This window comes from Nostoc sp. CmiVER01 (assembly GCF_034531135.2).
Taxonomy (GTDB): Bacteria; Cyanobacteriota; Cyanobacteriia; order Cyanobacteriales; family Nostocaceae; genus Nostoc.
Genome location: NZ_JAVRBU020000032.1, coordinates 1 through 57671, shown reverse-complemented (window position 1 = coordinate 57671; position 57671 = coordinate 1). Strand labels below are relative to the sequence as shown.

Annotated in this window: 48 protein-coding genes, 1 tRNA gene and 1 pseudogene (1 of these 50 running past the window's edge); 29 read left to right on the top strand and 21 right to left on the bottom strand. The window is 41.5% G+C overall.

The genetic code is table 11. The features are described 5' to 3' along the window. A protein-coding gene (locus RMZ43_RS34275) for a DMT family transporter (protein ID WP_322653776.1) crosses the window boundary here: on the top strand, nt 1-203 show its end. The gene continues 826 nt to the left of window position 1, outside the view; the window shows 203 of its 1029 coding nt (coding positions 827-1029); the start codon falls outside the window, past its left edge; the stop codon is at nt 201-203. A gap of 853 nt (nt 204-1056) precedes the next feature. Beyond that, entirely contained in the window at nt 1057-2460 is a 1404-nt protein-coding gene (locus RMZ43_RS34270) for a hypothetical protein (RefSeq protein WP_322653777.1), read from the top strand. A gap of 540 nt (nt 2461-3000) precedes the next feature. Here the strand turns inward: RMZ43_RS34270 and RMZ43_RS34265 are convergent. Beyond that, nucleotides 3001-4149: an alanine--glyoxylate aminotransferase family protein gene (locus RMZ43_RS34265; RefSeq protein ID WP_322648503.1), complete on the bottom strand. Its 1149-nt coding sequence runs from the start codon at nt 4147-4149 to the stop codon at nt 3001-3003. A gap of 162 nt (nt 4150-4311) precedes the next feature. On the opposite strand from RMZ43_RS34265, the gene RMZ43_RS34260 reads away from it, so the two are divergent. From RMZ43_RS34260 to RMZ43_RS34235, 6 genes are all read left to right on the top strand, one after another. Continuing rightward, nucleotides 4312-4671, top strand: coding sequence for a DUF1499 domain-containing protein (locus RMZ43_RS34260; RefSeq protein ID WP_322648502.1), 360 nt, complete (start codon nt 4312-4314; stop codon nt 4669-4671). A gap of 79 nt (nt 4672-4750) precedes the next feature. Further along, nucleotides 4751-5419, top strand: coding sequence for a DUF1345 domain-containing protein (locus RMZ43_RS34255; protein WP_322648501.1), 669 nt, complete (start codon nt 4751-4753; stop codon nt 5417-5419). A gap of 114 nt (nt 5420-5533) precedes the next feature. Then, a complete protein-coding gene (locus tag RMZ43_RS34250) occupies nt 5534-5779 on the top strand; it encodes a ChaB family protein (protein WP_322653778.1) in 246 nt (81 codons plus the stop codon). A gap of 317 nt (nt 5780-6096) precedes the next feature. Continuing rightward, on the top strand, nt 6097-6672 hold the full coding sequence (locus tag RMZ43_RS34245; protein WP_322648500.1) for a GNAT family N-acetyltransferase: 576 nt from the start codon (nt 6097-6099) through the stop codon (nt 6670-6672). Between the two features lie 650 nt (nt 6673-7322). Beyond that, nucleotides 7323-8033, top strand: a complete 711-nt coding sequence (locus tag RMZ43_RS34240; RefSeq protein ID WP_322653779.1) for an ABC transporter ATP-binding protein — start codon at nt 7323-7325, stop codon at nt 8031-8033. Between the two features lie 10 nt (nt 8034-8043). Beyond that, nucleotides 8044-8205, top strand: a complete 162-nt coding sequence (locus RMZ43_RS34235; RefSeq protein ID WP_322653780.1) for a hypothetical protein — start codon at nt 8044-8046, stop codon at nt 8203-8205. Nucleotides 8206-8247: 42 nt separating this feature from the next. On the opposite strand, the gene RMZ43_RS34230 is transcribed toward RMZ43_RS34235, so the two are convergent. Beyond that, on the bottom strand, nt 8248-8412 hold the full coding sequence (locus RMZ43_RS34230) for a hypothetical protein (RefSeq protein ID WP_322653781.1): 165 nt from the start codon (nt 8410-8412) through the stop codon (nt 8248-8250). Between RMZ43_RS34230 and RMZ43_RS34225 the strand changes: the two genes are divergently transcribed. Then, nucleotides 8412-8558, top strand: coding sequence for a hypothetical protein (locus RMZ43_RS34225; protein ID WP_322653782.1), 147 nt, complete (start codon nt 8412-8414; stop codon nt 8556-8558). The two genes, RMZ43_RS34230 and RMZ43_RS34225, sit on opposite strands and share 1 nt — an antisense overlap. A gap of 275 nt (nt 8559-8833) precedes the next feature. Here RMZ43_RS34225 and RMZ43_RS34220 read toward each other — a convergent pair whose 3' ends face one another. Next, complete coding sequence (locus tag RMZ43_RS34220; protein WP_322653783.1) at nt 8834-11272, bottom strand: ATP-dependent helicase; 2439 nt, start codon at nt 11270-11272, stop codon at nt 8834-8836. Nucleotides 11273-11382: 110 nt separating this feature from the next. On the opposite strand from RMZ43_RS34220, the gene RMZ43_RS34215 reads away from it, so the two are divergent. After that, entirely contained in the window at nt 11383-12549 is a 1167-nt protein-coding gene (locus tag RMZ43_RS34215; RefSeq protein WP_322653784.1) for an FAD-dependent monooxygenase, read from the top strand. A 353-nt stretch (nt 12550-12902) separates the two neighbouring features. On the opposite strand, the gene aqpZ is transcribed toward RMZ43_RS34215, so the two are convergent. Next, nucleotides 12903-13676: an aquaporin Z gene (gene aqpZ, locus RMZ43_RS34210; RefSeq protein ID WP_322653785.1), complete on the bottom strand. Its 774-nt coding sequence runs from the start codon at nt 13674-13676 to the stop codon at nt 12903-12905. Nucleotides 13677-14182: 506 nt separating this feature from the next. Further along, a complete protein-coding gene (locus tag RMZ43_RS34205; protein ID WP_322648493.1) occupies nt 14183-15271 on the bottom strand; it encodes a RuBisCO accumulation factor 1 in 1089 nt (362 codons plus the stop codon). 479 nt (nt 15272-15750) lie between these two features. Between RMZ43_RS34205 and RMZ43_RS34200 the strand changes: the two genes are divergently transcribed. From RMZ43_RS34200 to RMZ43_RS34190, 3 genes are all read left to right on the top strand, one after another. Continuing rightward, complete coding sequence (locus RMZ43_RS34200) at nt 15751-16689, top strand: response regulator (RefSeq protein WP_322653786.1); 939 nt, start codon at nt 15751-15753, stop codon at nt 16687-16689. Nucleotides 16690-16776: 87 nt separating this feature from the next. Next, nucleotides 16777-17469, top strand: coding sequence for a bifunctional demethylmenaquinone methyltransferase/2-methoxy-6-polyprenyl-1,4-benzoquinol methylase UbiE (ubiE, locus tag RMZ43_RS34195; protein WP_322653787.1), 693 nt, complete (start codon nt 16777-16779; stop codon nt 17467-17469). 177 nt (nt 17470-17646) lie between these two features. Beyond that, a complete protein-coding gene (locus tag RMZ43_RS34190; protein WP_322648490.1) occupies nt 17647-18882 on the top strand; it encodes a DUF445 domain-containing protein in 1236 nt (411 codons plus the stop codon). A gap of 104 nt (nt 18883-18986) precedes the next feature. Here the strand turns inward: RMZ43_RS34190 and RMZ43_RS34185 are convergent, their stop codons facing one another. From RMZ43_RS34185 to RMZ43_RS34175, 3 genes are all read right to left on the bottom strand, one after another. Beyond that, entirely contained in the window at nt 18987-19562 is a 576-nt protein-coding gene (locus RMZ43_RS34185) for a Uma2 family endonuclease (protein ID WP_322653788.1), read from the bottom strand. 155 nt (nt 19563-19717) lie between these two features. After that, nucleotides 19718-21079 (bottom strand): cytochrome P450, encoded by a 1362-nt coding sequence (locus tag RMZ43_RS34180; protein ID WP_322653789.1) that lies wholly within the window; start codon nt 21077-21079, stop codon nt 19718-19720. A gap of 76 nt (nt 21080-21155) precedes the next feature. Then, on the bottom strand, nt 21156-22109 hold the full coding sequence (locus RMZ43_RS34175) for a Rieske 2Fe-2S domain-containing protein (RefSeq protein ID WP_322653790.1): 954 nt from the start codon (nt 22107-22109) through the stop codon (nt 21156-21158). A gap of 327 nt (nt 22110-22436) precedes the next feature. Here RMZ43_RS34175 and RMZ43_RS34170 point away from each other — a divergent pair, with 327 nt between their 5' ends. The 3 genes from RMZ43_RS34170 (at nt 22437) to RMZ43_RS34160 (ending at nt 27368) form a co-directional block, all read left to right on the top strand. Then, nucleotides 22437-23093 (top strand): TetR/AcrR family transcriptional regulator, encoded by a 657-nt coding sequence (locus tag RMZ43_RS34170; protein WP_322648486.1) that lies wholly within the window; start codon nt 22437-22439, stop codon nt 23091-23093. A 692-nt stretch (nt 23094-23785) separates the two neighbouring features. Further along, nucleotides 23786-26827, top strand: coding sequence for a hypothetical protein (locus RMZ43_RS34165; protein WP_322653791.1), 3042 nt, complete (start codon nt 23786-23788; stop codon nt 26825-26827). Nucleotides 26828-27149: 322 nt separating this feature from the next. Continuing rightward, nucleotides 27150-27368: a hypothetical protein gene (locus tag RMZ43_RS34160; RefSeq protein WP_322653792.1), complete on the top strand. Its 219-nt coding sequence runs from the start codon at nt 27150-27152 to the stop codon at nt 27366-27368. Here the strand turns inward: RMZ43_RS34160 and RMZ43_RS34155 are convergent. From RMZ43_RS34155 to topA, 5 genes are all read right to left on the bottom strand, one after another. Further along, the gene (locus RMZ43_RS34155; RefSeq protein WP_322653793.1) at nt 27343-30027 is read right to left on the bottom strand and encodes an HD family phosphohydrolase; all 2685 of its coding nucleotides are present in this window, start codon (nt 30025-30027) and stop codon (nt 27343-27345) included. The two genes, RMZ43_RS34160 and RMZ43_RS34155, sit on opposite strands and share 26 nt — an antisense overlap. Before the next feature lie 243 nt (nt 30028-30270). Continuing rightward, complete coding sequence (locus RMZ43_RS34150) at nt 30271-31209, bottom strand: ADP-ribosylglycohydrolase family protein (RefSeq protein WP_322648483.1); 939 nt, start codon at nt 31207-31209, stop codon at nt 30271-30273. A 97-nt stretch (nt 31210-31306) separates the two neighbouring features. Further along, complete coding sequence (aroQ, locus tag RMZ43_RS34145; protein ID WP_322653794.1) at nt 31307-31804, bottom strand: type II 3-dehydroquinate dehydratase; 498 nt, start codon at nt 31802-31804, stop codon at nt 31307-31309. Continuing rightward, entirely contained in the window at nt 31779-31919 is a 141-nt protein-coding gene (locus tag RMZ43_RS34140; RefSeq protein WP_167407621.1) for a hypothetical protein, read from the bottom strand. The genes aroQ and RMZ43_RS34140 overlap by 26 nt, the downstream gene beginning before the upstream one ends. A gap of 257 nt (nt 31920-32176) precedes the next feature. Beyond that, the gene (gene topA, locus RMZ43_RS34135) at nt 32177-34837 is read right to left on the bottom strand and encodes a type I DNA topoisomerase (protein ID WP_322648481.1); all 2661 of its coding nucleotides are present in this window, start codon (nt 34835-34837) and stop codon (nt 32177-32179) included. A 473-nt stretch (nt 34838-35310) separates the two neighbouring features. On the opposite strand from topA, the gene RMZ43_RS34130 reads away from it, so the two are divergent. The 4 genes from RMZ43_RS34130 (at nt 35311) to RMZ43_RS34115 (ending at nt 37918) form a co-directional block, all read left to right on the top strand. Continuing rightward, on the top strand, nt 35311-35571 hold the full coding sequence (locus tag RMZ43_RS34130) for a hypothetical protein (protein WP_322648480.1): 261 nt from the start codon (nt 35311-35313) through the stop codon (nt 35569-35571). 81 nt (nt 35572-35652) lie between these two features. Further along, entirely contained in the window at nt 35653-35901 is a 249-nt protein-coding gene (locus tag RMZ43_RS34125; protein WP_322653795.1) for a hypothetical protein, read from the top strand. A 36-nt stretch (nt 35902-35937) separates the two neighbouring features. Then, nucleotides 35938-36675, top strand: coding sequence for a DUF6745 domain-containing protein (locus tag RMZ43_RS34120; protein ID WP_322653796.1), 738 nt, complete (start codon nt 35938-35940; stop codon nt 36673-36675). Nucleotides 36676-37222: 547 nt separating this feature from the next. Further along, nucleotides 37223-37918: a PEP-CTERM sorting domain-containing protein gene (locus RMZ43_RS34115; protein WP_322648478.1), complete on the top strand. Its 696-nt coding sequence runs from the start codon at nt 37223-37225 to the stop codon at nt 37916-37918. A 148-nt stretch (nt 37919-38066) separates the two neighbouring features. Here the strand turns inward: RMZ43_RS34115 and RMZ43_RS34110 are convergent, their stop codons facing one another. After that, nucleotides 38067-39689: an iron uptake porin gene (locus RMZ43_RS34110; protein ID WP_322653797.1), complete on the bottom strand. Its 1623-nt coding sequence runs from the start codon at nt 39687-39689 to the stop codon at nt 38067-38069. A gap of 387 nt (nt 39690-40076) precedes the next feature. Here RMZ43_RS34110 and RMZ43_RS34105 point away from each other — a divergent pair, with 387 nt between their 5' ends. The 4 genes from RMZ43_RS34105 (at nt 40077) to RMZ43_RS34090 (ending at nt 42895) form a co-directional block, all read left to right on the top strand. Continuing rightward, nucleotides 40077-41018: a metal ABC transporter substrate-binding protein gene (locus RMZ43_RS34105; protein ID WP_322653805.1), complete on the top strand. Its 942-nt coding sequence runs from the start codon at nt 40077-40079 to the stop codon at nt 41016-41018. Between the two features lie 71 nt (nt 41019-41089). Continuing rightward, nucleotides 41090-41866, top strand: a complete 777-nt coding sequence (locus tag RMZ43_RS34100) for a metal ABC transporter ATP-binding protein (RefSeq protein WP_322653798.1) — start codon at nt 41090-41092, stop codon at nt 41864-41866. Between the two features lie 11 nt (nt 41867-41877). Next, nucleotides 41878-42747 (top strand): metal ABC transporter permease, encoded by an 870-nt coding sequence (locus RMZ43_RS34095; RefSeq protein ID WP_322653799.1) that lies wholly within the window; start codon nt 41878-41880, stop codon nt 42745-42747. 75 nt (nt 42748-42822) lie between these two features. Then, nucleotides 42823-42895 (top strand) — tRNA-Phe (locus RMZ43_RS34090). Between the two features lie 795 nt (nt 42896-43690). On the opposite strand, the gene RMZ43_RS34085 is transcribed toward RMZ43_RS34090, so the two are convergent. Beyond that, a complete protein-coding gene (locus RMZ43_RS34085; RefSeq protein ID WP_322653800.1) occupies nt 43691-45418 on the bottom strand; it encodes an Rqc2 family fibronectin-binding protein in 1728 nt (575 codons plus the stop codon). A gap of 605 nt (nt 45419-46023) precedes the next feature. Here RMZ43_RS34085 and RMZ43_RS34080 point away from each other — a divergent pair. The 3 genes from RMZ43_RS34080 to RMZ43_RS34070 all read left to right on the top strand — a co-directional run bounded on the left by RMZ43_RS34080 (nt 46024) and on the right by RMZ43_RS34070 (nt 48030). Then, the gene (locus RMZ43_RS34080) at nt 46024-46887 is read left to right on the top strand and encodes a DUF6671 family protein (RefSeq protein WP_322653801.1); all 864 of its coding nucleotides are present in this window, start codon (nt 46024-46026) and stop codon (nt 46885-46887) included. A 153-nt stretch (nt 46888-47040) separates the two neighbouring features. After that, nucleotides 47041-47592 carry a hypothetical protein gene (locus RMZ43_RS34075; protein ID WP_322653802.1) on the top strand — a complete coding sequence of 184 codons (552 nt, stop codon included), beginning with the start codon at nt 47041-47043 and terminating at the stop codon, nt 47590-47592. A gap of 120 nt (nt 47593-47712) precedes the next feature. Further along, nucleotides 47713-48030 (top strand): YciI family protein, encoded by a 318-nt coding sequence (locus RMZ43_RS34070; RefSeq protein WP_322653803.1) that lies wholly within the window; start codon nt 47713-47715, stop codon nt 48028-48030. Nucleotides 48031-48367: 337 nt separating this feature from the next. On the opposite strand, the pseudogene RMZ43_RS34065 reads toward RMZ43_RS34070, so the two are convergent. Further along, nucleotides 48368-49603 (bottom strand): annotated as a pseudogene (locus RMZ43_RS34065) (glycosyltransferase family 4 protein); the annotation flags it as partial. 1052 nt (nt 49604-50655) lie between these two features. Here RMZ43_RS34065 and psaK point away from each other — a divergent pair. Beyond that, entirely contained in the window at nt 50656-50916 is a 261-nt protein-coding gene (gene psaK / locus RMZ43_RS34060) for a photosystem I reaction center subunit PsaK (protein WP_322648469.1), read from the top strand. A 98-nt stretch (nt 50917-51014) separates the two neighbouring features. Here psaK and RMZ43_RS34055 read toward each other — a convergent pair whose 3' ends face one another. The 5 genes from RMZ43_RS34055 to RMZ43_RS34035 all read right to left on the bottom strand — a co-directional run bounded on the left by RMZ43_RS34055 (nt 51015) and on the right by RMZ43_RS34035 (nt 55860). Then, complete coding sequence (locus RMZ43_RS34055) at nt 51015-51755, bottom strand: DUF3891 family protein (protein ID WP_322648468.1); 741 nt, start codon at nt 51753-51755, stop codon at nt 51015-51017. Between the two features lie 399 nt (nt 51756-52154). Next, nucleotides 52155-52847 (bottom strand): manganese catalase family protein, encoded by a 693-nt coding sequence (locus RMZ43_RS34050; protein ID WP_229484792.1) that lies wholly within the window; start codon nt 52845-52847, stop codon nt 52155-52157. Nucleotides 52848-53019: 172 nt separating this feature from the next. Next, a complete protein-coding gene (locus RMZ43_RS34045) occupies nt 53020-53298 on the bottom strand; it encodes a GlsB/YeaQ/YmgE family stress response membrane protein (RefSeq protein ID WP_322648467.1) in 279 nt (92 codons plus the stop codon). A 432-nt stretch (nt 53299-53730) separates the two neighbouring features. Then, nucleotides 53731-55113, bottom strand: a complete 1383-nt coding sequence (hemN, locus tag RMZ43_RS34040) for an oxygen-independent coproporphyrinogen III oxidase (protein WP_322648466.1) — start codon at nt 55111-55113, stop codon at nt 53731-53733. 69 nt (nt 55114-55182) lie between these two features. Beyond that, nucleotides 55183-55860 carry a heme oxygenase (biliverdin-producing) gene (locus RMZ43_RS34035; RefSeq protein ID WP_322654400.1) on the bottom strand — a complete coding sequence of 226 codons (678 nt, stop codon included), beginning with the start codon at nt 55858-55860 and terminating at the stop codon, nt 55183-55185. A 457-nt stretch (nt 55861-56317) separates the two neighbouring features. Between RMZ43_RS34035 and acsF the strand changes: the two genes are divergently transcribed. After that, entirely contained in the window at nt 56318-57403 is a 1086-nt protein-coding gene (gene acsF / locus RMZ43_RS34030; protein WP_322654402.1) for a magnesium-protoporphyrin IX monomethyl ester (oxidative) cyclase, read from the top strand. Nucleotides 57404-57671 lie beyond the last annotated feature (268 nt).

Here is a 57671-nt window from a genome sequence, read left to right as displayed (position 1 = left end):
CTTCCTTAGCTGGCTCTTTTACTCCAATTGTGGGAATTTTGACAGCTTATTTGGTATTGGGTGAAGTTCCTACTTTCGCTCAATATATCGGTGGTAGCTTGATTTTAGTGGGGATATTCCTTAGTCAAGTTGCTGTTCGCTTTCAGATTTCTCGTAAAATTGCAACTCAAATAGAGCAAGGTATGGGATTTAAAGGGATTTGAAAAGACGCGATTAATCGCGTCTGTGAAATTATATGCAGCTTTTTTAATTCTTCTGGGTAGAAAACACGCGCCAGATAATAAAGACCGTAAAACCTAGATAGGTGAATACTGTCAGCCATTCTTGCCAGCTACCAAATTCATTATTCATCAGCAAAAGCCGGAAAATCAATATTTTTAAATCCTACACGCTGAAGTTGCCAGTGGCTTACTGGATTTTGGGACAAAAAGGCTACTCAAAAATTTTTAGCGAATTTTCCGGAATCGAGAACAGGAAAGTAGTATCACTTATTAGAGCATCAATTTTATACTGAAACTTTATAATTAACCTTCGGGGAATATAGCCCCATTGTTTTAAAAGCCTGGTCATGAAGACTGGGCTTTTGAAATTTATACCAATATAAAACTTACGCACACTCTACGAATTCTTCTCTACGAGACGCTGCGCGTTGGCGGAAGCCTCTCGCAGAGAAGGCGTTCTTGGCGTCTTGGCGGTTCGATAAATTAAGCTTTTCGGCAATTTTTGCGTAAGTCCTGCAATACTAATTACAGATGGATACCGGAAAAACGTAGACGCATTAGCGACGTTCGCGTAGCGTCTCGCAGAGAAGGAGCGTCAGCGGCTTGTTGCAGCCTACCACAGAGGCACAGAGAAGCCAGCGCGTTGCGGGGGTTCCCCCCGTTGTAGCGACTGGCGCGACACAGAGCAATAAGGATTTGAGAAAGTTTTTTGTAAGTCAGGTTAGAGCCAGTGCAGCATTTGTTTAAACTGTTTGCGTATCAAATAAAACTTTTTTCTTGAAACTTTTAAGAGATTTTATCGGTCTGGTTCTCCAAATTCTGCAAAAATCAACCAATGTCATCTTCTGCACAAGGTATTCCCGGATTACCTGATTTGACGCATCCAATTGAGCTTGTCCAATTTGGAACCCAGGCGCTCAAAGCTTCACTTTTATTAGTATTTTTGGTCGTAGCTTTAGGAATTGCGATCGCACTGATCAGTTTTTCTCTCCGTCGAAGCCAGCCGGAACAACTTATATTCATCGGCGAATGGGCTGTTGGTTATTCTCAACTGCTGCGAGGATTACAGCATTTAACTCTAGTATTAGTTCTGTTAGTACCGGGATTTTTTCTCTGTTCGACTTTAAGCAATCGCTACCACTACTGGGAACAAGCAAAAGCGGCTCAAGTCGCTCAAACTGTTGCAGGTGAAAGGCTCGAACAATTTGCGCCGCAAGTGCGCTACTCTATTCAAGAGCCATACTCTTATAACACTCAAATCAATGGCAAGATTGTTAAGGTCAACCAGACACGAGAGATTACTCGCTTCTTGATGCTGAGTGGTTCGCAAATTCAAGTCAAGCTCGACCAAAGCGTAGATGTTCCAGGTCGTAGCTCGGTTTATCAGGCAAATTATACTGCCGATTATAAAGTAGTTAACCAACTCAAGGATATTAATAATTTTTTCTTTGAAGCACCACCACCTAACGGTTATACACTGCTTGCTAGCTATAAAGTTGAGCGTGATAGTACTAGGCTACAACCAACCAACGCAGGTAATTATAGTTTTCCCTTCCGCTTAGAACCAGGGGAAGAAACTACCTTTCGAGTCACCTATCAGGCTCAAGGAGGGCCGCGTTGGGTTTATAGTGCAACGGGACAGTTGCTTTCTAACTTCCGCCTCACAGCAATTGCTAACTTTGCTCCGGCTGATTTTGCCAGTGGTATTGTACCTAATGAAATTAAAGCTGACGGACGCAGTACGCAATTTACTTGGAAGTTTGATGATAATGTTTCAGTCAAAAATCCATTTGGAGTGTTTACCAACACCGAACCTATTCGTCACACTGGCGTAATTCCACGTCTTTTATTGCTAGCACCAGCAATATTTTTGTGGTGGATATTGTTGTTATATTTATCACTGCCAATGAGTTTTAAAAATATTGCGATCGCTGCTAGTATTTTCTTTGCTTGTCTATTGATGTTGACCTATCTAGCTCGCATCATGAATGCTCAGTTAGCGTGGACTTTAATTTCTATTATCTTACTGTTTCTGACATGGGGATTGGGGGCAAGTCGCAGGGCTTCCCTTGCTGCTATTATCTGCACTATTGCCGGAGCAGTATTACCCATCTTTGGCTTATTAATACCGTTTAGTGGACTAACCCTCAGCCTCGCGGGTTTGCTTTGTGCCGTTTGGCTAGCAGTTCGTCATTGGTATGGCTGGTATAGTTTGCACCCAAAAGACCAAAGATTGTAGGGTTGTAGAAAAATGCTAAATATTAGATTAGCGAAGTTTTAGCAAATAGCACTTATGGATAACGATTTACTAACTTTTTTGGCGGCGGCTGGGTTACTCGTTCTCTATCTCATCTTTTCTGCATTGACTGAAATGGGGACTAAACTACCCTGGAAGAAATAAGCAGATAGAGGGATGAACTAAGAGATTAACAGTTATTAAAATCAAAAAATGTAAATTTAACTTACTTAAAAAATTTACATTTTTAAACCTGATTAGGCTTGGAAAAAGGAATAAACATCCTTTAGGCTAAGTTAATATACTTATTGTTCGAGGGAGTGCCAAATGCGCGATCCACAGAAGAACCAGATTAAAATTGAGCCAGCAACCCTCGTATTAATTGTGTCCCTACTAATATTTTTGCCTCTACTGTTTGTCGGTTTTTTATCGCAGTGAGTTTGCTTAATTCTCAAAGGAATCTTAACGCGATGCCTACGGTGGGCTACGCCTTTTATATCAGGTGCGTTAAGCTACTGTTAACGCACCACTCAAACCCACAAACTACTTAGGTAAAACTTGCCGTAGTGCTGCTAAAAGTTGGTCAACACTTTCCTTTCGACTATTAAAGCCCATCAATCCGACGCGCCAAACTTTACCAGCTAGTTCGCCAAGACCACCGCCAATTTCAATATTATGCTCATTGAGTAACTGCCGAGCGATCGCTTTCCCATCTACCCCTGTTGGAATGCAGACAGTAGTCAGCGTTGGCAGTCTATACTGTTGCTCAACGTGCATACTCAGTCCTAAGCTCTCCAACCCTTCCCAAAGATATTCTACGTTTTTCTGATGACGCTGCCAGGAGTTTGCTAATCCCTCTTCTGCAAGCAAACGTAATGCTTCCCGCAATGCATAATATAAATTAATCGGTGCTGTATGGTGATAGGTGCGTTCAGCGCCCCAATACTTACCCAGTAACAACATATCCAAATACCAGTTTGCAACCTTTGTTTGGCGCTGTTGCAATTTCTCAACGGCACGCGGACTCATTGTAAAAGGCGAAGCACCAGGCGGGCAACCCAATCCTTTTTGACTACAACTATAAGCTAAGTCAACTCCCCAATTATCCAAAAACAAGGGGACACCACCCAAGCTTGTGACTGAATCAACTAACAACAAAGTGCCAAATTCACGACACAAATCAGCGACACCTTCCAGTGGTTGACGTGCGCCGGTGGAGGTTTCGGCATGAACTAGAGCTAAAATAGTTGGACGATGAGTTTTTAAGGCAGTTTGGAGTTCATCGAGGTTGAAAACTTGTCCCCAAGGTTTGGTAATGGTTCGCACATCCGCGCCATAACGTCCAGCCATATCTACGAGGCGATTACCAAAATAACCAGCTACACCAATCAAAACCACATCACCAGGTTCTACAGCATTGGCGATGGTTGCTTCCATTGCGGCTGTTCCCGTACCACTGACTGCAATGGTGAGTGGGTTTTCTGTTTGCCATACGTAGCGTAGCAACGACTGAATTTCATCCATGAGTGCGAGAAAAGCCGGGTCAAGATGCCCAACTGGTGAAGTATTCATTGCTTGGAGAACTGCGGGATGGGCATTGGAGGGCCCAGGCCCCAACAGCAAACGGGATGGAATTTCTAACGGTGTGAGTTGCAAGCGCCGAGAGTCGTTAATTGAAATTGTTTGCGTCATAATCTGTTTTCGCTTAGATGATACTTACGGATCATAGAGCGAACGCATCACCTATGTTTTAGTGAATCTGTCATTTGTCAGAAGATGCAATTAGCCAAGGTATTACAGTGATTCAGCCAAATGTGCGAGAGTATACTTATTCACTTACCCGGAGACATAATTATGGTTTTTGCTGGCAAACGACCAAATAATTTAGGTATTAGCAACGGTAAATTAGCACCTTGCCCTAATTCTCCTAACTGTGTTTCTAGTCAGAGTACAGATGCAACCCACAAAATTGCACCACTGACTTTTACATCTAGTCCAGAAGAAGCGATTAGTAATCTTAAACAAATTATTAAGTCCTTACCAAGAACTAAAATCATTACCGAAAACCAAGATTATTTATATGCAGAATTTAAAAGCGCTTTACTGGGATTTGTCGATGATGTAGAATTCTATCTAGAGCGTAATGCTAATGTGATTCAAGTGCGTTCCGCTTCACGCTTAGGTCAGAGCAATTTGGGTGTTAATCGCCAATAAATAGAAACGATTAGAGCCAAGTTGAAATAATTCGTAATTCGTAATATATAACTGGATAACATCTGCGATCGCAATATTTGTGAAACTTTATTTATTTAAAAACTTTGACCCCCGTCCCAGACTGATCATTGCTATCGGACTCGCTGGATTAGTTTCAATAATTCTTCCGTCTTGGCTGCACTTACCTACTCGCATTCTCTGCGCTTGGAACTTTGGTGCTGACTTTTTCTTAGCTGTAACCTGGTGGAAGATGATCAAAGCTACCCCAGAAAAAATTCGCCGTTATGCTGAGAATGAATATGAAGGACATTTAGCTATATTCATGCTGGTGATAGCTGCGGCTTGTGCTAGTGTTTTAGCGATCGGGTTTTTATTAACTGAGAAAAAAGGATTGTCAACAACTCTGCTGACCCTACATGTCATACTTTCAATTATGACTATTGTCGGTTCCTGGTTACTAGTGCATACGATGTTTGCAGTGCAATATGCACATAGTTATTACAAATTTATTAGTCGTAATAATAGAGAAGAAATCACCAAAGGTTTAGATTTTCCTAATAACGACTATCCAGACTATTGGGAGTTTTTGTATTATTCATTTGTAGTTGGCATGACTAGCCAAGTTTCAGATGTGCAGACGACATCACGCGATATGAGACGCTTGACTCTGCTACATGGCATATTATCTTTCTTTTTCAATACCACAATTTTAGCGATGAGTATCAATATTATTGCATCGCTGATTTAAAAATCGCTTAACTCAGCCAAAAGTATGATCATTTACTCCTCTAATTTCAGAAACAGGAAATTCACTTGCAAGTTTTTTAACATGAACTTAACTTGATATAATCGGAGAAAGTTTATGGCTGATCAAACAATAAATGAATTGCCCGGTGAAATTAGAGAACAGTTACCCGAACACGCACAGCAGATTTTCCTAACTGCATATAGTGCTGCTCAAAGTAATGGTTCAAATGAAGAGAGTGCGCGTGAAATTGCTTGGAATAGTGTAAAGAATGAATACGAACCAGGCAGCGATGGTAAATGGCAGAGAAAGGCAGAAGACACTGCTATACATAATAAATCTGTTGTCTCTGGTGGCAATTAAGTGAATTTAAGCTTGGCATAGGGAGCTTTTGTTAGAGGTAAGGCAAAATTTAAAGGGAATTCCATGTTTACGAAGCGGGCATGGGATTCCCTTTTGCTTTTTTATAATTTTTGCAGCAAAATAATAGATATTTTAAACAAAGTATAATTATTTAAATATTATTGGCTAGAAAAATTTATCTATAGGACTAATGTTTGATTTCTGAAAAAGCTTGGTACAAATTAAAAAGCCTAATTCCCTATTCCCTACTCCCTACTCCCCACTCCCCGCCCACGGAGATAATTTCAAAAATCAAATACGATTCCTATATGCAGAAAATGTTAATTGAACAAGACGAAATTGCTATTCGTCTAATGGAAGATAAAATATATGATTATGAGTTGATGGCAAAATGGTTAACTGATGTACAAGTTTTAGAATTTTATGAAGGAAGAGATAATCCTTTTGATTTAGAAAGAACTATAGAAACGTACAAACCGATGATTAGAGGAGATGACCCGGTTGTTCCGTGTCTGTTCTACTATCGAAATATCCCCATTGGTTATTTGCAGTATTGTGCGCTCAACGACTTATCCCAAACCGATAGACAATTGTATCATCTCGATCAAACTGATTATGTCTACGGAATTGACTTGTTTATAGGGGAAACCGACTATTGGAACAAGGGAATTGGTACAAAAATCTTGTCAGCATTTATCAGTTATCTTTTTGAACAGCGACAAGCTCATAAAATTGTCATAGATCCTCATGTTAACAATCCTCGCGCTATCCGTTGCTATGAAAAATCTGGTTTTGTCAAAGTAAAGCTATTACCTGCCCATGAGCTACATGAAGGGAAATACTCAGATTGTTGGCTCATGGCAATAGATAGAAAGAATCCATTGCACTTCTAATTTACAACAGACATACCTTGAAAATAGGGAGTGGGGAGTAGGGATTAGGGACATAAATTTTCATTGCTCCTTGTGAGTGCAACTCATGGAGTCTCTTGCATAAATCAAAAATAAGGAACCCCACCCGCCTTTGAGTAAAGCAAATGCTCCCCTCCCGAAGAGGCTACGGTCTATACACAAGTGCTTTTGTTCAGAACACAAGTAGTTTCGTTCAGAACACAAGTGCTTTTGTTCAGAACACAAGTAGTTTCGTTCAGAACACAAGTGCTTTCGTTCAGAACACAAGTGCTTTCGTTCAGAACACAAGTGCTTTCGTTCAGAACACAAGTGCTTTCGTTCAGAACACAAGTGCTTTCGTTCAGAACACGAGTGCTTTCGTTCAGAACACAAGTGCTTTCGTTCAGAACACAAGTAGTTTCGTTCAGAACACAAGTCTTTTCGTTCAGAACACAAGTGGCAGTAGTACTTTATATTGTGTTAGACATTTTAGAATATTTTTGATAATGTTCACCTCTGTTCTATTTCTACTTACACTCAGGGTTATTTCATTCTCATTTAGCCTGCCTCAGAATAAATTCTGAGGCTAATAGCAAAAGTTGTCTAAAGACGACTAAGAAAGGCTTTTAGTCCATTAAGCATGGACTTGGGCTATGCGCTGCGGAACTTTAGTTCTGGGCGGTTTATTTCTAGAACGAAATAGCTCTGTAATCACACCTATAGACTTTGTGACACAAAACGATCTGATTATTTCAACAAAAAACCTAACGAAGACCTATGGTCAAAAGTCTGTTGTTGATAGATTAAATTTAGCCGTACCATCTGGCTCTATCTGCGGCTTTCTCGGCCCTAATGGGGCGGGCAAAAGTACTACAATTAAGCTGCTGCTTGGACTGGTCAAGCCTTCAAGCGGGGACGGCACTATTTTGGGTCAAAACATTGTTAAGGACAGTGTTGCTATTCGGGAGCAAATTGGGTTCCTTGCTCAAGATCCATCTTTCTATGGATACTTGAGTGCGCGTGAAACATTGCGTTTCGTCGCTTCATTCTTTTTCAAAGGTAGCAAAGCTGCGATCAAAAATCGAATTAAGGAAATAATTTACCTTGTAGGCTTGGATGGCAAAGCCGATCGCCCTGTTAGGGGATTATCTGGAGGTGAACGTCAACGTCTTGGTATTGCTCAAGCTGTAATTAACGATCCGAAATTGATTATTCTTGATGAACCAGCATCAGCCCTTGATCCATTGGGGCGACGTGATATGTTACAAATTCTCGAAAGCTTTCGGGGACGGTGTACTATTTTTTATTCGACGCATATTCTTGATGATGTGCAACGAGTCAGCGATACAGTGGTAATTCATTAAAAACGGCAGATTGGTCGCTCAGGGATCAATTCAGGAACTGCTAACAGGCGATCGCACCCAGTTTTACTTGAGTGTCCGTGGTGAAGGATTCAAGGTTAGCGATCGCTTGCAAAATGTGCCTTGGATTGAAACCATTACCTTTGAGGAAGGATTGCCAGATGTAAAGATGTAGTACATCAACCTTCAATATTTAAATAGAAAGTATGTAACTAAATTAACTCGCATGTTCCCAGTCACTAAGTAACTCATGCTGTTGTATAGTTTTCTTGCATTGGCGGAATGGTACTTTAGGAGTACCAATACTAATGCCAGGAAAAGACTGTTTTTTTGTCTTGCTGGGTCTATTTTCTTGTGTCGTTGTCAATTGTTGGGTTTTCATTGGTAAATCAATTTCTAATTAAAATCTCAGCACCAATTTATAACACCAATTTTCAAACGGCAACTTCCACTATAGGTAGCTTATTTCCTACAAATATTCACAATGCGATCGCTACTCAATACTGCGTAGGTTTTGAAGATTTATAGGTTGAGTTGAACTTTAGTGAAACCCAACAAAGCCCTGGAAATGTTGGGTTACCCTGCGCGAAGCCCCTTTGGGTCTACGTTCCTCAACCCAACCTACACATTTTTATTTTTTAGTCAAATAGGACTTACGCACACTCTACGAATTCTCGGCGCTCTTGGCGTCTTGGCGGTTCGATAAATTAAGCTTTTTAGCAATTTTTGCGTAAGTCCTATCAAACTACGCAGTATGGATCGCTACTAACTGTACATTCCAATTAATTTCTTAAGAGTTTTGCTCACGCTTGTTTGGCCATTACTCCTAAATTCATCACACATTCAGGAAATTGGCGCTTTAATGCTGGAAAAACCGGACAAGGCGCTTGTTCTTGTAAATTGTCCGGTTTACTCCAAGTAAATGGGGCTTTCTGGGCTGCTGACATCCACACCAGACGTTTTGCTCGTGTCATCGCAACATATAGTAAACGGTACTCCTCAGATATTTTCAAGTGCTTTGCTTGTTCCCATGCTTGTGTAACATCTGGTATAGTAGATTCTCCGTGGAGAGCAGCACGAATTTGGGCGCGGGCTACTTCTGATAAGGTAAAATCCCCTAAGAACTGGCTTTGGGGAGGAACCCAAAATCTACCAGGAATCAAGTTTTCGTGCAGGAAGGGAAGAAACACATAGTCCCAATCTAGCCCTTTGGCTTTGTGCATAGTAATAATGGTCAGTTGACCGCGACGGGTGTAACGTTCTTCCGAATCTTCGGTTTCTACTGGTTCAAACCGTTCGGAACTAACGATTTCACTTAAAGCTGACAGCATTCCCCCCATCGAACTATTGCCTGCTATCTGCTGGTTTACCCGTTCAGCAAGTTTGTCAGCAGTTGCCAATTCTGCCTGGTCGTAATTTAAGGTCAAGGCGAGAAAGGAAATTAGCTGGTACAGTGGCAATTCCAAGCGGGCGCGAAGTAAACTGCGACACAAACGAGCAGCTTTTTGGACTGTTTCTGGCTGTGGTGCTGCTAGAGGGCCAGGATACAAAAATTCTTCTGGGAGGCTAGCAAGGGCGTTGAGGTCTTGAGTAGGTATTAATTGACGCTGCACTAATGCTTCTAGTGCGGCTTTGAGGTAATCGGGGGAGTGGGGGCGATCGCAAAATTGCAGCAATGCTAAAATCTCTTGGGGAACATGGGAACGGCGATCGCGTTCTCCCACATCGTAAAGTGTAATATTATGCTCTTTGCACACAGATGCTAGAGCTTCTCCTAACCATCGTCCTTGACGATTTTCTCGCACTAAAATCGCTGCACTATTTTGTGTTGGGTCTTCGCCAAATAACTCAATCACTCTTTGAGATAACAATTCAACGGTGTGATGAATATCACGCGGGGTATAAAGTTCTAATCCTCGTCCTACTGGTGCTGGGTTGGCGTTCTTTTGTGGATCGTTTGTTTCAACAGGGCGAATTGTTTGCAAGCGAAATGGTACTTGTCGGTTGTCAGGAATCTTTTGTCCGTTATTCGTTGTTGCTAAGGACTGATTATTAATCCATTTAAGGGCAAAGTTAGCAGCTTCAATGATAATTCTAGTACTGCGACCAGCTTGATCCATCGTTGCCAATCGTTGAATGCGATCGCACTCTTCGCAAAATTGCCGAAAATAAATCGGATCGGCTGGGGTAAAAGTAGAGTTAATCGCTTGGTTGGGGTCGCCAACACGGACTAAGTTGAGTGCTGACTGATGACTGATGACTGATGATTGAGGAGTTATTATTCTCTCCCTGCCCCCTTCCTCATTTCCCCCATCACTTGCCAAAATTTCTAACAACTGCGTCTGTAATGGGCTAGAATCTTGGGCTTCGTCTTCAAAGACGGCGAATATTTGGTTTTGCTCAATCCTACGGGCGCTATCGTTTTCTAAAACGCGCAGTGCGGCTAAAATCATATCGTCGTAGTCAATGAAATCACGCGATCGCATTAAGTTTTGATATTGCTCATACAATCCCGCCGCTATGCTCAAAATTGCATATTCGTCTGTAGTTTGTTTACTCCACTCCCGTAACTTTTCTGGCGATATTCCAGAACTTTTTGCTTCATGAATTACCGTATTAGCCAATTCTGGCAATACTTCTGTTCGCAGCACCGATTGGCGACGCAATCTTTCTGTTTCTTCTCCGTCAAATTGATGACCTTCCAATAACCGCAAATATATTCCGGGATTATTTGCAATCCATTGCTCTACAGCTGTTCTGATAAAACGGTGACTTTGAGTCGGTGTAATTAATGTGACATTTTCTAACTGCAAACCCGATAAATCAGAATGGCGACTGGCAATGTTTAACGCTAGACCGTGTAGGGTGTAAACAAAAAATCCAGTTTGAGGGAGAGATAAATCATCTCGTAAGAATTTGCGAATCTTCGCTTTAATATTGGCAGCAGCAGAGCGAGTAAAGGTGACAACTACTAATTGACGGCGAGAGGATGAACGTTCATATTGACGGGCGATCGCGATCGCTGCCGCCGCCGCCATCCCAGTAGATTTGCCTGCACCAGGAACAGCAGAAATAGCCAAAGGGCCAGATTGCCAGTCAGCCATTTGTTGCTGTCCAGGACGTAAACCGTTGCGGATGCGTGCTATAGCTTCTGCTCGTAGGGATGACACGGGCGATCGCTCAGACAATTCTGGGTGGAGTGATTCTGGAGGCAAAGCAGCAGTAAAATTAGTGTCTGACATTATAAAATTTTATATTTTAAATTTAATTCCAAAACCGCAGATATGAAAAATTATTACTGTTTATCTGTGGTGACAAATATTTAATTGCAAACCAATTAGCTAATAGCTATATGAAAATACTAACAGCAAAGAAAATTATTTTGGTTGGCGGTGGCATCGGTGGCACTGCAACTGCGCTTGCTCTTTATCGAGCTGGATTTAAACCCATTGTTTACGAGCGCACGGCAACATTACGCGAAGTTGGGGCAGGAGTAGCGCTTTGGGCGAATGCTACCCATGTCCTAAAGGAATTAGGCGTATTGGACGATGTGTTACGCCAAAGCGATGCAATTACTAATTATCAGTTCTTCTCCCAGATGGGCAAAGAATTAATGAACCTCTGCATCAATCATTTTGAAGTGCCAGCCGTAGCCATCCATCGTGCTGATTTGCTCTCACTGCTCTGGCGGAAGCTGTCGAGTGAGCATTTTGTTTTGGGTCAAGCGTTTGAGCGTTTTGAGCCAGTTGAAAACAAAGTTCGTGCCTATTTTACTGGCGGTTTAGCAGAGGAAGGCGATGTATTGATTGGAGCCGATGGACTCAAATCAAAGGTGCGATCGCAACTATTTGGTGAAGCAAAACCGATTTATCGTGGGATGACATCATACCGAGGGCTGACGAATTACATACCTGACACTTATAAACGTGGATACATCTGTGAATTTTTGGGTTCCGGCAAAGCTTTCGGATTTGTGACGATTGGTAAAGGGCGAATGTATTGGTATGTAGCATCCAAAGCCGCCGAAGGACAATCCGACGCACCTGTTGGTCGTAAGCAAGAACTTCAGGAAATTTTTCAAGATTGGCCTACCCCCATTCCTGAACTCATTGCTGCAACTGATGAAACAAGTATTCTGAAGACTGATCTCTATGATCGTGTACCGATTCCCAAATGGAGCTTTTCAAACATCACGTTACTTGGTGATGCCGCACACCCTACTCTACCAACGATGGGACAAGGGGCGTGTATGGCAATTGAAGATGCGCTGGTCGTTACCCAGTGTTTACTAGAACATTCAGACCCCGCAGAAGCTTTGCGCCAATACGAATCGCTGCGGCTGGTTCGCACCAAAAAGATTGTTGAACAATCTTTACTAATAGGAAAAGTTGCTCAATTAGAGAATCCTGTTGTTGTGGCAGTAAGAAATACATTAATGAAGTTGTTGTCACAACAGTTTGACAATGACTATAGAGCAATTCATGCTTACAGAGTTAGCTTGAAACTTGATAAATACTGATTTTATGTTGGTTCTTATTGGTTGTAAGGAAGAGTAATTAGCTAGCGATCGCGCCGGACTAAGTTCAGTGCGAAAGCCACAAGAATACCCTGGCATTGATAAGCAATTTCTGAGCGAGCAATTAAACATTTTGCCAATCCCTTGATTGAAAAAATTAACCAAGCGTGATTTCTTCAGTCAAGGAATTGTTAAGAAGTCTAAAAATGAAATCTCAAGCGATGCCTATGGCAGGCTGTGCTTACGCAGCTTCACCTAAAGATTGATTATTGGAACAAGCACCAACTATTGTCGGTTTTGATCAGCTGCTGTAAAACCACAAATATTGCGCCAACTCGTACAGTTGAAAATGACTTTTAGACTAGCTCTTCGATGTTTTGCCGTTCGCTTACAGTTGATTCACTAAAGACGGCGACATACAACCATCCTGCTAAAATAGCTCCCAAAATCGGAGCTATCCAGAACAGCCAAACTTGAGAAAAAAGTTCTACACCTGCAAAAAGAGCAACTCCAGTACTACGGGCAGGATTAACCGAGGTATTGGTTACAGGAATACTAATCAGGTGAATTAAAGTGAGTCCAAAACCAATTGCCAGTGGTGCAAATCCTTTAGGAGCACGCCTATCAGTTACACCCAAAATAATCAATAGAAACATGAAAGTCATCACAACTTCAGTAATCAAGCAAGCAAACAGTGTGTAACTACCTGGAGAATGAGTCCCGTAGCCATTAGTGGCCAATGGGTTAGAGCCAGTTAAGGTAAATCCAGTTTTGCCACTCGCAATCAGGTAGATAATGCCCGCACCAACAACTGCACCGATTACTTGAGAGACGATGTAAGGTAGTAAGTCAGACCCAGGAAAGCGTTTACCTGCCCACAGTCCAAAGGAAACAGCTGGATTGAAATGGCCACCAGAAATATGACCAAAAGCATAAACCCCTGTAAGGACGGTAAGCCCGAATGCCAAAGATACACCGACTAATCCAATACCTAGTGGAAAAGAAGTATTTTCGCTAATTTTTGCCGCATCTGCTGTGTAGGCTGCGGCTAGAACAGCACTACCACAACCACCTAAGACAAGCCACAATGTACCAATAAATTCAGCCAAACAACGTTTAGTTAGAGACATTTTTGGAAAACTCCTTATTCAGCTACAAACGACTGATAGCGATGTTGGACAATCCTTGCGTTATTTATATCAACAGAAATCTATGGGTTTGTTTTCTTCCCATTAAATTTCCAATTAGTGAAAGTTCTGAATCCCTCACTAATAAATTCTGTTTTTTGCTAAATAATTGTGTTAATAAAAGAAGATACCGTAAAAGATAAAATAACCAAGAAAATACTTAATTTCTTAAGCATTTTGCTCAAAATGATACATTTGTTGAGATTCTTGCTCCAGTAACTTCTATTTGAAATTATTTGAAAATTTATTTAAATTTTCTAAGTTTTATAGAGAAAAATCAAGAGTTTAGACAAAGTATTAAGGAGCCAGTGCCTTGCTCTGCTTAAAGAGTTAAAGCAACTGGCAGCATTGGTCAAATCGAAAAATGAACTAATACCCCGACTGCTATGTGCTATTTAGACGGTATTATATAGATCACATCACGCAGTTAGTCCTGTCTAAAATTGAATTTATTCGTCAATCTGCCAGGAATCCTTAGTTAATTCTTCATCCAGAATTTTCTTAGGACGCACAATGATAATAATTTGTCCTAATAAGGGAATTTCTGGCTCAGTTTCAAACCACTGAAAATCTAATTCACCACCATTTTCAACAACAAAGTAGCTGGAGGCATCCCATTCTCGTTTGGCACGATCTACCACAACTACCACCGGCCCGATTTGGCTTTGGGTTTGGATGGGGAAGCGATCGCTATTCGCTAAAATCACTACTGGATCTTCTGCCCCCAACAACACTTGCCAACCTGGTAACGGCACCCAAGCTTGCTCTCCAGCAAATTTGACCATCCGAAATGGTTCAATTTCTGTCATTATGGGCACAGCTTGCAAGTCTTGCCGTGATAATGGCAACTCACCTACCACAGGCAAGATTCGGGGTAATTGTTCTTCAACTTCCAGGCGGTAGAAGGGTAAAATTGGCGCTGGACGTTGGGGAACGGTAGTAAAATCAGTCAGTAGTTGTTCGATTTTTTGCCTTGCTGCTGGCGTGTGAGCAAAGCGTAAACCTTTGGCAATTAGGCGCGATCGCTGTTGTAAATCTGCATTTTGGCGTGCCAGTTTCCAAACTTGATGAGCAACAGCATCCCCAGGATGGGCAGAAAACCCTTCTGGCAAAGTGCGGTAATAAGAGAACTCTTTAAGTGCTTTTGCTATTTCTCGTGCCTCATCGGCATCAACATTGTGGACGAAAATTAGTTCGGCGGCGGCGGCGCGTTCTTCTTGGGTGAGCAAACGCAGTTCATATAAAACATCACTACCGCGTGTGGCATAGTGCGATCGCGTTTCTTCCGATACTCCAAACTTTTCCAAAGAATTGTAAACTTGAGAACCAACAACCACCTGATTTTGTTGAATCGGCTCAAATCCAGTCGCCTCAAAAATGTCTTGGGGGTTGTAACCGGTTTTTAGCAACGAGGCGATCGCGGCTCCCCATTCCACCCAGTTACCTTGTTTTTGCCTCAGCCTTCGCAGTAATTCTTGTGCTACATCGTTGGTAGCATTTTCTTCGGGATTCTGAGCGTTGGGTGGTAGATCAGTCATAATCGGAGTGCGAGCTTCAACTTGAGAGGTTAATTAATACCTCATGAGCAAGTCTTATTTTAATCTATGAACTACCCATAGTTATATCTTGCACCTGCCCACTTGCTTGCCAAGAAATTTATTTCACAGGCTTTTAGCGCAAGTCTACTAAGCGTGGACTCTAATCCTTTTTGAGCCATCTTTAGAAGAATGCAATAATAGCCTCAGAATGAATTCTGAGGCAGTTGTTGGGATTGGTGCAAGTTTTGCGTATAACTACTGCTTTGAGTTTATCTGTAGAAACTTATCTAGTTAATTCTTCTTGTGCAATTTTTTCTTGCTAGAGATATTTGGGCAGGCAAATCTCCTCTGTGACATCACAGCTATCGTATTTAAACATGCAAAATAACTCCGTAAAAACCCTTGATAACTTTTAGCTATTCTCAACTAAGCTTGGTATGGAATATAACAAGATAGTGAATATTTAAAGGAAATATCTTATGGATAAGCCCACTCTCGAAATTGATAAACTCCAATCTCAAGTGATGACTCTCCAACAATCAAAAAAGCTAAAAATCCTAGTAGTTGACGATGAGCCAGATAATCTCGATCTGCTTTATCGTACCTTTCGACGCGACTTTAATGTTTTAAAAGCTGATAGTGGGGTGAACGCCCTAGAAGTTTTGGCAGCAGAAGGGGAGGTAGCGGTGATTATCTCCGATCAACGGATGCCAGAAATGAAAGGAACTGAGTTTCTCAGCAAGACTGTGCCTCAGTTTCCCGATACGGTTAGGATAATTCTCACCGGATTTACTGATATTGAAGACTTGGTAGAAGCGATTAATGCGGGGCAAGTCTACAAATATATCACCAAGCCTTGGGACCCAGGCGAACTGAAGGCAGTGGTGCAAAGAGCAGCAGAAACCTACGACTTGCTCAAGCAACGTACTGAAGAATTACGCCGTTCTCATGCTCAAATAGCCTTGCTGAGTGTTTTGGTACAGGTAACTCAAGCAGTTTCTAGCTTAGAAGAAACTCTCGCTCCAATTGCTAGGGCCGTGAGTGATACTTTTGGAACAGATGGGTGTATTCTCCAACTGACAGATGGAAATACTCTGATTGCGACTCAAGGAACTTACAGCGATACAGGTACAATAGAAAATTGGCTATCTGTTGACCCACTAACAAAGGAAGCGATCGCCACCGGGGAAATGCAAGTTTCCTTAAATATACCTAAAGACACTAAATTAGTTGATGCTATTCACTACAAAAGTACGGGTGTGCAAGCACATTTAGTTATTCCAATTAGCTACCGTAATCAACTTTTGGGCGTATTATCCCTACAGTGGAAACAACCCTGCACTTTACGCGAAGATGAATTAATGCTAATTAATTTATCAGCCCAACTGATAGCGATCGCTCTTACTAGTTGTCATTAGTCATTTGTCATTAGTCATTTGTCATTAGTGAAAAACCAATGCCTAATGCCTAATGCCCAATGCCCTATGCCCAATACCTAATACCCAATGACTAACGAAATTCAGTCCATTTTTAACCGTATTGCTCCGGTTTATGACCAGTTAAACGATTGGTTAAGTCTAGGGCAGCATCGAATATGGAAGGAAATGGCAGTGAAATGGAGTGCAGCTAAATCGGGTGATACAGCATTAGATTTGTGTTGCGGTAGTGGTGATTTAGCTTTACGTCTGGCACGGCGTGTAGGGGCAACAGGGAAGGTTTACGGAGTGGATTTTTCACCCAACCTGCTAGAAAAAGCTAAAGAACGCTCATATTGGCAGTACCCCCAACCTGCGATCGCCTGGATAGAAGCCGACGTGCTAAATTTACCCTTTGAGGATAACCAATTTGATGCCGCAACAATGGGCTATGGTTTAAGAAATGTTAAAGATATTTCCCGCAGTCTCCAAGAGTTATATCGGGTTTTGAAGCCAGGTGCTAAAGCCGCAATATTAGACTTTCATCGACCGAGTAATCCTCAGCTACGTGCCTTTCAGCAGTTGTATCTGGACAATTTTGTAGTGCCAGTTGCCAGTTATTTAGGTTTAAAAGAAGAATATGCTTACATCAGCCCTAGCTTAGACCGCTTTCCCATCGGCAGAGAGCAAATAGAGTTAGCGCGTCAAGTTGGTTTTGCTGTTGCCACACACTACCCCATTGTGAACGGTATGATGGGAATGCTGGTAGTCAGCAAATTTTAGATTTTAGATTTGCAATTTTGGATTGGGGACTGCGGAATAGATAATTGGTAATGGAGAATCTTAGTGGTTAGTGGAAAAGCAACTAACAATTAATAACCACCAAATACCAATTACCAATACTCAATCCCTAATTTCTAATCTAGAATCCAAAATCCAAAATCCAAAATCCAAAATCCTGTGGACTGGTCTCATCTTTGGCTTTATGTGTCTCCCCCGGTACTGGGTGGAATTATCGGCTATTTCACAAATGACATAGCCATCAAAATGTTGTTCCGTCCTTACCGAGCAATTTACATTGCTGGACGAAGAGTACCCTTCACCCCTGGATTGATTCCCCGCAACCAGGAACGTCTGGCTCTGAACATTTCTAAGACAATCATGGGGTCACTTTTGACACCACAAGAATTGCAAAATCTGGCGCGGCGTTTGTTGCAAACAGAACGCGTACAAGGAGCAATTCTCTGGTTGTTGCGGCTGGCAATTGAACAAATTAAAACAGATAAAAACGAGAAAAGTGCCAAAATTGTGGCGGGGATTTTGCGGGATTTAATAGGGGAATCTTTGCCACGCTTACTCAAGGTTTTAGCGCGGCGCGAAGACTTTTTGGAAGCGCAGATCAATCAAATTTTTGACCAGATATTGCTGGAATTTCAATTGAGTGAAGAACAAGCTACGCGGCTTGCTGATTGGTTGTTGCAAGCAGTTTTACCGCCAGATGTGCTGCGACAGACGATAGTTGATTTTTTGACCGATCGCACAATTCAAATTATTGATGAAGGCTTCCGCGAAAAAACCAGTGGGACTTATTGGGTAGTAGCAAATTTGTTTGGCTTACGTAATACTCTCACACGGCTACGAACTTTTTGTTTGGATGAAAAAGAGGCTGCTAATGCTCGCTTGCAAGAATTGACTAAAGATTTGCAAATCCGCGATCGCATTCGGAAATTATTGCAAAATTTATCATTACAAAACTTGCCAATTGGGACGGTGAGGCAGCTCCGCAAGACTACCCGCGAAAGTGTCCGCCATTACTTACAAAACAGTGGCAGTGATTTTTTACAAGGATTAACTGATTCTGTTGATTGGGAAAATATTGCTGTAGTTTTGCTGAATCGTCTGAGTACTTCACCTGTTGTCAATACTTCTTTAGAAGTAATGAGTCAAGAATTGGCTTTAATATTAGATAAGTATTTGGAAAAAGATTTAGAAGTAATTGTGGCGCAAGTAATTCCAATTTTATCGATAGATCAAGTGATAGTTGACCGAGTTAAATCAACTTCACCGGCTGATTTAGAAGCCGCAATTGAGGGAATTGTAAAAAATGAATTACAAGCGATTGTAACTTTAGGTGGTGTTTTGGGTTTTGTTATCGGGTTGTTGCAAACTGGGTTTTTAATATTTAGTCAATATTAATTTTGTATTTTTGACTGTAAATTTTTCTCAAATTAGAGTTGCAAATTGCCCAGATTGTGAAATGAGTGAAATTGAGCGTAGGCGTAGCCCGTCGGAGACATCGCTTAACTCAAAATCTGCGTCAAATCCAGCACAAACCCAGGCAATACATCCTCTCCTGATAAGCTAGTAGGCGATTGCAAAACCTCAACTTCCTGTCCTAGACGATAAATTTCCACCTTTTGGTTTTGCGGATCAATCAACCATCCTAAACGCACACCGTTGTCAATGTACTCCTGCATTTTTTGTTGCACAGTTTTTAAGCTGTCTGAAGCAGAGCGTAATTCTACCGCTAAATCTGGAGCGAGTGGTAGAAATCTTGCTGGGTCTGGATTCAGGGCTTCTAATCGCTCCTGACTCACCCAAGATGCATCAGGAGAGCGATTTGCACCATTGGGAAGTTTGAAACCAGTTGAAGAATCAAAAGCCAAACCTGTGCCATCAGCGTCAGCCCAATTACCTAAGCGCTGTGTCAGTTTACTATTCCGATTTCCAGTTCCCCATCCAGTTGGTGGCATGATAATCAATTCTCCCTCTGCCGTGCGCTCAAGTCGCAAATCTCGGTTATTTTGACACAGTTGGAAGAACTGTTCATCTGTTAATTCAATGGTGGGGCTGAGGTTCAGAATCAGGGCAGTCATAATTGCCTCTCAAGCTTTCTAACTGTAGCGTAGCATTGGGTTGACATAGTAGGTTAACCATCAATTTGCCAAAAACTTGAAAAGTGGCAGTCTGATTTTTTAAATACCTATGACTTCATGCTAGATGTGGAAAAGCGATTTGTTTCATCCAAGATTTATGTTTGACTCTTCAAGGGGTGCTTTATCAGCAAAGGCTCAATATATGCTTCTAGAGTATCTTTAACTTTGGAAGGGTGACGAATTGGAGCGATCGCAGAATAATCTGGTTTTACTGTCCAGTCGTAATGGCGAAGCAGTGTAGAAAGCACGATTTTCATTTCCATTTGGGCAAATTCCATGCCTAAACATCGGTGCGAACCATAACCAAAACCCATTAGTGCTAAAGGATGTTTCTTATCTTCTTCACGGGGTGGTGCAAAGCGATCGGGGTCAAAGCGATCGGGATCGGTATACAGTTCTGGTAGACGGTGAGTTAACATCGGCGAGATAGTCACAAACCAACCAGCAGGAATGCGAGAACCTGCATACTCAATATCCTTGAGGACTCCACGATTATAGGCATACACTGGCGGATAAAGCCGTTCTACTTCTTTTAAGACGTTGGTTAAATCTGGAAATTGTTTGAGATGGGACAGATTAAGGGGATTATTCCCCACAACAGCTAATTGTTCTTGGCGCAGTCGTTCTCGCCATTCCGGATGATTACCTAGTTCAAATATTACCCAACTAAGCAAAGAGGCTGTTGTCTCGTGTCCAGCAAATAGCAGTAGCAATGCCTCGTTGATTATCTGTGCTTCGCTCAATTTATTGCCGTCTTCATCAACAGCTGCTAACAGCAATCCCAAAACATCTTTTGATTCTTCTAAGTTACCTTGCTCGATACGCTGTGCGATCGCTTGACGCAAGAAAGCTACTAACTTACCCCTAGCATTTTGACCGCGACTATATAAAGTAAAAGGGACATTCAATTTTAATATTGTCATACTGCCATCTAGCAGGTGTGTAAACCACCGACTAGTTTGCTCAACTTCGCTCTTGTTTTGACTTCCCAAAAACAGGCGAGTAGCAACCATCAGGGTAAGCTGGCGGAAACTAGAATTTAAAGGAATCGTTCTCTGTCCCCAATCTTTGAGGAAGTCTTGCACAATATTTTGAATGGTGTCGAAATATGTAGCGATCGCTTTTCCGTGAAATGCTGGATACATTAAGCGACGAGTTAGGCGATGTTCTTCCCCATCTTGTAATAAAATATTGTTGCCAAATGTTGATTCTAAGAAATACCACCCTATCCGCGATGACATGTGTTCCGCCTGTTCTACCAGCACCAGCCGATTAGCATCAGGGCCAATTAAATAAGCACGTTTACGCCCCATGACACTCGTCTTAAAAACTGAACCATACTGCTGGAATCGTCGCCACAAATACAACTCTGAATCCCGAAATACTTCCAAAGTCTCCCCCAAGATGGGCAAGCCATAGCTACCAGGCATTTCTTCAGCAGATTTTAGCTGTCGCATATTTGAGTACCTCCAGCAGTAATCAGCTACAGTATCTACTTAATTGTAAAGCGCAGTTAGGTTTTGCAAATCTAAATTACCACTCGCGGTAGAGTCTTTCTGCATAGAACATAATCTCTTCATTTGGCAATCTAATTTTTGGTTTTTGCCGAGGATACAAACTTTCAACTGCACCTGTATCCTGTTCAATAACTGTGGCTGCTGCTTGTAAAACTGAATTTTTAAACAGAAATTTCATCAAAGGATTAATGACTTTGGCATACATCAAAATAAACGTCTTGGTAATTTTCTCTGTTTCCGGGTAGAGAATATGAACTTGAGCGATATCACCAATAGGTGTTTTCGCAAAAAAAGCTGTAGTTGAAGGAAATGCGTATTCAAGCCTGTTAGTAAGAGTTTTAGGGAAGATTCCCAAAATAGGATTTTTGAAAATTTCTCCTAGCGTGTTATTGGCTCTTGTCAGTTCTTGATTGACTGTGGCATAGTATCCTTTTTCTTCAAAAGAACTTACATTACAAGATGTAATTTTAAATAGTTCTTTATGAGTCCCATTTTGGTGGTTATAGTCATAGTTAACCATTAGATTAGTCAAAAAGTCACCCTGAATACTTTTATCTCCAGTTACTCCAATAAACTCGTAATTCTCAACAATTTTTTGATGCAAGTCTGGGATGGGCAATCTTGGCTCAAATCCGGCATACGTCCAGATACAATCATTGCTAATAATTAGCTCTAATGGTTTAGTAATTGGCTGAGTGTCTTTTTTATCTCCTTGCTGTAGTCTACCTTGTCCATCAAATTCTAGTGCATGAAAAGGGCAAGTAATAGTATCTCTCTCTTGACAAACCCAGCCATCTGATAATGGTGCTTGCATGTGTGGACAGATGTTATCAAGGGAAAACACTTCACCTTTTTGGTTTTGCCAAATAACATAATCATGTCCGTTTAAAGCGATTTTTTTGGGTTTATTTACTCCTAATGTAGATTTGTGCGCGATTAACCAAGGTGCACCAGGTAAAATTAGTTCCATTTTGCCTCCAAGATATTAATAATTTGTTTATTTAAAGTTCAGCAGATGGGTTAGTAAAACGTCACACAATATTGAAAGTTAAAAGTTGTGTATCATTTGTCTGACATCTTACTTTTGAGTGCAAATTGGGATGAATAATTAAAGTCTTGTCTGCAATAGACGAATTAATACAACCGCGCATTGGCTCGGCTAATTTTGGCTAGTGCATTGTTGAATTAACTAACTAATTTTTTAGTTAATAAACATTAATTTAATAAATTTCATCTTCTATGTCAACTGCTAACCAATTTTTTAGTTAATATATTTTCGTTATGATGATGGAGCAACGTGGGTCGTTCAACGCAGTCAAAATTCTCAGCTAAAAAGCCGCGTCAGGTGCGCGATGCAGAAGCGACAAAAAAGCAGATTCTCGATGCGGCAGAAGCGGAGTTTGCCAGAAATGGACTTAGTGGGGCGCGGACAGAAGCGATCGCTACAGGTGCAGGTGTCACCAAAGCGATGATTTACTACTACTTCCAGAGCAAGGAAGGACTATATGAAGCTGTTCTGCAACGTCCGGCGGTGGAGATGCACGAAGGGTTTGAGCAGTTAAATTTGGATCAGTTCCCACCAGAGGAGGCGTTGAAGGTACTTGTCAAAGAAGCGATCGCTTATGAAGCTGCTCACCCGCACCGGGGAATGCTTTGGTTTCAAGAAGCCAACCAAAATCAGGGAAAGTATTTCAAACAGGGGAATTGGCAAGAGAATTTTAGCTATCTCATCAAGATTTTAGAGCGGGGGATGGCTGAAGGTTGTTTCCGTCAGATCGATCCATTTCTCACCACCCTACATATTATTGGGGTTTGTAATTTATACTTCAATGCTTACGAAAACATCAAGCATACTAGACCCGATTTGCAACTGCTGAGTTCAGAAATGATTGAGCAGCATACTCAAGCAGCAGTTAAATTTATTTTGGCTGGTGTGCGACGTACTGAAAATTAGAGATTAAATATTGAGAAACTGCGTAGGCGTAGCCCGCCGTAGGCATCGCGTGCCAAAGTGTACATCCACAAATATCTAACAATTTGTGATATATCTTCTCGTGTTAATCCTGAATCTACCAGTTGATTATCTTGCTATTTGGCACGCAGAATATTATTTAACATTGCTAAAGCTTGTTTGGTCGAGACATCTTTGAGCGCTTTGCTTTCAAGAACCAAACTAAAATCAAGGACAATTTTTCAAAAAACGCAATTGACAAGAAAATTTTGGGTATTTGATCAAGATTTTAGAGCAAAGCATGGCAAAGGTTTGTTTCCGTCAACTTGATCCATTACTCACCACCCTTCATAATTATTGGGGTTTGTAATTTATACTTCAACGCTTACAAAAACATCAAGCATACTAGACTTGAATGGCACTTAGTTAAACCGTCTAGTAGGCAATGTAAAGGTTACAGAGGTCAGCGATGTTTGGGCTTTCTGCATAGATCGTCATCAAGGACGGAGCTTATACCCATGCTCCCTGCTCCTTTTCTCCATGCTCTTCTAATCACATTAACTCACTCCAGCTACTATGAAGCGATGCCTACGCATCAGCGTAATCCGCTTAGAACACCAAACTTCTAAAACAGAACATTAAATTTCAAGTTCCAAATACCAAACTTTTAGTTTTCAAAACAAAAGGACGAACTCATGGCAAATTCAGCTTTCAACTTATCTAACCTCAACGGCACAAATGGCTTTGCCATCAACGGCATCAATCCAGATGACCGTTTAGGCGACTCTATTAGCAGTGCCGGAGACATCAACGGCGACGGTATTGACGACCTGATTATCGGGGCAGATGCTGCCGACCCTAACGGCACCTCTTCAGGGCAAAGCTACGTGATGTTTGGCAGCAAGGGGGGTTTTGATACCCAATTTTACCTCTCCACCCTCAACGGCAGGTCAGGCTTTGCCGTTAACGGCATCAATCCAGATGACCATTCAGGCAACTCTGTTAGCAGTGCCGGAGACATCAACGGCGACGGCATTGACGACGTGATTATTGGGGCAGATGGTGCCTCACCCAACGGCATCACTTCAGGGCAAAGCTACGTAGTGTTTGGCAGCAAGGGGGGTTTTGATGCTCAATTCAACCTCTCCACCCTCAACGGCACAAATGGTTTTACCATCAACGGCATCAATCAATATGACTCCTTAGGCAACTCTGTTAGCAGTGCCGGAGACATCAACGGCGACGGCATTGACGACCTGATTATCGGGGCACCCTTTGCTTCCCCCAACGGTACCTCTTCAGGGCAAAGCTATGTGGTGTTTGGCAGTAAGAAAAGTTTTACTGCCCAATTAGACCTCTCCACCCTCAACGGCACTAATGGTTTCACCATCAATGGCATCAATGAAGATGACTCTTTAGGCACCTCTGTTAGTAGTGCCGGAGACATCAACGGCGACGGCATTGACGACCTGATTATCGGGGCACCCTTTGCCGACCCCAACGACATCAGCTTAGGGCAAAGCTACGTGGTGTTTGGCAGCAAGGGGGGTTTTGATGCCCAATTAGACCTCTCTACCCTCAATGGCACAAATGGCTTTGCCATCAACGGTATCAATCCAGATGACCATTTAGGCAACTCCGTTAGCAGTGCCGGAGATATCAACGGCGACGGTATTGACGACCTGATTATTCAGGCACCCTTTGCCGACGGCAACGGCGACAATTCAGGGCAAAGCTATGTGGTGTTTGGCAGTAAGGGGAGTTTTGCTGCCCAATTTAACCTCTCCACCCTCAACGGCACTAATGGTTTCACTATTAATGGCTTCAATAAAGGTGACGGCTTCTTCAGCAGTTTTGTCAGCAGTGCCGGAGATATCAACGGCGACGGCATTGATGACCTGATTATCGCGGCACCCTTTGCCGACCCCAACGGCACCAATTCAGGGCAAAGCTACGTGGTCTTTGGTAGCAGGGAGAGTTTTGGTGCCCAACTCAACCTCTTCAACCTTAACGGCACAAATGGCTTTGCTATCAATGGTATCAATTCAGATGACCGTTCAGGCTACTCTCTTGCCAGTGCCGGAGATGTCAACGGCGACGGTATTAACGACTTGATTATCGCAGCACCCTTTGCCGACCCCAACGACATCAGCTCAGGGCAAAGCTATGTGGTGTTTGGCAACCGCGCCCCTGTTCTCGACCTTAACGGCAACTTACAGGGTATTGATTTTAGCACTACCTTTAGCGGTACTCCTGTCTCCATCATCGATAGCAACTTCACCCTCGACGACAATGGCACTACCCTAGCTGGTGCCACCATCACCATTACCAATCTCTTGAATGGCGCAACCGAAAGTCTCAATGCCACTGCTATCGGCAACATCACTTCTACCTACAACCTCACCACAGGCACTCTCACTCTTAGTGGTACGGATACCATTGCCAATTATCGACAAGTCCTCAGTAGCGTTACCTACAACAGTACAGCTACCACTGTTAACACCACAATTGAGTTTGTCGTCGATGACGGTCAAGATGTGAGTAACACTAGTGCAGTAGCAACCACCACTTTGGGTGTTGTCCAGAAATTGATTACGGGCACCCCTGATGCAGATATCCTTATCGGCACATTCAACAACAACATCATCGAGGGCAAAACTGGTAACGACACGCTCACTGGTAACGGTGGTCGAGACACATTCATCTTCTCAAGAGGCGATGGCATCGATACCATAACCGACTTTGGCGGCGTAGGGAGCTTAGGTAGCGTAGATATTGATTCAAATCCATCAACGGCGGCAACTGCTGAAGTTGATACTTCAAATCCATCAACGGTGCCAATTGCTGAAGTTGATACTTCAAATCCATCAACGGCGGTAATTGCTGAAGTTGATACTTTGGATTTTACTAGATTAGGATTGACTGCTAAAAATCTGCTATTAACTCAAAATGGCAGCAATCTAGAACTCACTTTTGAAAATACAAGCAATACCAAAATCATTCTAGAAAACTTCCTGTTAGAAAAGCTGAATAATTTACCAGCATCTGATACCAGCCCAGCTATTGGCAATATCCTGTTTGATAACCAGAGGGGCATTGTTGACAGTTTTGATGTCTTCGATGCTAACTCCACTCAAACTGACTTATTTAACCCAAACACCGTTACATTCCTCAATGACCTTAACAATAACATTACGGGTTTTAAAGACTCCGGCGATGTGATTAATGGTCAGGGAGGTGATGACATCATCAACGGCAATAGTGGCAATGATTTGCTACGGGGTGGAACTGGTAATGATACCCTCATCGGTGGTGCTGGCGATGATACTCTGGTTGGCGGTGCTGGCAATGACGTACTCACAGGTGGTGAGGGTGTTGACAGATTTGTTTACAATACCGATGCTCCTTTTAACAGTACTGATGTTGGTCTAGATAGTATTAGTGGGTTTTACAGTGGATTTTTTGCAGTCATTACACAAAGTGACAAGATTGTACTGAATAAGACTACCTTTAATACAATTACCTCTGTTGCGGGAATAGGTTTTAGTAACGAGAGTGATTTTGAAATCACTTCTTCTGCCGGGACTAGCACGGCGAAAATTGTCTACGATCCTGTGAGTGGGCAGTTGTTCTACAACGAAAATGGCAGCACGGCTGGTTTCGGTAGTGGTGGTTTATTTGTGACTCTAACTGGTGCGCCAATTCTCAAGGCATCTGATTTTATTATCCAAGGGTAGTTCGCTTGGAACAGCAAACTTTGAGTTCTAAACACCAAACGACTCTGACTTTTCACGGGATCTGGAAAACTTCTCTGTTTGCAAAAAAGAGGCTTTGAATTCTCTCCCTTGCTTACCTTACGGTGTACACACAAATCAAAAAAAGATTAATGCAACAAAGGTGCAGGTCAAGAGACTTGTGTGTACACCCTAGCTTCCTTACCAGAGAAGGGAATTGAGGCATTAGGTTTCGCGTTAGTTTTTCCAGATAACGTGAAAAGTCAGAAACTAGATTAAAGCTAAGTAGAGCATTTCATTAATTCGTAGCGAATTAAATCTGATAATGGCAACGCATCGGTTGACAATGGCAACGCATCGGCTGACAGTGGCAACGCATCGGCTGACAGTGGCAACGCATCGGCTGACAGTGGCAACGCATCGACTGACAATGGCAACGCATCGACTGACAATGGCAACGCGTCTCCTTGCATTAAAAACGCTGACAATTTTACTCAAAGCTGTACTAAGTTTTTTAACTACGAATTCCGCACAGCACCATTAGCTTTTAACTTAGGATAAGCAATCCGTTTGTGATGAAATTGCTGCCAAACATCTACAAATATCTGGGCAATTTTTGACATATCTTCTCGTGTTAATCCTGAATCTATGAGTTGATTATCTTGCCATTTGGCACGCAGAATATTATTAAGCATTGCTAAAGCTTGTTCAGTCGAAACATCTTTAAGCGATCGCTTTTCTGCCAAAGGTTTAGCCGATGCTTCAAGCGATCGCAACGCCGCTTCGCAAGAATCTGCTAACATAACAATTCCTGTTTCCCGTGATTGGGGAATTGGGCCATCGTAGCGAAAATCTGCGTCGTCTACTGTTAAACTTGGATTTTCTTGAGCCATTTGCTGGGCTTGATGATGGAAATAGGCAATCAGCATCGTTCCCTGATGCTCTGGAATAAAAGCTTGAATTGCTGTCGGTAAAAGGTGTTTACGCGCCATCACTAACCCTTCAGTTACGTGCTTTTTGATAATTTCTGCACTCTTCCAAGGGTCTTTAATCTCTGTATCATGTTTATTCGGCCCCCCCATTTGATTTTCAATAAATCCAAGGGGATCGTGCATTTTGCCAATATCGTGATATAGTGTGCCAGCCCTGACTAGTTCAACATTGCATCTTAGTTCTTTGGCAGCAGCTTCGGCAAGGGTAGCTACAAGCAGCGTGTGTTGAAAAGTTCCGGGAGTCTCTGTAGCAAGTCGTTTTAATAAAGGGCGGTTAGGGTTCGCCAACTCTGCTAAACGGATTGGGGTAACTAAATCGAAAACTTTTTCTAAATAAGGACTTAAGCCTAAAGCTACAACACTCCAGCCTAAACCGGATAAAGCAAACAATCCGGCTTCTCGGAGGACGAGATACCAAGTTGAACCAAAGGCTTGACCAATTAAAATTTTAACAACCAGATAAATGCCGCCTTGAGTTAAAGCGATCGCCACCCCCAATAATGCTAATTCCTCACGCGATCGCAATCGTTGCGCTATGTAACTACCTAATATTCCTCCTCCAACACCAGCTAAAAGCGCAGCCTTGCTTATATCCAAGCTAATAGCTAATATTGGCAACAGCAATCCGACAACTGTCAACCCCAAAATGGGGCCATAGAAGCTTCCTAACAATAAACCAAGGGCACTCCAAGTGGTATAAGGCAATCCCATCGTTACCAACCCTGGCACACTCAAAGTCAGCAGTAACACCAACAAGCGATCACGTTGTCGCAATTCATAATTGACATGCCGTTCTACCCAGACAAAAATGGCAATGGCGATCGCAATAACGCCTGCTAACTTTACCAACTCCTGCCATTTTACCTCCCGGCGAACCAGGTGATAATGTTCCAACAGCTTAAAGTTCCATGCAGTAATCGGCGTTCCTTTTCTGACAATTACCTGGCCATCCCGTACCTTCACCATCACGGGTGGAACTACAGCAGCAGCCTTTTGAGCGTTTTCTCTAGTTTGTTCTTCATCTTTTTGCAGATTCGGCTTGAGTACAGCTAACAACAGGTTCTTTGCCAAAGATTCGGCGGATTCTGGTACAAAGGACTGCAATTGTAAACTCACCGCATCCTGTAAGATATTTTTTGGCAGTCCTTGTGGGATGCCTTGGGTGAGAATCCGCTCTGCACTCTGATGGATTCCCATTTGTGTTTTTTCCCACTCTTCATCTGACAAATCCAAAAGTACGGATTCTTCGTATAGTGGTTCTGGAGTAACAGTCTCTAACTGTAAAAGTTTAGTAGTGGCTTGGGTGTATCTTTGCCGTGCTTGGGAAATTTGGGAAATCACTAAAGACAAGTTTTTCTCAGAAGTGACGCGGTAAGATTCTAGTTCTGCTACTGCTTGAGTAAAATCAGTGTTTTGAGAAAAATCAACAGGCTTTGTCTTCTGTGGCGTTAGTGGCTGATTAGGTGCGGATGAGGCGGCGGTTCGTCCTGTTCCTTTCTTCTGCTGATTTTTAGTATTTTCTACAGCTATTAGCAGTGCTTTCCATTCCGAGTCAGGACAAGAGCGGAGGTAACGCTGGGTAGAAATGGACAAAACTACAGGATCAAAAAAAGGAAAAGCTCCAGCAACGGTGCGAATTTCGTTGCCATCATCCAGAAGTTTTTGCAAATTTTCGTTGATTTGTTCGTTCATTCGCGCATTAATCATCAACACCTGTAAGGATGTTTGACTAACGGCTTGGCGCTGTGATTCTGTTTTTTTCTGATCTTCAATGCTAGCTGTGTAAGGCGCTGTAATTGTTTGAGGCGCGGGATTCCCTACTTGAATTTGAGTCTGGTTGTATAGTCTATGCCCAATAACACCAGTCAGGGACACTAGAGCGATCGCTAAAATTACTAAGGAACACTGTTCATGTACCCAATCTAAAGCAACTGCATAAATAGTACTCTTAGTTTTGACCGATTTTGTCTTTGACTGAAGCGCTCTTTCTTGTTTTCGGCGATACCTACGGCTGGCTACGCCTACGCTTTTATCGTTGGTTTTTGATAAAAATAGAATTATATTCTTAAGCACAGTCCTTAGAAGTTCCCTTCTATGGGTTTTGCTTTTGGGACTTCTCATTAACTTTCCCTTACGGCGTAGTCCTTTGTACTGTCGCCGCCAGTTAGTCAATTGCTGGGTTAAGAACTGCAAAAATTGCTTTATTTTCATTATTTCTGCCTGCAATTGCTGATTTTGATAGCTCAAAATAGACAATCATCAGGGAAGTTTACTCTGCGGCTACTGAAACTAGGGTGGCAAAGCCTAATTAAAGCTTGCCATGATAGCTACCTACAGAATCAGTCCAAAAGTTTGCTGAAAAATTCTAGTATATAAGTTTTTTAGTTATTGGCCAGATTTAGTAGTCTTCAGTGTTTAGTACCCGCACCGTTGCTTTGTTCGGTAAAAATAGGATTAACGCGATCGAATAACGCGAGGAGCTGCGTAAACTGAAAGCAAAGCCACCTCATATCCCTCCTCAGTTAACTCCCTTGGATTTAAGGTAAGATCATACACTCCCGACCACACCGCCACAAATGCATCCGCCAATTTTAACATTTGGGAAAAGCTAGTTAATCCCCATGTTGGAGAATTCCTCTGCAAGAGCAAGACTTGCCAATTTATGGGAATTCCGCCTATACCGTTATATGCTCCTGATAAAGCACCAGTAATTGCACCTGTAGCCTGTAAATTTAGAGGGGTAGCATGTTGCATGAAATTGCCATTGTGAGTAGCCTGCAAAACTGCCAGCCGAAAGTCTTCCAAGGTACTCAAAAAGCAGTAGAACGCCATAGCAATAGTGTTACTGAGTTGTTCTTCTTTAACAAACTCAGCTTGCGCCTTTGACAATCCTGCCCCTTGCTCTAATAAATTCTGAACTGTTAATAATTTTTTTGGTATTGATGTCGAAGTTTGTCCGAGAAAAGAAATCGTTTGTGGGATAAGGGTTTGAGGGTTAAGTTTTTCAGTTAAGGCAAGAGCGATCGCATATCCTACTGCTAGCGTTCCATCCCTGATTATTGGGTCATCCTCCCACATTTTTAGGACATGCAGCAAGTTATGCCGGAGCTTAATTGGATTTTCGTGAAAAAAAAGTGCTACTGGTAGTGTCGCAAGAATTATTTTGATCGATATGTCATCAGTTGCTGCTAAATGAAGAGATTCTTGTTGCTGACGCGCTATCCAATCATTTAAATCTAATCTACCCAACGCAATCAAACTCTCAGTACCCAGAACCGCCATTCTGCCCAAATCTAGGTAACTCCAAGACTGTATATCACCAATAGCTAAACTTTCCCCCAGGAATGCTCCGAGTAAAGTACCTCTAAACCGACTTATAGGAGAGTAACGCATAAAGTATGTAGTTAGAAGTGAGGAGTTAATGAAATATTGCTAATTCCTAACTTTACTACCAACTACCAATTCCTAACTCCTAACTCTTATACGCGATTTATCGCGTATCTCTTAAATAATTCACCAAAGCTTGTAAGCCCAACAAGTAACTTTGTCCGCCAAAACCACTTATTTGCCCGATCGCTACTGGGGCGATGTACGAATGATGGCGAAAATCTTCCCTGCGGTAAATATTACTCAGATGTACTTCGACTGTGGGCAAGTTAACAGCCGCGATCGCATCTCGTAACGCCACACTTGTGTGTGTATATGCCCCTGCATTAATCAAAATCCCGTGATGTTGCCCTAATGCGGCATGAATAGTATCTACTAAAATTCCTTCATGATTTGACTGCACAGAAAAAACTTTCGCCTGTATCTTGAATCCCTCTTCTTCTAACAGGCGATTAATTTCAGCTAGAGTCAAGGCACCATAAATTCCTGGTTCTCGCTGTCCTAGCAAATTTAAGTTTGGCCCATGCAGTGCCAGAATGCTTAAGGGTTGCAACGTCGAGTTGAGCACTTTGAGATTAGTGGCGACGACGCGAGCGATCATTTACAGGAATCGGAATCAGTTCCGGTTCCGGTTCTGCCTCTGGCCCTAACAGGCTCTCAATTAGCCTCCGTGCTAATTCCTTAACCTTTTCCAGCACCTTTTCTATATAGTCCATGAACTGACGACTCCTGAGATACTACCTCAATTTTTGATTAACAGGTACGCAGAAATTGGCATATTTTCGCACCTCTGGCTTCCAAACGGGCTGATAAACAATCCCGTGTTTGGGACATAAGCCACTTCTAAAATTTGGCGTTGTGTTTTCCCTTACTTTTTAGAGTATCACACTTGCACCTACTGAACTGCATCCTATCAAGGATGGATATCAAGGGTCAAGAGTTAGGGATCGGACTTTGGACTCTTAAGTTGCAATTAACCTTCTGTTGCCTTTTTTTTCGTAGAGGTTGTTGACTTAGCAGTTGACTTAGCAGTTGACTTAGATTTAGAAGTCGTTGATTTAGTCGTTTTACGAGTCGATTTCGCTGTCGATGCTTTAGCTGACAACAAGTTCAGCGCCTCAGCCAACGTTACATTTTCTACCGTTTGACCTTCTGGGATACTTACATTAGTTTTGCCATGCTTGATGTAAGGGCCATAGGGGCCATCGTAGATGTTAATTGTTTCTCCATCATCTGGATGTGTACCCAATTCGCGTAAAGCTGCCTTTGACTTGCTGTTTGTAGAATTGCGTCCTTTTTTTGGTTCAGCCAATAATTCCAATGCACGTTCTAAGCTTATTGTCAATACATTATCAGCAGCTTTTAGAGAACGGTAGTCTTTGCCTTCCTTACCTTGGTCATGAACTACATAAGGGCCAAAGCGCCCCAAACTTGCTTGGATTTTGCCACCAGTGACTGGATGAACTCCCAATGTCCGGGGTAGTGCCAACAGACCAACAGCCATTTCCAGGGTAACGGTTTCTGGAGTAACACCTTTGGGTAGGGAGGCTTGTTTAGGTTTGGGGTTTTCGTCGGTTTTGTCACCCAATTGAACGTAAGGCCCATAAGCACCAATTTTCACATAAATCGGTTCACCAGTTTCAGGATGCCGGCCTACCTGGTCAGGCCCTGTGATTTTTTGTCGCAGCAATACTTCTACCTGTTTGGGGTCGAGGTCGGCTGGTGTCAAATCTTTGGGAATTGAAGCGGTGATAACTCCGTCACCGTTTTCGACTTCAATGTAGGGGCCATATTTCCCAATGCGGACTTTCGCATCTAGATTCTCCAGTTCAACAGTCCTAGCTTTGGTGGCATCAATTTGACCTTCCTGTTCTTTTACCAGGGTTTCTAGCCCTTTCTCTCCTAGATAAAATTTTTGCAAGTAGGGTAGCCATTTCGCTTCACCTGTGGCAATGTCATCCAGAGTTTGCTCCATCTTCGAGGTAAAACTGGGATCAACAACGTCCGGGAAATATTTTTCCAGCAAGTCGGTGACGGCGAAAGCGGTGAAGGTAGGAATGAGAGCGTTACTCACCAAATGGGCATAACCTTTGTCAATGATTGTGCCAATGATGCTGGCGTAGGTACTGGGACGACCGATACCTTCGCTTTCTAAGGTTTTCACCAAAGTTGCTTCGGTGTATCTAGCTGGCGGTTGGGTTTCGTGCCCAACTGCTTCTAGCTCTGTACAATCGGGATGATCTCCTACTTTCAGATTCGGCAAAATCACTTCCTGGTCTTCTAGTGCTGCTTCTGGGTCGTCTGAACCTTCGACGTAGGCACGTAAGTATCCTGGAAATTCAATCTGTTTACCAGAAGAACGGAATCCTGCATCCTCAACTTGCAATTGCACAGTAATTTGAGTTTGGCGGGAATCAGCCATTTGACAGGCGACAGTCCGCTTCCAAATCAAATCGTAGACAGCAAGTTCTCGACCGCCCAAACCAGTTTCTTGAGGCGTGCGGAAGCTGCTACCTGCGGGACGAATTGCTTCGTGTGCCTCTTGTGCGCCTTTGGATTTGGTGGTGTATTGCCGGGGTTGGGGACTGAGGTATTGTTGACCGTAAAGCTTTTCTACACAACTCCGAGCAGCTGCGATCGCTTGATCTGACAAATGCACCGAATCTGTCCGCATATAGGTAATATACCCCTGCTCGTACAAATTCTGGGCAACCCGCATCGTGTCACGAGCTGAGAGGCGCAATTTCCGGTTAGATTCTTGTTGCAGCGTTGAAGTGGTGAACGGTGGTGACGGTTTGCGCGTCACTGGGCGTTCCTCCATCTCGGTAACACTCCAGGTTTTCCCTGTTAGGCGTTCCTTGAGGGCTACCGCTTGGTCTTCGTTGAGCAACAAGACATTGCGACCTGCGGTAATTTGTCCGGTTGTTGCATCAAAATCACTGCCGTTAGCAATTTTGGTTCCTGCCAATGTTACCAACTGGGCAGCAAAGGGGGTTTTTTCCTTTGACAAACTAGCTTTCAAATCCCAGTATGTACCCTCACGGAAAGCGCGGCGTTGGCGTTCCCTAGTGACTAAAAGTCGCACAGCTACAGATTGCACTCGCCCAGCAGATAATCCCCAGGCGATTTTTTTCCATAGCAGTGGAGACAGAGTATAGCCCACCAGTCGATCTAAGATCCGCCGTGTTTCTTGAGCGCGAACCAATTGCTCATCAATATTGCGGCAGTTTTTCAGAGCTTTTTTAATCGCCTCTTGGGTTATTTCGTGAAACACCATCCGCTTAGTCGGAACTTTCGGCTTCAGCAATTGGTATAAATGCCAACTAATGCTTTCACCTTCTCGGTCTTCGTCCGTTGCCAGAATCAGTTCATCTACATCTTTGAGGGCATCTTTGAGCTGGGTAACAATTTTCTTTTTGTCTTTCGGGACAACATACACCGGTTCAAAGTCGGCGTCCACATTTACCCCTAGCTGCGCCCATGATTCCCCTTTGACGGCAGCAGGAATTTCACTAGCCGACTGGGGGAGGTCACGCACATGACCCATAGACGCCTCCACCTGATAGCCTGCTGGTAGGTAGTTGCGAATGGTACGAGCTTTGGTTGGAGATTCGACAATGACGAGAGTTGACATGGAAATTTCAATAAAAAGAAGAGCTACTAAGCTAAACAGTCAAATTGAGGTAATTTTTGCAAATTGTCAAGATAAAAGGTCACGCTTAGGGCAGTGATTTAATCCTCACATAAACTGCCCGCTTGGGATAAAATCTGCTGAACTTATGGCCCAGTCTGTCCCAGAGGGTAGAGGAGGAGAACGCTGGGTGTGAATTTCCAGCTATTTCAATCTTTAACTTATCTAACGCATAATTGGCGACTACAGTTTTCAAAATATCATTGGGGAATGGGGAGTGAGAGATGAGGAAGTAGGGGAAGCAGGGGAAGCAGAGGGGCAGGGGAGCAGGGGAGCAGGGGAGCAGGGGGAGAATAATAACTCATAACTCATAACTCCTAACCAATCCCCAATCTTTAAGAGCTTGTGCCAAGATTAAACCAAACTTGAGAGCAAAAGCGAAATGGGGTTTGTACCCATGCCAGGAAAGCAAAACCATGAAACCGATTCGTCAAGGTGATGTAATCTTACTGCCTGTGCAGCAAATTGAAGGACAAAAAATACCTCACTTAACTTTGACCGAGGGCGAAGTTGCAGGGCATAAGCATCGCATTACTGAGGAAGACCCAAAATTATACGATAAAGATAGCACACTCTATTTGCGTGTCTTTTCAGAGTTTGCATTACTTGCCCATGAGGAGCATAAAGCTATTTCTATTCCCCAAGGTGACTGGATGGTGAAAATTCAACGGGAATAGGAGCCTGAAGGTTGGCGATATGTAGCTGATTGAGAAGTTAACGCCTGAGCAAGAGGCTTTGATTCCAGTTTATCGGGAAAAGTGGCGATCGCGCTTTCAAGTGAGCGAATTGATCGTGAAAAAGCGGCAAAAGCGGTAAAAGCCGCCTATGTTGCAATTAACTATGAACAGCCTAAAATTTTTTTTCAGGATAGTCCTTATGCAGCTTGCAACTGGATGCTAAAACAACTGCCTCCTGATTTTCTAGACAATTACTATGAACCAAATAGTTTAGCGACGTTATTTTCAACTCATTTCCTTGTAGAACTTTCGAGAACACTTGATCAATAGCTTGGGAACCAACTATGTAAGCAGTTAATCAACTGTTTGGATTATCTGGCAGACAATCCTTTCAATAATCAAATATTCCGCGACTTAATGGGCAAATTTAGTGCTAAACTAGTAGAACATTATTATTCATGGTGGATTAAAATTCAACTTATTGAGTGCTGCTTTGAACCTGAAAAGCTCGGTAATTCGATGATTGGGTTTTTTGATTTCTGTATATCTGTTTTGAACATTGTTCATCCTCAACAGGAATGGAAAGTATTTCAATCCTTAATTCAAGAATGTGCTTGGTTGTTTGCGTATGATGATATTTGTATCATCTGCGATCGCCCCCTTCACCTGCGCTTCGACAATCAAAATCGCCTCCACGCTGAAGGCGAACCCGCCATTGAATTTACCGATGGATATAGTTTGTATTCCCATCACGGTGTAACTTTACCTGAAAAATACGGTAAAGTCCACCCCCAGCAATGGCAATCTCAATGGCTTTTAACAGAAGAGAACGCCGAACTACGGCGAGTACTAATTCAGGGTATCGGTTACACCAGAATTTGCCAAGAATTGCAAGCTATTGAATTAGATACTTGGCATGAATACACACTATTAAAAATTGATGCTGATGTTGATGAAGAATCAATTTATTTATTAAAAATGACTTGCTCTAGCACAAGTTTTATTCACGCCTTACGGGTTCCACCAAATATGAATTCAGCGCGTGAAGCAATTCGCTGGGTAAATTTGGGAATAGAACCAGAAGAATTTGCTGTGCAAACCTGATTTTTGAATTGGACAACAAACTAAAAAAATAGTCCATATAGACACAAATGGTTAATTTGAGCATACATCTTTAAAATTTACTGCACAACAGCCAACTCTACACCTCAACATAATTTAATTTCGTGTTAACGATAGTAGGCTGGTGTATCAACAAGTCGCTACTCTTTGTTAGAACCGTAGAAAAGACTCAAATTTGTCCTTTATGTCTTCAAGCAAGATTTTAAAATTAGAAAGTAAATGTGGTTCTCACTCTACTAATCACGATACTATCTAATGTTACCTTTGTTACCAGCAACCAGGAAAGCCAGTGTGGCAATATAGTTTTATATATTAAACTCAGTAATTATACTATCTGCACATTTTCCTTAGTAAATACACTTAAATATTTTCGAGGAAATTGCCTTAAAAGCCTTTACATGAATGAATTTCGATGTTTTTAAAGTTATTGGCTAAATAACTTTTTTTTGTAAAAATAATTGCTATCTACTACACAAACACAGCATTACATGCCAAGCTAAGGACATCAAATACTTCAGCAAATAAATCAATGTTTACTCTACAAAAATTATCATTAGCCTTAGTTGGAACAGCAGTTGTTTTCATGAGTGCTAACCCAGCTGGTGCTGTTAGTCTAATTAAAGGGGGTTCTACACCTGTTGCAGGAGAAGGTCAATACACTAATATTCAAGGAGCTACAACGATCAACTTCAATTCAGGGACAGCAACCGATCCAAACGGATTTGTTACTTACTCTGCAACCAATGGAATTGTCAAAGGGAGCGTAGATGGTCAATATGCTACCCCCTTTGGTGATACCAGTAACTACCTAACGGTTGCGCCCTCAGGACTTCAAAATATTCGAGGAAGTGGTGATGAAACTATTACCTTCGCTAAGTCTATTGATTATTTTGGTCTCTACTGGGGGTCAATAGACACATATAACTTTGTGGATGTCTATAGCGGAGGCAAGTTACTAAAAACATTTAGTGGCGCAGATGTTCCAGGCGCTCCAGCTAATGGTGAACAGAGTGGTAGTGTAAATAATGTCTATGTTAATTTGTTAGCAGATAAAGGAGAGACTTTTGATAAAGTAGTTTTAAGATCAACTGGTCTTGCGTTTGAAACTGATAACCATAGCTACAGACTAGCTAGTGTTCCTGAACCTACTGCAACATTGGGCTTGCTAGTGTTCGGTGTTATGAGTGCTGGTTCATTTGTGAAACGGAAAACAAGGTTAGTTTAAAATAATCTATTAACTTTGTCCAAAAACTAACAATCTCCTTCGTATTTTTAAGATATAAAACCCAGCATTTTTTGCTGGGTTTTATTTTTGAACCAAAAAAGTGAAGATACAAAGAATAAATTTGCGTCTTCAAGTAAGATTTTGAAAATTAGAAAGTGAATGTGGTTCTCACTGTACCAATCACGATATCATCGTTTTGATTGTTATGATCTGGCGCTGTTAGCCAGATAATTCCTGGGGTAATGCTGATATTGTCACTCAGGCTATATTGATAGAAACCTTCAATGTGATATGAAGTGTCTGGATCTTTGTTGATACCTTCATTGCTGAGAGAACTGCTTACACTGGTAACTTTAGGTTCCATACCCACAATAATGCCTGCAATATTACCTTTTTTACCAAGATCCGGGAAAGCCAGTGTGACGGCATAGTTCCAGATGTCAGCATCGCCAGGAGTAACGGAAAGGACGCGAGCTTTGGTCAAGCCAGCCCAACCACTAATCACAAATTTTGAGCTAGGTTGAAAGGATGCTTCTATACCGTAGGAGTTACTGGAAGCATTCTGCAATATATCATTAGCGTTATTGCTACCACCACTACCATTGGCAAAAAAAGTATTTTTGTAGGCATTAATGTAGGTCAAACCAAGAGTAATTTGGTTACTAGGCTTAACAGTTAACTGCCCCATAGCACCATAAGCACCGTTGAACAGACCAGAACCTAGCTGAGGGTTAGCAGAATCATTCGCTAAATACCCGAAACTTAGTTCGAGGTTATCACTGAACTCGTGTTTGATTCCTATACCAGCCCCATTGACTAGATAATAAATTGGGTTGCGAGTGCCAAAATGGGAAAGGGCACCGCTACCACCGTCCCCATCTAGGTAAGGGTTGACTGTATTAGTGAAATCATCAATTGCACCTGCATTTGCTTCTAAGGTGACGCCTGTTTTATCACCAAGAGGGAACTGATACAACAGCGCGTCTATCACAACTCCATTACTGTTGTTACCACCAGCAAATCGGAAGTCACCTTCTGGTGTAAAGGTAGCAGTCTGAGAAAATGGGTCTAGGTTTGTTGCCTGAAGTCGTGTTCTGAGTAAATCTTTGCCAGTGAAACTGGTGTCAAGGTTCAGACGTACCCGGTCTGCAAGAACAGTATTTTGGTTTACTTTTTGACCATTAACTGTATTTCCATCTATGACATTCGCGATCGCTATTACCACTTCTCCATTCAGTTTGGTTGTGGTTGAGAACTGATTCGCCTCCAATTCACCAGTTTTAGCTTCTACTGCATCTACACGACCTCGGAGTATCGCCAGTTCTGCTGCAAAATCTTCTTGCAGCTTTTGTAATGTGGCTAAATCTTGTTTGTTAACTAAATCACCAGTGGCTGTAGCAATAAGTTCGTTAACCCGATCAAGACAAGCATTCAAACCAGCCGCAAACTCATACCGCGTTAATGCCCGATTACCGCGATAAGTGCTGTTTGGATATCCTGCAATACAACCATAACGTTCAACTAAAGACTGCAATGCTTGGAATGCCCAATCGGTGGGTTGTACATCAGAAAATTGAGACACGGAGGTAACTTGCGCCATTGGCTGATCTGGCGCTATGTTTATAACTCTTATATCTGGATTAGCTAAAACTTGCGGTTGATTGATTTCAGACTTACCCGATGTTTCATTTGCAAATGTAGCAGTATCAAAAAATAGCATGACACCGCAGACTGCTGGACTAACTAGCAGATATTTCCAGAATTTTTGCATTTCTCTCCTCACACTGATATCCAACTCACACCCAAACCACGTTTTTGAAACGTGTATCTTATGAGAATATTTGTCAGCAATCTTATCAGAAGTAAGCAACCTTTTTAACAAAAAAGTCAAGAAATTCTAATTATTCAGGGAAAACTAAATTGCAGAGGGTTGTACCGTCTGAAAAAGTTTTGTTGTTATTTATTGCACAGGAAACCCAAAATAATATTATGTACCTAAAATGAGAATGAGAATTATTATAGTATAAACTTGTCAATAGGAATTTTGACAGAGGCAGAGTCAGCATCCGTTTTGGGGAGAAAATATGTGATTGTGAATTGTAGAGGAATTAGAACAAGCAAGCAAAAAAGCGGCATCTTGCCGATAATTGCTTTGCTGATGTTGTCAATAACTGCTGGCTGTAGTCAATCGAATCCGAATCAGGGAACAACTTCCGAACAGTCGCCGCAAGCGCAGGAAGCTGCTTCTACGCCACAGGTGCAATCGGGAAAAACTAAAGTAGTGACAACATTTTTGCCGATATATTTGTTTACTAAAGCAGTAACTAGGAATGTGGCAGATGTCGAAATTTTAGTGCCACCTGGTACGGAGGTACATGAATATCAAGCGACACCACAAAATGTCAAAGCGATCGCAACTGCGAATGTGTTAGTAAAAAATGGTTTAGGTTTGGAGGGATTTCTGGAGAGTACTGTTAAAAATGCCCAAAATAGCAAATTAGCCGAAATTGATGCAAGTATTGGTATTAAACCCTTAAATGAAATTTCACCCGTTGTAAAAACGTCCCAAGAGGAAAAAGACGAGGAACATACCCAAGGTAATCCTCACGTTTGGTTAGATCCAATTTTGGCAAAACAGCAGGTAACTAATATTCGAGATGGATTAATTGCTGCTGACCCAGCGAACAAAGCAACTTATGAGGCGAATGCTGCGACTTATATTAAAGAATTAGAAAGTTTAAACAGCGAATTTCAACAGACTTTGCAAAAAACTCCTAGTTGTACCTTTATTACCTTTCATGATGCGTTTCCATATTTAGCTAAACGTTACAATCTCAAGCAAGTTGCTGTGGTACAGATTCCCGAAGATCAGCTTTCACCAACGGATGTGCAAAATGCAGTCAATGCAGTGAAAAAGTACAAAGTTAAAGCTTTATTTAGTGAACCCGGAGTAGATAACAAACTTTTATCCAGCCTTTCCAAAGATTTAAAATTAACTTTGCGTCCTTTGGATTCTTTAGAAACTGGCGAAACAGATCCACAGTATTATTTCAAGGCTATGAAGGCTAACTTGCAAACTCTGCAAACGGCATGTAAATAGGTTTGTCATTTGTCCTTTGCAAAAGACTAATGACCAATGACTAATGACTAATGACCAATGATTAATGACCAATGACTAATGACATTGCTATTTTAAAAGTAGAAGGATTAACTGTCTATCAAGGCAGCTATCTAGCTATTCGAGATGTTTCTTTTGAATTATTGCCAGGAACAGATACAGCCATCGTTGGCCCTAATGGTGCTGGTAAAAGTACTCTGGTAAAAGCGGTTTTAGATTTGATACCTCGAAGTGCTGGTACGATTCAAATATTCGGTCGTCCAATTGTAAGGCTGGGGCGTTTACGTCACTTGTTGGGCTATATGCCGCAAAATTTCATCTTTGACCGCAGCTTTCCCATTTCTGTCAGCGAGTTAGTAGGACTTGGATGGGACAAGGAAGGGAAAAAAGGGGATTTATTTTTCTCTCGGCTGTGGAGACAAGACCGAGAAAAATCGGCAGCAGTAGAAGAAGCTTTACGGCGAACCGATGCTTATCATTTACAGCATCAAGCTATTGGTACTCTTAGCGGTGGTCAACTCAAGCGGGTTTTATTGGCTTATTGTTTAGTAATGCCTCGCAAACTCTTGGTACTCGATGAAGCCTTTGCTGGCGTTGATGTGCAAGGTTCAGCAGATTTTTATGCTTTGCTAAATGAATTAAAGCGTCAGGAGGGTTGGACAGTACTGCAAGTTTCTCATGATATTGATATGGTAAATCGCCATTGCGATCGCGTGCTTTGCCTGAACCAAAGTATTGTTTGTACTGGTAAGCCAGAAATTGCCCTTTCACCGCAAAACCTGTTAGCAACCTACGGCCCAGGTTTTAGTCGTTACCAGCATCAACATTAATACCCACAAGTATGAATTTCTTTAATGATTATCAGATAGCAAGGCTAGCGATCGCCAGTAGCAATGACTTGGTAAGCTTGTTAACATTCCCCTTTATGCAGCGTGCGATCGTCGGTGCTGTGTTAATGGGAATACTTGGCGGGATGTTGGGTAGTTTTGTTACCTTGCGCCAGTTGTCCTTTTTCAGCCACGCGGTTGGTCATGCAGCATTAGTAGGTGTAGCGTTAGGTGTGCTGCTACAAATAAATCCGACTTGGATGCTGTTACCTTTCACGTTGGTTTTTGGGGTTATTGTCCTCTACTTCATCGACAAAACCGACTTAGGTAGTGATAGCGTCCTTAGCATAGTGCTATCTGGAGCATTAGCGATCGGTGTGATTCTCACTAGCCTAATTAAAGGATATCGTGGCAACTTGATGGCTGTGCTGTTCGGCGATATTCTAGCGATCAATAATACAGATTTGATTTTGACGCTGCTAGTACTTGTGGGAGGCAGCATATTTTTATTATCAACCCTGCGGCAGCAAATTTTATTAACCCTTAACCCCGATGTAGCGCAAGTTCAAGGTATTCCCGTCCAGTTGTACCGCTATGTGTTTGTGGTCTTGCTTTCACTCGCTGTTGCTGTAGCGATTAAAGCTGTTGGCGTTTTACTGGTGAATGCCTTTTTGGTTATTCCCGCCTCTACCGCCAAACTGATGAGTCATCACTTTAGCCGCTTTCTGGTTATGTCGGTGATAGTTGGTTCCATTAGCAGCATTGCTGGCATCATTGTGTCAGGTATTTTTAACTTTGCTTCTGGGCCAAGTATTGTTCTTGTTCAATTTCTGCTATTTGTAGCCGTTTTCATCTGGTTTAAGCTAAATTTGAAAGCCGCATAAATGTTTTTTCTCCAAAGGCTTGCTATTTTGTTGGATGTTTGCTACATTTATTAATCGTGGCTCATAAAAGCCCCAGCCGGGATAGCTCAGTTGGTAGAGCAGAGGACTGAAAATCCTCGTGTCACCGGTTCAAGTCCGGTTCCTGGCATAATCATAAAAACCTCTGAAAGCCTTAGCGTTCAGGGGTTTCTTGTTTATCTAAATAACTCTATTTCAGCGCTTGTTATTGGTGTAAAGATGGGTGATTTTAGGCCATGTTGACTATTTTTGGACATCTTTGCCTAATTTATACCAATACGCTTGGGTTAAGGCTAAAAAATAAAACTAGTGTAGTAGCGTGACATGCTTAAAATGTTGGGTTTAAAAAAATTACAAAAACCAAAATCCAATCATTAACAGAATTATTCAACCCAATAAATTAAGCTTGCCACGCTAGTAGATTGGGTTGAGGAACGAAACCCAACATTATCAAGGCTTTGTTGGGTTGCGCTTTGCTTAACCCAAGCGTATTGTAATCTATAGAGGTAAAGTTGGGATAAATCAGAACGCACTGATTAAAAAACAAAAAGACCAGCCTCCCACAGCCGGTCTATAAAATGTTTTTTTGCGTTGTCTTCTCAAGAGAGTTAAAACCCAATTGCGCGTTCCCAAAATGCAACGGGCAACTTTTCTTAACAATATTGTAACAGTCAACACAGATTTTTCGTGAAACTTCATCAAAAAATATTCAAATAAAGCTTAAAAGCTTCTATCTATCAGGATAATTCAGCAAATCGCAGGGTAGAAAAAGAGTAGAGAAGCAGGGGGAGCAGGGGAGGCAGGGGGGCAGAGGGAGATGAGGGGGACAAGGGGACAAGGGGACAAAAGTTTAGAATTTCCAACAAGTCTTTCCCCTTGTCCCCAATTCTCCTTGTTCTTAAGTCCTCTTTCCCATGCCCAATGACTAATGACTAATGACCATTTGTGGTTTTCCCCAGAGAATGCTTTCCTGCTTGTAAATTGCAATCCCCGGTTTTGCTCCTTTGGGTTTGTAGACGTGTTTTAGCTGAGTGTAAACTACTGGCACTTGTTCACTCTGACGGGCGCGACTGTAGTAGGCGGCAAGATTAGCTACAAATTGCAAATCAGCTTCTTCTGCAACAGCACCGGGTTCTAGACGTAATAGCACATGGCTCCCCGGAATTTCTTGAGCGTGGAACCATAAGTCATAATCCCCAGCTACACGAAAGGTCAATTGGTCATTTTGGCGATTGTTGCGACCGATTAATACTTCAAAGCCGTTGGGGGTAACATAACGATGAAAATTGGTGCTGGGGGGTTCATTAGCACTGCGGCTGCGATATTCTGGATCTTCTAAATACTTTTGTCCAATCAACTCTTCGCGGATTTCTTCTAAAGCTCGCAAATCTTCTGCTGTTTGGTAGGTGTCTATCTGAGCGATCGCAGCTTCTACTTGTTCTAAATAGTCAATTTCTGTCTGCACTTCTAATAGTAGCGGTTCGACGGCAGCACGAGCGCGTTTGAGCTTTTGGTGCTGTTTGTAAAGACTTTGGGCATTTTGGACGGCATTTTTATCTGGCTGGAGAGCGATCGCTACTGGCAAATTTGTATCAAAATCAGCAAGGATAATTTCTTTCATCCCCGGTTCCCAGTTTTGCAAATGAGCCATCAACAAATCAGCTTTCTGCCGATACTCATCAGCTTGATCTGATTGCTGCAAGCGCGTCTTAAAGGTTTGAGCCTTATTGCGTAATTTCGCCAGAATATTATTCAATTTTTGACTCAACTGGTGGCGCAATTGAGAAAATAATTGTTGGTCAATTTGGTTACTGTAATAGCGGTTGAGTAACTCCTGGATATTTTTGACCTTTTCAACTGCACCCCAACCCATGACGCTGTAGCCATCTTTTGTCCAAGCAGGTTGAAATTTACCCGAATCCAAAGCTTGCAGCCATTCTTGCCAATGTTCAAATAGCCGTCGCCAGTCGTCGGGGTTAAGAGTATCGGTGGATGTTTCTGGTGCGATATTTGCTTCTAGCAGCATTAATTCTAGTAGTGCAGCACTCAAGCCACTATAACTTTTGAGCAATTGCCGCTTGATTGCTCCTGGTACTAAACTTACGCGTTCTTGCCAACGTTCTTGTGATTCGCTCAAACTGGGGACTGTTCCAGTCAGTTTTGGCGGTGTTTCATAAGGTTGTCCGGTTTGGATGGGACGGACACTAGATTGTTGCTGACTAACTTGATGAGCAGCAGTGATAATTATATTGTTGGCATCGGTGAGAATGACGTTGCTATACTTGCCCATGATTTCTGCATAGACATGATATAGGGCGGTTTCTCCGGGACGACGGGCAAATTGCAAATCAATAACCCGTTCCCAAGGGGCGATCGCTTCAATGGCTACCAGTGCTAAACCATTCAATTGGTGTATCAGTTGTTGGCTAAAGGTAAAGGTATCTGGCGATCGCGGTGGTGGATCGCCGATACAAATATGTGCAGCTTGGGGATGCCAAGAAATTTGTAGCCAATCTCGCTGTTTCAGGGTGCGTAATGCCATCGCAATAGTGTAGCGATCGCGCTGGTAAACCTGTTCTAAGCGTGATGGTAGCCAGTTAGCGCGGATTTCGCTACAAGCAGCTGTGAGAGTGGTAAAGTCAACTGGTTGCAAAGCGATTAGTTGTTAACATTCAAATGGTAGCGATCGCTATGCTTTTATTTTCGTTTGGTCAAAGCATAGCAGACCTCAACTATCATAGCGGTTACTTGGTTTAGTGATAGCTAACACAGAAATCTATTATTCAGACAGACTCTCAGCTGAATTGAAGAGACGTAGCACTGCTGCGTCTCTACAACGATTTTGGTATTATGCAAAATCATTTTCATACATAGAATCAGCAACGCCCTGATCTTTATTGAGTCTTCTGAAGAAGACTTTAGCTATTAGCATCAGAATTCATTCTGAGGCGGTTGTTGGGAATGGTGCAAGTTCTGAGCTTACTGCAAGCCCATAATTGTAATAGCTCAGTTGCCAAATTTACCCAGCGAGCACTAAGGATTGTGCAAGGGTTTTGAGACTCTAGATGTTATAACAAATTGCACTTTTCTTGGAAAAAAGGCTTGAAACTCTTATCATAACTACATTACACTTTCATTGAGCAAGCCCTAATGAGGGGACTTTGGGTTTCAAGCTGGTTTGCGGTGATAAAATCAGAAGAATCAGCCGTTCTAGAATTACGAAAAGCTATAAACTTAACTAATAGGGATTAGCTCAGAATGAATGACCAGCAATTATTTAATGATCGTCTGGCTGTGTTGGCGACAATGCACCAAAAAGAAAAGGTAATTGCTCCACTATTAGAACAAGAGTTAGGCATTAAAGTTATAGTACCACAGGATTTTAATACTGATATTTTTGGCACATTTACTAGAGAAGTAAAACGTCCGGGAACACAAATTGCGGCAGCTAAATTAAAAGCAGAGAAAGCTTTAGAATTAACACGAGAAAATTTAGCGATCGCCAGCGAAGGTAGTTTTACACCCCATCCATTAGTTCCTTACATTTACTGTAATAGAGAAATAGTTGTTTTCTTAGATAAAATCAATAATCTAGAAATTATTGGTCAGGAAATTTCTACAGATACTAACTTTAATCATCAAATTATAACAAATTTAGATGAGGCATATATTTTTGCTAAGAAAGTTGGTTTTCCAGAACATGGATTAGTTGTCTGGTTTGAAAATTTAGACAATAGATGTAATGAGATAACGAAAGGTATTACAAAAGAAATAGATTTGATAACATCAGTTGATTATGCATTACATAATTCCCCAAATAGGCAGGTAAATATTGAGACAGATATGCGGGCAATGTATAATCCCACTCGGATGAAAAATATTGCAAAAGCTACTTATAATTTACTCAATAAAATTAGCAGTTGTTGCCCAAATTGTAATATCCCTGGTTTTGAAATAACTGAAATAATCCAGGGATTACCCTGTGAATTTTGTCAGATCCCAACCACCTTACCACTGGCCGCAATTTATCAATGTAAAAAATGTGGTTTTAATCAAGAAAAACTATTTCCTAATGGTATGGAATTTGCGAATCCAGCTCAATGTATGTACTGTAATCCATAGGGTATCTCTACACGGGGAGAATGTAGGGGATTGGTCAGAATTGGGATTGCTGGGGGTGGTAGCTTGTCGCCGTAAGCATCCATCGCTTAACACCTAAAATACTGCTATGGTCTATCACTACCAGATTGTCCTAGAGAAAAACTTAGATTTAATATGAATGAAAGTTTAGCAGCCACATTAGGGGAACTACAAGCACAAATATATTGGTTACATGATGCTGAGGAGTTTACAGAATTGGCATCAGCAGCAGCTACTATATATATGAAACTTGATTATACTCAACAGCAGGCAGAAACGGCAGGTAAGTTAATTAGTGAAGCTTATCAATTAGCTGATGATGCTGCTAATGCACAGAAAGCAGATGATTTTGACAAGGAAATACAATTTTATCATCAAATTAAAAATAAATTAATCCAAGTAGAAACTATATTAGGTTATCAAACCAGCATTGCCATACATCAAATGAAATGGTGGATGTATTTTCGTCACAGACAGAAACTACAAATTCTGCTTCATTTATTTTTACAACATTTTAAAGCAGTGGGATTAATCAACTTCCTTACTGCTCTTAAACTTACATATTTTCTAATGGAAATAGGTAGAGTTCACAAATCGCGTGATATCGAAACCACCAAAGATAATGCTATAAAATACTGGACAGAATTATTGAAAATCAAACCGCCACAATATCCTTATCTTGGTTAAATTGCTGATTTTTAGGCTTGAGCGCGATCGCTTTCCGTTTTACTCTAAGAATGGGGAGAGCGATCGCTTTCTTTTATAAAATCTGAACATCATCCCAAATCACTCAGTAAACAAGAGGATATGTCTCAACTTTTTGCCGTTGTTGTCGCAACAGTTCCAGAGTATTACGACTATAAAAACGCTCACTCAGAACATGACCAAAATCAACTGGCTTGGTTTCGTGAGCAGTATGATAAAGGAACACTACTGTGCTGTGGGCCGTTTTTTCCCCATGATGGAACAGGGCTGTGGGTCATTCAGGCGGAGAATTTAGAAGCGGCTCAAGCAATTGTCAACAGTAGCCCCCGTGTGCTGGATGGGATGTTAGCGGACTCTGCTAGAGTTGTAGAGTGGCAGGTTCACATTGGACATGAGCGTTTTGAAAGTGTAAATAGATAGAAGCGATCTTCCGTTACCTAACGGTTCAAATCAAGTGCGGGTTAATTGCAGGGACACAACATGTTGTGTCCCTGGGCATGTACTTCATTTACCTGAAATACGCTGTAAATGATTGAGTAATGGTGAGTGACGACTAGGAAAATAAAATTATTGCTTACTTCCAAGTTACTCATTCACCATTATCTGTTACCCAAGAGAATTATTTAGCAACCAAAACTGGCTGTTTTGCTGCTGACTGCACTAATTCGACTGTTGACTCCACTAGTTCTTTTGCTGTTGATTGCACTAATTCGGCTGTTGATTCTACTAGTTCTTTTGCTGTTGACACTACTAGTTGTGGCTGCGACAGTTCACTGTAAAGTTCACTCAGTTGATATGCTACACCATCCCAGCTAAACTTAGTTTCGACGCGCTTTCTACCAGCTTTACCCAATTCGTCTCGCCATTCTGGAGCTAGGAGAATTCGGTCAATGGCAGATGCAAAGGCATCTACATCTTGTGGTGCTGCTAATAAACCAGTTTCTTCATTAACTACAGTAAACTGAAGTCCGCCGACATCACTTGCTATTACTGGTGTACCGCTTGCCATCGCTTCGATCGCTACGAGTCCGAAGGGTTCGTAGTGACTGGGAACAACGCAAACATCAGCAGCTGCGTAATAAGTTGGCAAAATATCTTGACTTAGACGCCCAGCAAAAGTGGTAAAGTTGCTCATCCCCAATTCGTTGACGATTTGCTCAATGCGATCGCGCTCAATGCCGTCGCTGTTACCTGGAGTACTACCACCGCCAATAATTAGCTGAAGATTTTCGGAGTCACGTAGCGAAGACTCATTTACTGCACGTACCAAGGTTTCTATACCTTTGCGTGGATCAAAACGCCCTACATATAATACTACTTTGGCTTCTTTATCAATTCCCAATTTAGCCCTGGCTGCTTCTCGTCCAATCGAGCCAAAGCGCTCAATGTCTGTACCGCAGGGAATGATGTCGATATTACCTTTAGTGGAAACTAGCGATCGCATGTGTTCCTGTTCTTGCGGACTTGTCGCTACAATTCGCTCTGCTTTTTCCAACACCTCTTTTTCTACTGCTAATCGCACACTAGCAATCAGAGGAATATTATCTATAGTGTTATACTTGACTGCTCCTAAGGAGTGGTAGGTGTGAACCTGTTTACTATGTTGGATTTTATTTAACTGCATCCCCACCCAACTAGAAAGCCAATAGTTAGTGTGAACTAACTCGTATTTGATGCCATTTTTTACTTGAAATTTGAGGAAATTATCCACAAATTCTGGCAGAAATTCAAAAATTTCATCTCGCGGCACAAACTCAAGCGGGCCAGCTTTTAAACGAATAGTGCGGCAATTTTCGCTGTGTTCAACAATCGAGTCTTGCTCCAGACTCGCTTTGCGAGTAAACATATCAACTTGCCATCCCAGGTGCGCTAGTGCTTCACCCACGTTACGCACATAAACATTTTGTCCCCCAGCTTCTTCTTTCCCTATTTCAATCGCCGGGTCTCCGTGGACGGAAATCAAGGCGATACGTTTTTCGGTGATAGAGTTCATAGTTTGTGTGTTGCTGATTTTAACAAAGTTTTAAGCTGTTCCAAACTCGTGTATAGCACACTGACCCAAATTGTTTAGGAACCTTGATTAATATTGATTTTAATTTACTATGCCTAATATTTTTTTACATCTTCTGCCAGAAGTATACTATTAGAATAAATACAAATATTTAATTTCTTTAGATAGAGAAATTTTTTATCTTGGAATTTCATACTTTTGATAGATGAAAATTATATTTTCTCTATACAATTTCTAAATAATTTGTGAGAGTAAAACTATTGGAAAGCCTATAAATAGGTACTTTTAGCTTCAGCAACTCTCTTGCTTCAATCTGGATCGCTATTTTAGTTAAAAATATTTAATGCTTTTGATAGATAAATATTATAGTTTTCGTCTTATTTATGGAGATATAATCTCCTAGATACATGCATTAACTTGAGTTTGACACACAGAAGAAACGGCGGCATACACAGCCTCTTGTAAGCTGTTACGTAAATAAACATTGCACATCCACTAGTGAGGTTGTCATTTGTCCAAAGTGCAATCGGTAAACACTTTCAGTAGATCGAAAAGTTTTCCAGAAGCCTGAAGAGCCGTTCATTTGAGTTTAGGAACATAGTCTGCCGGAATCCTGTTGGAGTCTGCTTTTCAAGGAACGGGCATTGTTGGTGGGTTAAGAGTGCAGTGCAAGCGATCGCGATCGTCAACCCCAAAACGTCGGCTGAAACCCTGATTATTTCGTCAACTTATAAAAGTTTTCGATCTACTGACTTTTGACTAATGACTAATGACGGTTTACATGGGAAATGCTGCAATATATAGGCGCGTTAGGTTAGAGAAAGTAGTACCACAAGGTGGAAGTCCAAGCCCTTTTCATTCCACAGAAGTTTTTGATAGGGTCATTTTTGCCTGTCTCTTGCTTGAACTCACGTTGTATTAAGTAGTAAGAATAAGTGTTAAATATTGATGCAAAATCGGGTACTTTCTGGAATTTGCTTCGGAAAGTCTCAGATTATATTTGCAATCATTAATAAATTTCAGGAGCAAATCAGGTGTTTACTTCAACCTTACTCGCTGCCGCAACCACACCTCTGCAATGGAGTCCGACAGTTGCACTGATTATGATTATCGTTAATATCGTTGCCATTGCCTTTGGTAAATCTACCATCAAATATCCCAACGCAGAACCAGCACTACCCTCAGCCAATTTCTTTGGGGGTTTTGGTTTACCAGCCCTTTTAGCAACTACTGCTTTTGGTCATATCTTAGGAGTGGGCGTTATTTTAGGACTGCATAACCTGGGAAGAATTTAGGTTATTACCTAAGCCTTTTATTTGATAATTATTTTGTCTCCAGCCTTGAGCCAGAAAGTTACTTCTCTGGCTCTTTAATATGACACGGCAACAACTATCTAACTCTTAACGAATGTCCACTCTAGTACCTTGATAGGAGCTTCTTGTAGTGCTTGAGTTAGTTCAGCACTGTTCTCAAATTTTACTTGGGAGAGGTCACAGGCTTCAATGTTGACTGTAAATTTTTCGTTCTCAAAGGGCCAAGGTTTGACAACAACCAAGTTATCGCTACGCTGCATGATGTCATAACGTTGACCATCAGGGCCCTTGCTAATTTCTAAAAATCGCTCATCATCAGGTAGTTCTTGCTGACATAAAATGAGAGATAGGCGATCGCACCATTGCATGAATGCATAGGCTGCATCAACTTCTTCCTTTTCGATGCCTAATTCTTTGCGCCAACGTCGCTGGTTTTGCAGTTGCTCATCTAAAAGTTTGTCTAGTTCTGGAAACTGACCCCGGCTTGACTCATTTAAACGGCTAATGTGCATAGAAATTAGTAGAGCCACCCACCGTCCTCGGTAGCGGGCATTATTTGCCAAATCAGCCAATTTCTGGATGCTAGCACGTACATCGGCCTTTGAAGAGAGCATAAAGTCCTTTGGCGCACCGACTTCAGTAAGAATGTCCTCTTGCCACTCTTTTTCTAGGTCATCATGATGGGAAATTGCAGCGACAGTTTCATATAACCTTACCGGAGCATCTTTACGCCGCCATTGTCCTGCAAGTTGAGCTGCTAATAAAGCATGAGCGCGGTGATAAATAACTTCCCAACCATTTGGCGTAGCGTTGACAATCACAAATCAATCTCCTGATTCTTAGTTTTGATTTTGAGTTGAATTAATTTCTGAATTCAGAAACGTCGGGGTAGATTTGAAGAGGCGATCGCTCTGACTTCTTCACTGTAGCCTAATTTTAATATCGCACAGAGAGATATATCCAAAGTGCGTGTTACATCCAAATCAATATCAGCAAATACTTATCGACTGAGATTCCCGACTTCTCTAAGAAATCGGGAATTTTGTTATTCACAAATGATTTAAGATTGCTTTTAAGTTGGAAAAAGCTAAATTATCCCTCAAGAATCCCTAACGTAGACAAATAGTTTAGCCATTGCTAGGGCATCGCTAAATAAGGTGGGCAAACAGCCCACCTTATAATTGAGAATTTCTAAGAAGCTCTAACTGCAATCTATTAAATTAAGAGTGACTTTCTAACGGATTCGCAATGTATTTGAATGTTGGCTCAGAATTCCAAGGCCCACGCTCATCTTGACCATTACCGTCTGTAGATAGGTTGTAGTAAAGAGCAACAGTTTCATCTGGCTTAATATTACCAAAGAAAGGATCTGTCAACTTACCTAGCGAATCTAGAGCTTTCATAAACATCTGGGTATGAGAAATTTCTCGTGTTAACAGATGAACTAAAGTTTCTTGGGTTCCTTTGTCAGTTGCCAACTTTATTAACTCTTCGTAAGTTTGACGAGCGCCAGCTTCAGCCGCAACATTAGCTCTCAAATCACGGACTACATCTCCACCTTCATTCAAGTAACTTGCAGTCCAAGCATTACCTTGACTATCTAAAAAATGAGGACCAATTCCTCGCACTGCAAACAGAGTACTCTTATAAGCCTCTGTTTGATCCGTATTTTTAGTATGAGCTTCAATCAGTTTACCAACCATTTCTAAATGGCTGAATTCTTCTATTGCAATGTCTTGAAGCATGTCTTTAATTCCAGCATTCTCAACATGGAAGGATTGAACCCAATATTGAAGTGCTGCACTAAGTTCTCCAGTAGCTCCGCCAAACTGCTCTAAAAGCAACTGAGCAAAACGAGGGTTTGGTTCAGTAACGTTAACTGCATGAATAGGCTCTTTTTTGTGAAAAAACATAGATTTACACTTCCAAAAATTATGATTTTACAGAATTAACAAACTATTTTATTGTCTTCTAGCATTTTTCAACATTTAGGTAATTTGAGATTTAATAGCTTCTCAAACTAGTTCACTAGAAGACCAATAAAATACGGTAGTCATGTTAGTGTCGATAACTGCCAATCAGCCATTAAACATTGCTGCTTCTTCTGATTAATCCCCACAGATAAATAGCAACAATTGCGCCGATCACAGCTACTAAAATACCTGGAATAGTTAAACCAGCGCCAGCCGCAGTTATTTGCAGAGTTCCTGTTCGTAGTAAGGTAAACAGACTTCCACCAACGAAAGCCCCAATTATACCCAAAATCATTGTGGAGAGAATTCCACCACCTTGATAACCAGGATAAATAGCTTTAGCTATGGCACCTGCCAAAAGTCCTAAAACTACCCAAGCAAGAATACTCATAACGGCCTCAACAATCTCACTTGTATCTAAGTTATCAACTCTGATTCATAATTCTTTCTACCAGATGGGATAAATGCTAAATCCAAAAGTTAGACAAAAAACTTTACATCAAGATTCTGATGGAAATTGGCATTTTTATTCTATACATAAATCAAAATTGATCGGATAAATCAGGAATTATTAAATACACCAGTCTAGACATTGAAAATTATATTTTTCTGTATCTACCTGAAGATGTAAAAAATAATCTAACTTTTTGGAGATGAATTAAAATAATTGGTAACTCGGAATTAGCAGAACTTATATTAATTCTTTACGATAACAACACTTAAAAATGGCGATCGCCTTATTTAAATCCCCCCAATTGTAATTCTCAAGATAGTCAAGATAGATTGAGGGGATAATATATAGCGGACATTAGCATAAATGGTATCAAATAGCACGAGAAAATTTTGTCTCTCGTGTTCTTGTATGAGTATCAAAGATGACGGCAATATTTCTGACTAGTAATCTACCGATATCTGTAATCTGGATCTGATTTTTTGATAAACTAACTAGACCATCGGCTTCTAGTGGTTTTAACGCCTCTAGTTCGTCAGAAAAATATTCATCAAATTTGAGATCATATTTATTTTCAATGTCTTGCTTATGCAAATGAAAGTGAGACATAATACTCATAATCACATCGCGTCTGATGATGTCATTTTGAGTAAGCTTGATACCTTTGCTAACAGGTAAAGCACCTGCTGCAATTGTGTTATAATAATCCTTTAATTCCTTGTGGTTTTGAGCATAAGCATCTTCTAACATACTGATGGATGTAGAACCAAAACCAAACAATTCTGTCTCAGCGTGGGTAGTGTAGCCCTGGAAATTGCGTTTGAGAGTGCCATTGCGTTGAGCGATCGCTAGTTCATCATTAGTTTTAGCAAAATGATCCATCCCAATAAATAGATATTGGTTATTCGTCAATTCTTCAATGGTCATTTTCAGAATTTTTAACTTTTCCTCTGCTGCGGGTAATGCCTCTTGAGGAATATTTTTTTGTGTAGGTTTGATCCACGGTATATATGCAAAGTTAAAGACAACAATTCGGTCAGGATCTAACTCAACAGTTTTTTTCAATGTTTCCCGAAATGTTTCGCGGGTTTGATAAGGTAAACCATAAATAAGGTCTACATTCACACTTTCAAACTTAGCTTCTTTAACCCAACTCATGACATCAAATAGCATTTCTTCTGGCTGGACACGATTTATAGCTACTTGAACTTGGCTATTAAAATCTTGAATGCCAAAACTAATCCGGTTAAACCCAATTTCTCTTAAAAAGAAAATGTAGTTTTTATCAATATAGCGAGGATTAACCTCAATTGAGATTTCTGCTTGTGGATCGATGTTGAAATGGCGATTGATGTTTTTCCATAAAAATTCTATTTGGTCACGATCCAAGTAATTAGGAGTACCGCCTCCCCAGTGGATTTGCAGCACTTTTCTGTCTCGATCGATTAAAGCTGCGGTGTTTTTGATGTCTTGAGCTAAAGATTCTACGTAAGGTTTAGCAATATTCTTGTTGTTAGAAATTACCGTGTTACAGCCGCAGAAGTAGCAAGCACTTTGGCAAAAGGGGATGTGGAAATACAAACTCATAGGAGTTTTACGTTGATTCGAGGCTGCGATCGCGGCCTTAAAATCAGTTTCAGTAAATGTTTCGCTTAACTCTGTAGCAGGCGGGTAACTGGTATATCTAGGTGCGCGAGTATCGTACTTTTGAATCAAATCCAGATCAAACTTGACACCAGGTAATAGAAAAACCATTGAGTTGCTTTCCAATGAATGAAGGGAGTAGGGAGTGGGGAATGGGAAAGAGTGACAAATGACAAATGACTAATTAGTTAGGCTATTAAACATAACTTGACCGAGTGCTTTAATTAAACTTCCTTCTAACTCTTGAGCTATTTGTAAATTTAATCCAAAGGCATTATTAGCTTCTGCAACAATCCGTTCTGCTGTTATATCATCAACTGGTAATTCATTTAATGCCTGACGATACTTATCCTTAAATGCCTTTTTGTCAGGAATTTGCTCAAAATTGTAAAAGGATGTGCCTTCATAGCCAGAAAGCTTCAGGGCTGACTGAGCAACTTTTTGTAGCATTTGACCCCCAGAAAGATCGCCCATGTAGCGAGTATAGGCATGACCTAACAATAAGGCTGGTTCACTAATAGAAATTTCCCGAATGCGGTTAATGTATTTTTGGGTAGCCGGTGAGGGTGTAACTTGCTCTCTCCAATTATCCCCATAATAGAACACCATGTCTTTTTCGAGCGAAGATTGGCGATTAAGTTCGGGGAAGTAAACCGCACTAATCACAGGATGCTCTACATGGCTCTTTAATGCTGCTTCTAGTTCGCTGTAGACATAATACAAGTTGCTTAAGAATTTGGCGAAGCAGTCTCTATCCACAACTCCTTTCAGAAAACATTTCATAAATCCCACATTTTCTGCTGAGGTGTGGGACTGTTGAGTTCCAGAGCGCAGTTTAATAGCTAGATTACTACTCATTGTTGCTTCCTTTACTTTCAAGGCAAGGCTTCTGGGCATTCACCGACTTAGGATGCCTGCCAGTGCCAGCTAAAAGATTGTTATTTTAGGTTTAGAGATGGATCTGCATCACTCTATCTGGCAAGTACCACTGCCGATGTAAATCCCAGCTATTTTTATTTCTTCTAAGATTATTTAACTATTAATTTATATATAAGGATAAAGATATTAGTATTTATTTATATTTTTCTGATTTTCACCCTTAGACACATCCTAGTTAAGTAGTAACAAAACTGATTGTGCAATAGGCATTTAAACTCTCCTGAAACAACGGGTAATAAGTTTATTTCTCACAATTTACTCTCAATAATTTAACTGATGTCTACAAACAACTATTTATGCTTAGATAACTTTTAAAGCATGAAATAATCGAAGGATTCTTATGGTTAAGTCTCTGGAAACCGAACGCCAGTCGCTCATGGGGGAAACCCCCAAGACCGCGCTGGCTCCCCAACCTGAGTTGCTAAAACCAGGTGTAAAAGCGCCTGTTCAAGAAACATTATTAACACCACGATTTTATACTACTGACTTTGAAGCTGCGGCGCAATTAGATATTTCGTCCCAGGAAGCTGAGTTACTGGCAATTGTAGAGGAGTTACGAGCCGACTATAACCGTCATCACTTTGTCCGTGATGAAGAATTTCAGCAGTGTTGGGATCACATTGATGGAGAAACACGCGTTGCTTTTATTGACTTTTTGGAACGTTCCTGTACCTCAGAGTTTTCTGGGTTTCTGCTGTTTAAAGAGCTATCACGCCGTCTGAAAAACCGCAATCCGATTTTGGCGGATGCTTTTAATTTTATGGCGCGGGATGAAGCACGCCATGCAGGATTTTTAAATAAGTCAATGGCAGATTTTAATCTTTCCCTCGACTTAAGTTATTTAACCAAAAATCGCACTTATACCTTCTTTCCGCCAGAGTGGATTATTTACACAGTCTACCTGTCTGAGAAAATTGGCTACTGGCGCTATATCTTGGTGTATCGGCACATGGAGAAACATCCAGAACATCAAATTTATCCACTATTCCGTAAGTTTGAAAGTTGGTGTCAGGATGAAAATCGACATGGAGATTTCTTTAAAGCACTGCTGCGATCGCAACCTCAACTATGGAACAATTGGAGAGCTAGATTATGGGTGCGTTTCTTTTTATTGAGTGTTTTTGCTACTCATACATTGACAGTGTTTGAACGCGCCACGTTTTATCAATCCATTGGGATAGATCCGCGCGAATATAATACCAGAGTCATTCAAGAGACGAATAACACTGCTGCACGGGCATTTCCCCTGATTTTGAATACAAATCATCCAGAGTTCTTCCGGCGGTTAGAAAAGTGTTCTGACCTTAATTTTAAACTAGCAGAGATTAATAACAGCAATCGCTCACCAGTTGTAAAATTCTGCCAAAAATTGCCCTTGATCGCTTCCATTGTTGGGCATCTATTGCAGACTTACCTCATTAAACCCGTTGATGCTGAATCATTGAGAGGGACAGTTCATTAACTAGATAACTGCATACATTAACTGAATCTACAAGTCTTATTTGGGAATCTCTCACTCGAATTCTATAAGTTATACCGCCAGAGAATGAATTCTCTGGCTAATAGCGCAAATCCACTCAAGTGGACTCAATCAGTCTTCTTTAGAAGATAGCCCCAGAATTCATGATACTACTGGCTAATTGGTAGGGAGTCTAAGAGGATGTTTGAAAAGTGGTATCTTGTGCTTTTAATCACATTTTTACCCCCCTTAATCCCCCCTTATAAAGGGG

Coding starts and splice junctions, on each gene's coding strand:
- RMZ43_RS34245 (WP_322648500.1), top strand. CDS start 6,097: ATGTTAATTGAACAAGACGAAATTGCTATTCGTCTAATGGAAGATAAA.
- RMZ43_RS34035 (WP_322654400.1), bottom strand. CDS start 55,860: ATGAGTAGTAATCTAGCTATTAAACTGCGCTCTGGAACTCAACAGTCC.
- RMZ43_RS34095 (WP_322653799.1), top strand. CDS start 41,878: ATGAATTTCTTTAATGATTATCAGATAGCAAGGCTAGCGATCGCCAGT.
- RMZ43_RS34160 (WP_322653792.1), top strand. CDS start 27,150: ATGGCAACGCATCGGTTGACAATGGCAACGCATCGGCTGACAGTGGCA.
- topA (WP_322648481.1), bottom strand. CDS start 34,837: ATGTCAACTCTCGTCATTGTCGAATCTCCAACCAAAGCTCGTACCATT.
- RMZ43_RS34270 (WP_322653777.1), top strand. CDS start 1,057: ATGTCATCTTCTGCACAAGGTATTCCCGGATTACCTGATTTGACGCAT.
- RMZ43_RS34140 (WP_167407621.1), bottom strand. CDS start 31,919: ATGGACTATATAGAAAAGGTGCTGGAAAAGGTTAAGGAATTAGCACGG.
- RMZ43_RS34250 (WP_322653778.1), top strand. CDS start 5,534: ATGGCTGATCAAACAATAAATGAATTGCCCGGTGAAATTAGAGAACAG.
- RMZ43_RS34185 (WP_322653788.1), bottom strand. CDS start 19,562: ATGACTGCCCTGATTCTGAACCTCAGCCCCACCATTGAATTAACAGAT.
- RMZ43_RS34175 (WP_322653790.1), bottom strand. CDS start 22,109: ATGGAACTAATTTTACCTGGTGCACCTTGGTTAATCGCGCACAAATCT.
- RMZ43_RS34110 (WP_322653797.1), bottom strand. CDS start 39,689: ATGCAAAAATTCTGGAAATATCTGCTAGTTAGTCCAGCAGTCTGCGGT.
- RMZ43_RS34215 (WP_322653784.1), top strand. CDS start 11,383: ATGAAAATACTAACAGCAAAGAAAATTATTTTGGTTGGCGGTGGCATC.
- RMZ43_RS34150 (WP_322648483.1), bottom strand. CDS start 31,209: ATGCGTTACTCTCCTATAAGTCGGTTTAGAGGTACTTTACTCGGAGCA.
- hemN (WP_322648466.1), bottom strand. CDS start 55,113: ATGGTTTTTCTATTACCTGGTGTCAAGTTTGATCTGGATTTGATTCAA.
- RMZ43_RS34205 (WP_322648493.1), bottom strand. CDS start 15,271: ATGACTGATCTACCACCCAACGCTCAGAATCCCGAAGAAAATGCTACC.
- RMZ43_RS34265 (WP_322648503.1), bottom strand. CDS start 4,149: ATGACGCAAACAATTTCAATTAACGACTCTCGGCGCTTGCAACTCACA.
- RMZ43_RS34230 (WP_322653781.1), bottom strand. CDS start 8,412: ATGAAAACCCAACAATTGACAACGACACAAGAAAATAGACCCAGCAAG.
- RMZ43_RS34155 (WP_322653793.1), bottom strand. CDS start 30,027: ATGAAAATAAAGCAATTTTTGCAGTTCTTAACCCAGCAATTGACTAAC.
- RMZ43_RS34080 (WP_322653801.1), top strand. CDS start 46,024: ATGAATGACCAGCAATTATTTAATGATCGTCTGGCTGTGTTGGCGACA.
- RMZ43_RS34180 (WP_322653789.1), bottom strand. CDS start 21,079: ATGCGACAGCTAAAATCTGCTGAAGAAATGCCTGGTAGCTATGGCTTG.
- ubiE (WP_322653787.1), top strand. CDS start 16,777: ATGACTAACGAAATTCAGTCCATTTTTAACCGTATTGCTCCGGTTTAT.
- RMZ43_RS34220 (WP_322653783.1), bottom strand. CDS start 11,272: ATGTCAGACACTAATTTTACTGCTGCTTTGCCTCCAGAATCACTCCAC.
- aroQ (WP_322653794.1), bottom strand. CDS start 31,804: ATGATCGCTCGCGTCGTCGCCACTAATCTCAAAGTGCTCAACTCGACG.
- RMZ43_RS34200 (WP_322653786.1), top strand. CDS start 15,751: ATGGATAAGCCCACTCTCGAAATTGATAAACTCCAATCTCAAGTGATG.
- RMZ43_RS34075 (WP_322653802.1), top strand. CDS start 47,041: ATGAATGAAAGTTTAGCAGCCACATTAGGGGAACTACAAGCACAAATA.
- RMZ43_RS34045 (WP_322648467.1), bottom strand. CDS start 53,298: ATGAGTATTCTTGCTTGGGTAGTTTTAGGACTTTTGGCAGGTGCCATA.
- RMZ43_RS34070 (WP_322653803.1), top strand. CDS start 47,713: ATGTCTCAACTTTTTGCCGTTGTTGTCGCAACAGTTCCAGAGTATTAC.
- RMZ43_RS34115 (WP_322648478.1), top strand. CDS start 37,223: ATGTTTACTCTACAAAAATTATCATTAGCCTTAGTTGGAACAGCAGTT.
- RMZ43_RS34105 (WP_322653805.1), top strand. CDS start 40,077: ATGTTGTCAATAACTGCTGGCTGTAGTCAATCGAATCCGAATCAGGGA.
- RMZ43_RS34050 (WP_229484792.1), bottom strand. CDS start 52,847: ATGTTTTTTCACAAAAAAGAGCCTATTCATGCAGTTAACGTTACTGAA.
- RMZ43_RS34240 (WP_322653779.1), top strand. CDS start 7,323: ATGCGCTGCGGAACTTTAGTTCTGGGCGGTTTATTTCTAGAACGAAAT.
- acsF (WP_322654402.1), top strand. CDS start 56,318: ATGGGGGAAACCCCCAAGACCGCGCTGGCTCCCCAACCTGAGTTGCTA.
- RMZ43_RS34165 (WP_322653791.1), top strand. CDS start 23,786: ATGGCAAATTCAGCTTTCAACTTATCTAACCTCAACGGCACAAATGGC.
- RMZ43_RS34100 (WP_322653798.1), top strand. CDS start 41,090: ATGACTAATGACATTGCTATTTTAAAAGTAGAAGGATTAACTGTCTAT.
- RMZ43_RS34130 (WP_322648480.1), top strand. CDS start 35,311: ATGAAACCGATTCGTCAAGGTGATGTAATCTTACTGCCTGTGCAGCAA.
- RMZ43_RS34260 (WP_322648502.1), top strand. CDS start 4,312: ATGGTTTTTGCTGGCAAACGACCAAATAATTTAGGTATTAGCAACGGT.
- aqpZ (WP_322653785.1), bottom strand. CDS start 13,676: ATGTCTCTAACTAAACGTTGTTTGGCTGAATTTATTGGTACATTGTGG.